55 protein-coding genes, 1 tRNA gene and 2 pseudogenes (1 of these 58 cut by a window edge) are annotated in these 56,652 nt (G+C 65.5%); 33 read left to right on the forward strand and 25 right to left on the reverse strand.

The genetic code is table 11. The features are described from left to right. Positions 1–77: 77 nt before the first annotated feature. Both H276_RS0106905 and H276_RS0106910 read left to right on the forward strand, forming a co-directional pair. Positions 78–1,094: a diiron oxygenase gene (locus H276_RS0106905; RefSeq protein ID WP_026356671.1), complete on the forward strand. Its 1,017-nt coding sequence runs from the start codon at positions 78–80 to the stop codon at positions 1,092–1,094. A gap of 17 nt (positions 1,095–1,111) precedes the next feature. Then, positions 1,112–2,848, forward strand: a complete 1,737-nt coding sequence (locus tag H276_RS0106910) for an FAD-dependent oxidoreductase (protein ID WP_026356672.1) — start codon at positions 1,112–1,114, stop codon at positions 2,846–2,848. Positions 2,849–2,930: 82 nt separating this feature from the next. Here the strand turns inward: H276_RS0106910 and H276_RS0106915 are convergent, their stop codons facing one another. The 3 genes from H276_RS0106915 to H276_RS0106925 form a co-directional block, all read right to left on the reverse strand. After that, positions 2,931–3,383, reverse strand: a complete 453-nt coding sequence (locus H276_RS0106915; RefSeq protein ID WP_019970574.1) for a VOC family protein — start codon at positions 3,381–3,383, stop codon at positions 2,931–2,933. A gap of 101 nt (positions 3,384–3,484) precedes the next feature. After that, entirely contained in the window at positions 3,485–4,093 is a 609-nt protein-coding gene (locus H276_RS0106920) for a maleylpyruvate isomerase N-terminal domain-containing protein (protein ID WP_019970575.1), read from the reverse strand. Between the two features lie 7 nt (positions 4,094–4,100). Continuing rightward, the gene (locus tag H276_RS0106925) at positions 4,101–5,234 is read right to left on the reverse strand and encodes a citrate synthase 2 (protein ID WP_019970576.1); all 1,134 of its coding nucleotides are present in this window, start codon (positions 5,232–5,234) and stop codon (positions 4,101–4,103) included. On the opposite strand from H276_RS0106925, the gene pdxH reads away from it, so the two are divergent. The 5 genes from pdxH (at position 5,233) to H276_RS0106950 (ending at position 10,815) form a co-directional block, all read left to right on the forward strand. Then, positions 5,233–5,943: a pyridoxamine 5'-phosphate oxidase gene (pdxH, locus tag H276_RS0106930; protein ID WP_019970577.1), complete on the forward strand. Its 711-nt coding sequence runs from the start codon at positions 5,233–5,235 to the stop codon at positions 5,941–5,943. The genes H276_RS0106925 and pdxH overlap by 2 nt on opposite strands. Positions 5,944–6,005: 62 nt before the next feature. Further along, positions 6,006–7,310, forward strand: coding sequence for an MFS transporter (locus tag H276_RS0106935; protein ID WP_019970578.1), 1,305 nt, complete (start codon positions 6,006–6,008; stop codon positions 7,308–7,310). Between the two features lie 166 nt (positions 7,311–7,476). Then, positions 7,477–8,781: a citrate synthase gene (locus H276_RS0106940; protein ID WP_019970579.1), complete on the forward strand. Its 1,305-nt coding sequence runs from the start codon at positions 7,477–7,479 to the stop codon at positions 8,779–8,781. Positions 8,782–8,924: 143 nt separating this feature from the next. Continuing rightward, the gene (locus H276_RS0106945) at positions 8,925–10,382 is read left to right on the forward strand and encodes an MFS transporter (RefSeq protein ID WP_019970580.1); all 1,458 of its coding nucleotides are present in this window, start codon (positions 8,925–8,927) and stop codon (positions 10,380–10,382) included. Further along, complete coding sequence (locus tag H276_RS0106950; protein ID WP_019970581.1) at positions 10,372–10,815, forward strand: MarR family winged helix-turn-helix transcriptional regulator; 444 nt, start codon at positions 10,372–10,374, stop codon at positions 10,813–10,815. The genes H276_RS0106945 and H276_RS0106950 overlap by 11 nt, the downstream gene beginning before the upstream one ends. A gap of 61 nt (positions 10,816–10,876) precedes the next feature. Here the strand turns inward: H276_RS0106950 and H276_RS0106955 are convergent, their stop codons facing one another. Together H276_RS0106955 and H276_RS0106960 are read right to left on the reverse strand one after the other, a co-directional pair. Next, positions 10,877–12,433: an NAD(P)/FAD-dependent oxidoreductase gene (locus H276_RS0106955; protein WP_019970582.1), complete on the reverse strand. Its 1,557-nt coding sequence runs from the start codon at positions 12,431–12,433 to the stop codon at positions 10,877–10,879. A gap of 12 nt (positions 12,434–12,445) precedes the next feature. After that, positions 12,446–12,694: a DUF2630 family protein gene (locus H276_RS0106960; RefSeq protein WP_019970583.1), complete on the reverse strand. Its 249-nt coding sequence runs from the start codon at positions 12,692–12,694 to the stop codon at positions 12,446–12,448. A 31-nt stretch (positions 12,695–12,725) separates the two neighbouring features. On the opposite strand from H276_RS0106960, the gene H276_RS0106965 reads away from it, so the two are divergent. Then, a complete protein-coding gene (locus H276_RS0106965; protein WP_019970584.1) occupies positions 12,726–13,088 on the forward strand; it encodes an FKBP-type peptidyl-prolyl cis-trans isomerase in 363 nt (120 codons plus the stop codon). Positions 13,089–13,110: 22 nt separating this feature from the next. Here the strand turns inward: H276_RS0106965 and H276_RS0106970 are convergent, their stop codons facing one another. After that, the gene (locus H276_RS0106970; protein WP_026356675.1) at positions 13,111–14,451 is read right to left on the reverse strand and encodes a HAMP domain-containing sensor histidine kinase; all 1,341 of its coding nucleotides are present in this window, start codon (positions 14,449–14,451) and stop codon (positions 13,111–13,113) included. Between the two features lie 102 nt (positions 14,452–14,553). Continuing rightward, on the reverse strand, positions 14,554–15,273 hold the full coding sequence (gene prrA / locus H276_RS0106975; protein WP_019970586.1) for a two-component system response regulator PrrA: 720 nt from the start codon (positions 15,271–15,273) through the stop codon (positions 14,554–14,556). A 73-nt stretch (positions 15,274–15,346) separates the two neighbouring features. On the opposite strand from prrA, the gene H276_RS0106980 reads away from it, so the two are divergent. From H276_RS0106980 to H276_RS0107000, 5 genes are all read left to right on the forward strand, one after another. Beyond that, positions 15,347–16,336 carry a phosphatidylserine/phosphatidylglycerophosphate/cardiolipin synthase family protein gene (locus H276_RS0106980; protein WP_019970587.1) on the forward strand — a complete coding sequence of 330 codons (990 nt, stop codon included), beginning with the start codon at positions 15,347–15,349 and terminating at the stop codon, positions 16,334–16,336. Then, complete coding sequence (locus H276_RS0106985; RefSeq protein ID WP_019970588.1) at positions 16,329–16,916, forward strand: chromate transporter; 588 nt, start codon at positions 16,329–16,331, stop codon at positions 16,914–16,916. Before H276_RS0106980 ends, H276_RS0106985 begins: the two co-directional genes overlap by 8 nt. Before the next feature lie 7 nt (positions 16,917–16,923). Beyond that, positions 16,924–17,484 carry a chromate transporter gene (locus tag H276_RS0106990; protein ID WP_019970589.1) on the forward strand — a complete coding sequence of 187 codons (561 nt, stop codon included), beginning with the start codon at positions 16,924–16,926 and terminating at the stop codon, positions 17,482–17,484. Positions 17,485–17,625: 141 nt separating this feature from the next. Further along, complete coding sequence (locus tag H276_RS22665) at positions 17,626–19,467, forward strand: ABC transporter ATP-binding protein (protein ID WP_019970590.1); 1,842 nt, start codon at positions 17,626–17,628, stop codon at positions 19,465–19,467. Then, the gene (locus H276_RS0107000; RefSeq protein WP_019970591.1) at positions 19,464–21,293 is read left to right on the forward strand and encodes an ABC transporter ATP-binding protein; all 1,830 of its coding nucleotides are present in this window, start codon (positions 19,464–19,466) and stop codon (positions 21,291–21,293) included. The genes H276_RS22665 and H276_RS0107000 overlap by 4 nt, the downstream gene beginning before the upstream one ends. 117 nt (positions 21,294–21,410) lie before the next feature. Here H276_RS0107000 and H276_RS22670 read toward each other — a convergent pair whose 3' ends face one another. The 5 genes from H276_RS22670 to H276_RS0107025 form a co-directional block, all read right to left on the reverse strand. Then, a complete protein-coding gene (locus tag H276_RS22670; RefSeq protein ID WP_019970592.1) occupies positions 21,411–21,731 on the reverse strand; it encodes a hypothetical protein in 321 nt (106 codons plus the stop codon). 46 nt (positions 21,732–21,777) lie between these two features. Next, positions 21,778–22,305: a hypothetical protein gene (locus tag H276_RS0107010; protein WP_019970593.1), complete on the reverse strand. Its 528-nt coding sequence runs from the start codon at positions 22,303–22,305 to the stop codon at positions 21,778–21,780. Continuing rightward, on the reverse strand, positions 22,305–22,613 hold the full coding sequence (locus H276_RS0107015) for a WXG100 family type VII secretion target (protein WP_019970594.1): 309 nt from the start codon (positions 22,611–22,613) through the stop codon (positions 22,305–22,307). Before H276_RS0107015 ends, H276_RS0107010 begins: the two co-directional genes overlap by 1 nt. A 267-nt stretch (positions 22,614–22,880) precedes the next feature. Then, positions 22,881–23,564 carry a hypothetical protein gene (locus H276_RS0107020; RefSeq protein ID WP_196807856.1) on the reverse strand — a complete coding sequence of 228 codons (684 nt, stop codon included), beginning with the start codon at positions 23,562–23,564 and terminating at the stop codon, positions 22,881–22,883. Positions 23,565–23,715: 151 nt separating this feature from the next. Further along, entirely contained in the window at positions 23,716–25,197 is a 1,482-nt protein-coding gene (locus H276_RS0107025) for a carboxyl transferase domain-containing protein (protein WP_026356679.1), read from the reverse strand. Between the two features lie 135 nt (positions 25,198–25,332). Here H276_RS0107025 and H276_RS0107030 point away from each other — a divergent pair, with 135 nt between their 5' ends. The 7 genes from H276_RS0107030 (at position 25,333) to H276_RS25510 (ending at position 32,241) form a co-directional block, all read left to right on the forward strand. Further along, a complete protein-coding gene (locus H276_RS0107030) occupies positions 25,333–26,067 on the forward strand; it encodes an enoyl-CoA hydratase (protein WP_019970597.1) in 735 nt (244 codons plus the stop codon). A gap of 1 nt (position 26,068) precedes the next feature. Further along, complete coding sequence (locus H276_RS0107035; RefSeq protein ID WP_019970598.1) at positions 26,069–27,289, forward strand: MBL fold metallo-hydrolase; 1,221 nt, start codon at positions 26,069–26,071, stop codon at positions 27,287–27,289. Between the two features lie 47 nt (positions 27,290–27,336). Next, the gene (locus H276_RS0107040; protein WP_019970599.1) at positions 27,337–28,908 is read left to right on the forward strand and encodes a serine hydrolase; all 1,572 of its coding nucleotides are present in this window, start codon (positions 27,337–27,339) and stop codon (positions 28,906–28,908) included. A gap of 102 nt (positions 28,909–29,010) precedes the next feature. Continuing rightward, positions 29,011–31,389: a cation-translocating P-type ATPase gene (locus H276_RS0107045; protein ID WP_196807857.1), complete on the forward strand. Its 2,379-nt coding sequence runs from the start codon at positions 29,011–29,013 to the stop codon at positions 31,387–31,389. Positions 31,390–31,460: 71 nt separating this feature from the next. After that, on the forward strand, positions 31,461–31,640 hold the full coding sequence (locus tag H276_RS0107050; RefSeq protein WP_019970601.1) for an antitoxin: 180 nt from the start codon (positions 31,461–31,463) through the stop codon (positions 31,638–31,640). Positions 31,641–31,643: 3 nt separating this feature from the next. After that, the gene (locus H276_RS0107055; protein WP_019970602.1) at positions 31,644–32,090 is read left to right on the forward strand and encodes an SRPBCC family protein; all 447 of its coding nucleotides are present in this window, start codon (positions 31,644–31,646) and stop codon (positions 32,088–32,090) included. A 22-nt stretch (positions 32,091–32,112) separates the two neighbouring features. After that, entirely contained in the window at positions 32,113–32,241 is a 129-nt protein-coding gene (locus H276_RS25510; protein WP_019970603.1) for a hypothetical protein, read from the forward strand. 42 nt (positions 32,242–32,283) lie between these two features. Here the strand turns inward: H276_RS25510 and H276_RS0107065 are convergent, their stop codons facing one another. Next, positions 32,284–32,730: a cupin domain-containing protein gene (locus tag H276_RS0107065; protein ID WP_019970604.1), complete on the reverse strand. Its 447-nt coding sequence runs from the start codon at positions 32,728–32,730 to the stop codon at positions 32,284–32,286. 19 nt (positions 32,731–32,749) lie between these two features. Here H276_RS0107065 and H276_RS0107070 point away from each other — a divergent pair, with 19 nt between their 5' ends. Together H276_RS0107070 and H276_RS0107075 are read left to right on the forward strand one after the other, a co-directional pair. Further along, on the forward strand, positions 32,750–33,178 hold the full coding sequence (locus H276_RS0107070; protein WP_019970605.1) for a hypothetical protein: 429 nt from the start codon (positions 32,750–32,752) through the stop codon (positions 33,176–33,178). Further along, entirely contained in the window at positions 33,175–33,765 is a 591-nt protein-coding gene (locus tag H276_RS0107075) for a GNAT family N-acetyltransferase (RefSeq protein ID WP_019970606.1), read from the forward strand. Before H276_RS0107070 ends, H276_RS0107075 begins: the two co-directional genes overlap by 4 nt. 283 nt (positions 33,766–34,048) lie before the next feature. Here the strand turns inward: H276_RS0107075 and H276_RS0107085 are convergent, their stop codons facing one another. From H276_RS0107085 to H276_RS0107105, 4 genes and pseudogenes are all read right to left on the reverse strand, one after another. After that, the gene (locus H276_RS0107085) at positions 34,049–35,278 is read right to left on the reverse strand and encodes an acetyl-CoA acetyltransferase (RefSeq protein ID WP_019970607.1); all 1,230 of its coding nucleotides are present in this window, start codon (positions 35,276–35,278) and stop codon (positions 34,049–34,051) included. Positions 35,279–35,381: 103 nt separating this feature from the next. After that, a complete protein-coding gene (locus tag H276_RS0107090) occupies positions 35,382–35,789 on the reverse strand; it encodes a hypothetical protein (protein ID WP_155942991.1) in 408 nt (135 codons plus the stop codon). 777 nt (positions 35,790–36,566) lie between these two features. Continuing rightward, positions 36,567–37,531 (reverse strand): annotated as a pseudogene (locus H276_RS22675) (RtcB family protein). A gap of 203 nt (positions 37,532–37,734) precedes the next feature. Next, positions 37,735–37,807, reverse strand: a tRNA-Arg gene (locus tag H276_RS0107105). A gap of 552 nt (positions 37,808–38,359) precedes the next feature. Here H276_RS0107105 and H276_RS0107110 point away from each other — a divergent pair. After that, entirely contained in the window at positions 38,360–39,274 is a 915-nt protein-coding gene (locus tag H276_RS0107110) for a universal stress protein (protein WP_026356683.1), read from the forward strand. A 45-nt stretch (positions 39,275–39,319) separates the two neighbouring features. Here H276_RS0107110 and H276_RS0107115 read toward each other — a convergent pair whose 3' ends face one another. After that, the gene (locus H276_RS0107115; RefSeq protein WP_019970610.1) at positions 39,320–39,904 is read right to left on the reverse strand and encodes a hypothetical protein; all 585 of its coding nucleotides are present in this window, start codon (positions 39,902–39,904) and stop codon (positions 39,320–39,322) included. 208 nt (positions 39,905–40,112) lie between these two features. Here H276_RS0107115 and H276_RS0107120 point away from each other — a divergent pair, with 208 nt between their 5' ends. Continuing rightward, positions 40,113–40,658, forward strand: a complete 546-nt coding sequence (locus tag H276_RS0107120) for a hypothetical protein (RefSeq protein ID WP_019970611.1) — start codon at positions 40,113–40,115, stop codon at positions 40,656–40,658. A gap of 141 nt (positions 40,659–40,799) precedes the next feature. On the opposite strand, the gene H276_RS0107125 is transcribed toward H276_RS0107120, so the two are convergent. Together H276_RS0107125 and H276_RS0107130 are read right to left on the reverse strand one after the other, a co-directional pair. Further along, on the reverse strand, positions 40,800–41,615 hold the full coding sequence (locus H276_RS0107125) for an LLM class F420-dependent oxidoreductase (protein WP_019970612.1): 816 nt from the start codon (positions 41,613–41,615) through the stop codon (positions 40,800–40,802). Between the two features lie 54 nt (positions 41,616–41,669). Further along, positions 41,670–42,899 (reverse strand): Nramp family divalent metal transporter, encoded by a 1,230-nt coding sequence (locus H276_RS0107130; RefSeq protein WP_019970613.1) that lies wholly within the window; start codon positions 42,897–42,899, stop codon positions 41,670–41,672. Between the two features lie 541 nt (positions 42,900–43,440). Here H276_RS0107130 and H276_RS0107135 point away from each other — a divergent pair. After that, positions 43,441–43,911 (forward strand): hypothetical protein, encoded by a 471-nt coding sequence (locus H276_RS0107135; RefSeq protein ID WP_019970614.1) that lies wholly within the window; start codon positions 43,441–43,443, stop codon positions 43,909–43,911. Positions 43,912–43,971: 60 nt separating this feature from the next. Here the strand turns inward: H276_RS0107135 and H276_RS0107140 are convergent, their stop codons facing one another. The 3 genes from H276_RS0107140 to H276_RS0107150 are packed head-to-tail and all read right to left on the reverse strand — an operon-like array spanning position 43,972 to position 47,229. Continuing rightward, positions 43,972–44,874: a Ku protein gene (locus H276_RS0107140; RefSeq protein ID WP_019970615.1), complete on the reverse strand. Its 903-nt coding sequence runs from the start codon at positions 44,872–44,874 to the stop codon at positions 43,972–43,974. Between the two features lie 22 nt (positions 44,875–44,896). Next, on the reverse strand, positions 44,897–45,811 hold the full coding sequence (locus H276_RS0107145; RefSeq protein ID WP_019970616.1) for a carbohydrate kinase: 915 nt from the start codon (positions 45,809–45,811) through the stop codon (positions 44,897–44,899). Beyond that, positions 45,808–47,229 (reverse strand): mannitol dehydrogenase family protein, encoded by a 1,422-nt coding sequence (locus H276_RS0107150; RefSeq protein WP_019970617.1) that lies wholly within the window; start codon positions 47,227–47,229, stop codon positions 45,808–45,810. Before H276_RS0107150 ends, H276_RS0107145 begins: the two co-directional genes overlap by 4 nt. Before the next feature lie 66 nt (positions 47,230–47,295). Here H276_RS0107150 and H276_RS0107155 point away from each other — a divergent pair, with 66 nt between their 5' ends. The 6 genes from H276_RS0107155 to H276_RS0107180 are packed head-to-tail and all read left to right on the forward strand — an operon-like array spanning position 47,296 to position 54,793. Beyond that, positions 47,296–48,225 carry a sugar-binding transcriptional regulator gene (locus H276_RS0107155; RefSeq protein ID WP_019970618.1) on the forward strand — a complete coding sequence of 310 codons (930 nt, stop codon included), beginning with the start codon at positions 47,296–47,298 and terminating at the stop codon, positions 48,223–48,225. Between the two features lie 7 nt (positions 48,226–48,232). After that, entirely contained in the window at positions 48,233–49,576 is a 1,344-nt protein-coding gene (locus H276_RS0107160) for a sugar ABC transporter substrate-binding protein (protein WP_019970619.1), read from the forward strand. Continuing rightward, a complete protein-coding gene (locus H276_RS0107165) occupies positions 49,573–50,544 on the forward strand; it encodes a carbohydrate ABC transporter permease (RefSeq protein ID WP_019970620.1) in 972 nt (323 codons plus the stop codon). The genes H276_RS0107160 and H276_RS0107165 overlap by 4 nt, the downstream gene beginning before the upstream one ends. Further along, a complete protein-coding gene (locus H276_RS0107170) occupies positions 50,544–51,410 on the forward strand; it encodes a carbohydrate ABC transporter permease (protein ID WP_019970621.1) in 867 nt (288 codons plus the stop codon). The genes H276_RS0107165 and H276_RS0107170 overlap by 1 nt, the downstream gene beginning before the upstream one ends. Before the next feature lie 26 nt (positions 51,411–51,436). Further along, positions 51,437–52,516, forward strand: a complete 1,080-nt coding sequence (locus H276_RS0107175; protein WP_019970622.1) for an ABC transporter ATP-binding protein — start codon at positions 51,437–51,439, stop codon at positions 52,514–52,516. A gap of 9 nt (positions 52,517–52,525) precedes the next feature. Then, entirely contained in the window at positions 52,526–54,793 is a 2,268-nt protein-coding gene (locus tag H276_RS0107180; protein ID WP_019970623.1) for an ATP-dependent DNA ligase, read from the forward strand. Between the two features lie 206 nt (positions 54,794–54,999). On the opposite strand, the gene H276_RS24530 is transcribed toward H276_RS0107180, so the two are convergent. Further along, positions 55,000–55,359 carry a hypothetical protein gene (locus H276_RS24530; protein ID WP_155942983.1) on the reverse strand — a complete coding sequence of 120 codons (360 nt, stop codon included), beginning with the start codon at positions 55,357–55,359 and terminating at the stop codon, positions 55,000–55,002. Positions 55,360–55,384: 25 nt separating this feature from the next. On the opposite strand from H276_RS24530, the pseudogene H276_RS25230 reads away from it, so the two are divergent. Beyond that, positions 55,385–55,634: pseudogene (locus H276_RS25230) on the forward strand (hypothetical protein); the annotation flags it as partial. A 44-nt stretch (positions 55,635–55,678) separates the two neighbouring features. Here H276_RS25230 and rnhA read toward each other — a convergent pair. After that, complete coding sequence (rnhA, locus tag H276_RS0107195; RefSeq protein ID WP_019970626.1) at positions 55,679–56,143, reverse strand: ribonuclease HI; 465 nt, start codon at positions 56,141–56,143, stop codon at positions 55,679–55,681. 151 nt (positions 56,144–56,294) lie between these two features. Between rnhA and H276_RS0107200 the strand changes: the two genes are divergently transcribed. Next, positions 56,295–56,652, forward strand: the 5' portion of a protein-coding gene (locus tag H276_RS0107200) for a DUF5709 domain-containing protein (RefSeq protein ID WP_019970627.1). Its footprint extends 35 nt past the window's final position; 358 of the gene's 393 nt are visible here — the first part of the coding sequence; its start codon is at positions 56,295–56,297; the stop codon falls past the right edge of the window.

Raw genomic sequence — 56,652 nt, forward strand, 5'->3', positions numbered from 1 at the left:
TTTAGTCGATACCTGCGGTATCGTTGTACACGAGGCGCATATATGTAAACCTCATAGGAGAGGGAGAGGTCTGCAACATGGCTCGCACCAAGATGATCAGACGCTGGCGCAAAAATATGGACGTCACCGACGACACCGAGTACGTCGACATGCTCACCACACTGTCCGAGGGGTCGGTGCGGCGCAACTTCAATCCTTACCTCGACATCGAGTGGGACTCGCCGGAGTTTGCTGTAACTCCGAATGATCCCCGCTGGGTGCTTCCGGCGACCGATCCGATCGGTGGTCACCCGTGGTACCGGGCGCAGCCGCTACAGCGTCAGATCGAGATCGGCATGTGGCGCCAGGCGAATGTGGCCAAGGTAGGCCTGCATTTCGAGAACATCCTGATCCGCGGTCTGATGCAGTACTCGTTCTGGGTGCCCAACGGTTCGCCGGAGTACCGGTACTGCTTGCACGAGTCCGTGGAGGAGTGCAACCACACCCTGATGTTCCAGGAGATGGTCAACCGCATCGGCAAGGACGTACCGGGTATGCCGCGGCTGCTCAAGTGGCTGCAGCCGTTGATCCCGCTGGCTGCGGGGCCGCTGCCCATCCCGTTCTTCTTCGGTGTGCTCGCCGGCGAGGAGCCCATCGACCACACGCAGAAGAACGTGCTGCGCGAGGGTAAGGAACTGCATCCGATCATGGAGCGGGTGATGGCCATCCACGTCGCCGAGGAAGCCCGCCACATCTCGTTCGCGCACCAGTACCTGCACAAGCGGATACCGCACCTGCACCGTCGTCAGCGCTGGCTGCTGTCGCTGTTCGTGCCGCTGACCATGCGCATCCTGTGCTCGGCGATCATCGTTCCGCCGCGGGCGTTCTGGAAGGAATTCGATATTCCACGCTCGGTGCGCAAGGACCTGTTCTTCGGCGCCCCAGAATCCCGCAAGATGCTGCGCGACATGTTCGGTGACGTGCGGATGCTGTGCACCGACACCGGGCTGATGAACCCGATCGCCAAGCTCATGTGGAAGGTCTGCAAGATCGACGGGCCGCCGAGCCGCTACCGCAGCGAGCCGCAGCGCGAGCACCTCGTCGCCGCCGCATAGCTGACGAAGGCCTCACTGTGCCTCATGTGATCACCCAGTCGTGTTGCAGCGACGGGTCCTGCGTTTATGCGTGCCCGGTCAACTGTATTCATCCGTCACCGGATGAGCCGGGCTTCGCAACCGCCGAAATGCTCTACATCGATCCCGATGCGTGCGTCGACTGCGGAGCGTGCGTCAGCGCGTGCCCGGTCGGCGCCATCGGGCCCGACACCCGGCTGACCGACAAGCAGCTGCCCTTCATCGAGCTCAATGCGGCGTTCTACCCCAAGCGGGAAGGCAAGCTGCCGCCGACGTCAAAACTGGCGCCGGTGCTCGACGCGCCCAAGATCGACCGGCTCACCGGCGGCCCCCTGACCGTGGCCGTCGTCGGTTCGGGGCCCGCGGCGATGTACGCCGCCGACGAGCTGTTGACGCAAAAAGGCGTGCGAGTCAACGTCTTCGAAAAGCTCCCGACGCCCTACGGTCTGGTACGCGCCGGTGTCGCCCCCGACCACCAGAGCACCAAGCGGGTGACGCGGCTGTTCGACACCATCGGCAAGCACCGCAACCTGCGGTTCTTCCTCAATGTCGAGGTGGGCAAACACTTGACCCACGCCGAGCTGCTCGAGCACCACCACGCCGTGCTGTACGCCGTGGGTGCCCCTAACGACCGGCGCCTGGACATCGACGGCATGGACCGGCCGGGTACGGGAACCGCCACCGAGATGGTGGCCTGGATCAATGGTCATCCCGACTTCACCGATCTTCCGGTTGATCTCAGCCACGAGCGGGTTGTGATCATCGGCAACGGCAACGTCGCATTCGACGTCGCCCGGATCCTGACGACCGACCCGGACGTGTTGGCGCGCACCGACATCTCCGATCACGCGCTGGCCACTCTGCGCAGTTCCCGGGTGCAGGAGGTGGTGATCGCGGCTCGACGCGGCCCGGCATCCTCGGCATTCACCCTGCCCGAGCTGATCGGGCTGACCGCCACCTGCGAGGTGGTGCTGAGCGCGGCCGATCACGATCTCGTGATGCGCGACCTGGCTGAGTTGCCTTCTGCTCCTCACGTGCGCGAGCCGGCTTCTGCTCCTCACGTGCGCGGTGAGCCTGATGCACTCACCCGCGGCAAGCTGGAAATCCTCGCCAAGCTGGGTGACGCGTCGGCCCCGATCACGCGGCCGCGGATCCGGTTGGCCTACCAGCTGACCCCGCAGCGGGTGCTGGGCGAGGACAAGACCACCGGTGTTGAGTTCGACCTGACCGGCACCGACGAGTCCAGCGTGCTCGAGGCCGGGCTCGTGCTCACCTCGATCGGCTACCGCGGCAAGGCCATTGACGGGTTGCCGTTCGATAACCGCGCCGCGGTCGTGCCGAACGACGGGGGCCGAGTGGTCGACCCGGTGACGGGTGAACCGGTACGCGGCGCCTATGTGGCGGGCTGGATCAAGCGTGGGCCTACCGGGTTCATCGGTACCAACAAGTCGTGTGCATCGGAAACCGTGCACCGCCTGGTTGCCGACTACAACGCCGGCGCGCTGACCGATCCGGCGCGTAAGCCGGCGGACCTGGACAGACTCGTACACGACCGTCAGCCAGACGCGATCGATGCCGCAGGGTGGCGCGCCATCGATGCGGCTGAGATCGCCCGCGGCGGCGACGAACGTCCGCGCGACAAGTTCACCACTGTCGAGGCCATGCTGGCGGCTGCCGCGACCGCACCGAAACCCACCCTGCGCCAGCGCCTCACCACCACTCTGTACGCACACTGAGCTGACACGGTCCCTGCCGGTACCGGTTTGTCACGCTGGAGCGGCTCTCGTCGCCGAGCGGTGCTCCAGCGTGACGCGCAACCTACTGCATGCTCTGCATCGCTGCCGCGATCTCCTCCGGGCTCACTTCGCGCACCGGCTGGCCCAACGACCACTGGTGCCCGAATGGGTCACGCACCATGCCGTAGCGGTCGCCCCAGAACTGGTCCGCGAGCGGCATAACTACCTCGGCGCCGGCCTCGACGGCCTGAGCGAAGCGGGCCTCGACGTCGGTGACCGTCAGGTGGATGGTGACGGGTGTGCCGCCGAGTGCTTTCGGCGTCGTCGATTTTCCATTGTTGAATTCAGGGAAATCGTCATTGAGCATCACGGTCGAGCCGTTGACGGTGAGGGCGGCGTGGACGAGTTTGCCGTCGGGACCAGGTACCCGACCCAGCTCGGTAGCGCCAAATGCCTTGACGTAGAAGTCGATAGCGGCAGCGGCGTCGTCGACGACAAGTTGCGGGATTACCGCGGGGGTTACTTCGATGGCCATGGTTCAGACTCCTGTCTCGTTGTGAGCGGACCTCGATGCAGACCCGCCGGGCGGACAGATCTCATCGCGGTACCTCCCATGCAAGCACGGGGGTCTGACATTCAGGTGACGGAGAAGGGATGCGGCAGCGGGGCCCGGCCCGTGAGTGCCCGCAGCACTGTTTCACCCTGGCCGAGTGCCACCGAGATCCGGGCGGCCAACACCGTAGCCGCCTCCAGCGCCTCGGGCGGCACGTCGGCCGTGATCCCGGCCGCGGCCGCGATATCGAGGCTGTGCACGGTCAGCTCGAAGACTCGGGTCTGCAGGTAGGCGCTCAACCGGATGCCCAGGCCGCCGATCACGGCGATCAGCGGATCGCCGACGCCGTTGAGGTCATCGAGCGCGCGAGCCACCAGCTGCTCGACCGTGGCCACCGGATCGACACCCAGGTCGCGGCCCGCCTGCCTGCCGCGCTCCACGATGGCCGCGGCGGCGCTGCCGGACATGTAGTCGCGAATCTTCACGTAGTACTCGACCGCGCTGGACACGTCCTCGTGGGTGGCGGGGGTGTGCAGGTATGTGCTGACTGTGATCAGCGACCGCGAGGTGTGGCCGATCAGGGCCCGCATATCCCATTCGCCCAGGCCGGGTCCGTCCAATGCGGCGACTGGGAGCGACTGCACCAACTGCGTGAAAGCCTGTGCCGCCGAAGCGAAGACGTCGGGGGTCACTCGAGGGTCACACTGAGGCTGCTCGCGCGACGGGCAGTTCGTCCCAGCCGGGGACGTCCTGCACGCTGCGCGGATCGGGGCCGACGTAGATGGCCGACGGTCGGACCAGCTTGCCGAGACGTTTCTGTTCGAGGATGTGTGCACACCAGCCCGCTGTGCGGCCACAGGTGAACATCGCGGGCATCATCTTCGGGGGCACGCGGGCGAAGTCCAGGATGACCGCGGCCCAGAATTCGACGTTGGTCTCGATGGCCCGATCGGGCCGGCGTTCGCGCAACTCGGCCAGCGCGGCCTGCTCGAGTGCGGCGGCCACCTCGAACCGCGGAGCCTGCAGACGCTTGGCGGTGGCCCGCAGCACCCGGGCCCGCGGATCCTCGGCGCGGTACACCCGGTGGCCGAAGCCCATCAGCTTGCCGCCACTGTCCAGAACCGACTTGACCACGGCCCGCGCATCGCCGGTGCGCTCGACTTCTTCGATCATCGGCAGTACGCGAGCCGGTGCACCGCCGTGCAGTGGGCCGCTCATCGCGCCCACCGCGCCGGACAGCGCCGCGGCCACGTCGGCCCCCGTCGAGGCGATCACGCGGGCGGTGAATGTCGAGGCGTTCATGCCGTGCTCTGCCGCGGTCACCCAGTACGCATCGATTGCCTCGACGTGGCGCGGGTCCGGATCGCCCTGCCAGCGCGTCATGAAACGTGCTGTGACAGTGGGGCACTCATCGATGAGCCGCTGCGGCACCGCGGGTTGGTAGATGCCCCGGGCGGACTGCGCGACGTAGGACAGCGCCATCACCGAGGCGCGCGCCAGCTGTTCGCGGGCGATCTGATCGTCGATGTCGAGCAGCGGTGCATATCCCCAGATCGGGGCCAGCATCGCCAACCCGGCCTGGACGTCGACCCGGACATCGCCACTGTGGATCGGCAGGGGGAACGGCTCCGCGGGCGGTAGGCCCGTGCCGAACCGGCTGTCGACCAGCAGCCCCCACACGTTGCCGAAGGTGACCCGCCGGTCGACCAGCTCCTCGATGTCGACACCGCGGTAGCGCAATGCACCACCATCTTTGTCCGGTTCGGCGATCTCGGTGGTGAAGGCGACGACGCCTTCCAGGCCGGCGACGAACTCTTCCGATACGGCTGCCATGGCCCGATTCTCGCACTCGGGCGGGCGTAGCGTGAGCGCGGTGGCTACACCGGACAATCATGATCTGGCGGCGATGCGTGTCGAGTATGTGGAGAAGGACGGCTGCGGCGACGTCGACGCCGATTGGCTCGGCGACGATCCCGCGACAGGCTGGCTGACGCTTCTGCGCACTTGGCTGGGGGATGCCCAGCGGGCCGGGGTGGCCGAGCCGAACGCCATGGTGGTCGGCACTGTCGACGAGCGGGGAAGGCCTGTGACCCGCACGGTGTTGTGCAAGGGCGTGGACGAATCCGGTATCACTTTCTTCACCAATTACGACTCCGCCAAGGGCGTACAGCTGGCCGCCAACCCGTATGCGTCGGCCACCTTCCCGTGGTTCGGCCTCGGCCGGCAGGTGCATGTACGCGGCCCGGTGACCAAGGTGGCGGCCGAGACGACTGCCGAGTACTGGTCGAAGCGGCCCCGCGGATCACAGCTCGGCGCCTGGGCGTCGCACCAGTCCCGTCCCATCGGTTCACGCGCCGAGCTCATGGACCAGCTGGCCGAGGTCACGCAGCGGTTCGCCGAACTCGACGCCGTTCCGGTCCCGCCGAACTGGGGCGGCTACCTGATCAGCCCTGAGGTCGTCGAGTTCTGGCAGGGCCGGGAAAATCGGGTACACAACCGCATCCGCGTCCAGGGTGGTCGGGCCGACCGGCTCCAGCCGTGATGTCTCCCGTCGCTTCGCTCGCCCGGGTCATTTCTCCCGTCGCTTCGCTCGCCCGGTAAACCGTGAGACGCTTCTTCGCCGACACCACCCCGCTGCGCCACCCCGACTTCCGGCGCTTGTGGGTGGCCGGCATACCGACCGTCATCGGCGCCAACCTGACCATCTTCGCGGTGCCGGTGCAGCTCTACGTGCTCACCCAGAACTCGGCCTATGTCGGGTTGGCCGGCTTGTTCGCGTTGGTGCCGCTGGTGGTCTTCGGACTGTGGGGCGGGGCCTGGGCCGACGCGATGGACCGCAGGCTGCTGCTGATCATCGCCTCGATCGGGCTGGCCGCGGCGTCTTTGCTGTTGTGGGTGCAAGCGGCGCTGGCACTGAACAACGTGTGGGTGGTGCTCGGTCTGCTATCGGTGCAGCAGGCGTTCTTCGCGGTCAACAGCCCGACCAGATCGGCGGCGATCCCGCGGATGCTGCCCGGCGACCAGTTGCCCGCCGCGAACTCGCTGAACATGACGGTCTTCCAGTTCGGTGCGATCGTCGGTCCGCTGCTGGCCGGCCTGCTGCTCAACTGGATGGATCTGTCCACGCTCTATCTCATCGACGCCCTGACCTGTCTGGTACCGATCTGGGCGACATTCCGGCTGGCCCCGATCCCGGCCACCAGCACCGAGGCGGGCTCGGCGAGGTGGGGGTGCGCTGCGGTGCTGGACGGCCTCCGGTATCTGGCGGGTCACCGGGTGGTGTTGATGTCGTTCGTCGTCGATCTCATCGCGATGATCTTCGGGATGCCTCGGGCGTTGTTCCCGCAGATGGCCCATCAGAGCTTCGGCGGCCCGGTGGAGGGCGGCACCGTGATGGCGCTGCTTGCTGCGGCGATGTCCGCCGGGGCGGTGTTCGGTGGTGTGTTCTCGGGCTGGCTGCCGCGGATCCGCAGGCAGGGCCTGGCCGTCGTGGTGTCGATCGTGGTCTGGGGTGTGGCGATGATCGGATTCGGAGTGGCCGGTGGGATGGCTCACGGTCGGGCCGGGGCGCTGTTGTGGATTGCGTTGGCCTTCTTGGCGGTTGGCGGCGCTGCCGACATGGTGTCGGCGGCGTTCCGGTCGACGATCCTGCAGCAGGCGGCCGCCGACGATGTGCGCGGGCGGCTCCAAGGCGTGTTCACCGTCGTGGTAGCCGGTGGTCCACGATTGGCCGATGCGGCACACGGGGCGGTTGCGGCGATGGTCGGCACGACGGTTGCGGCGGCGGGTGGTGGATCGCTCGTCGTCGTCGGTGTCCTCGTCGCTGCACTGGCGGTACCGGTCTTCGTGCGCTACCGGGTCGCCCCCGTTTCGGCACCCGCCGACCTGCGAGATCCGGACAAAGTGTGAACGGCCGGCGACGCATGCCGAGTTTCCTGAGGTGACGGTCGGGCGTGCGCTGCCGGCGTGAGGAGTTGGCAGCCCCACGCGGGCAACGCCGACCGAATGCGACTACCTTTTGGTAGAGCAGTCGTAAGGTTCGCAACGACTTCCCAAACAGGACGAAGGGAATCCCGTGGCCGAAAACCCGTCGGGTGAGCAGGAGCACGCCACCCTCAAGTACCCCGGTGGCGAGCTTGACCTGGAAATCGTTCACTCCACCGAGGGCTCGGACGGCATCGCGTTGGGGCCGTTGCTGTCCGAGACCGGGTACACCACTTTCGACGGTGGTTTCGTCAACACCGCCTCCACCAAATCAGCCATCACCTACATCGACGGTGACGCAGGCATCCTGCGTTACCGGGGTATCCCGATCGAGCAGCTGGCAGAGAAGTCGAACTTCATCGAGGTCAGCTATCTGTTGATCTATGGCGAGCTGCCGACTGCCGAGGAGTTGGAGCAGTTCACCAACCGGATCCAGCGGCACACTCTGCTGCACGAGGATCTCAAACGGTTCTTCGACGGGTTTCCACGCAATGCGCATCCGATGCCGGTGCTCTCCAGCGCCGTCAACGCGCTGAGCGCCTACTACCAGGATTCGCTGGATCCGCTCGACAAGAGGCAGGTCGAGCTGTCTACGATCCGGCTGCTGGCGAAACTGCCGACCATTGCCGCCTACGCGTACAAGAAGTCCGAGGGCCAGCCTTTCCTGTACCCGGACAATTCGCTGAGCCTGGTGGAGAACTTCCTGCGCATGACGTTCGGATTCCCGGCCGAGCCGTACGAGGTCGATCCCGAGCTGGTCCGGGCGCTCGACATGTTGCTGATCCTCCATGCCGACCACGAGCAGAACTGTTCTACGTCGACGGTGCGGCTCGTGGGCTCGTCGCAGGCCAACCTGTTCACGTCGATCTCCGGCGGTATCAACGCGCTGTGGGGTCCGCTGCATGGTGGCGCCAACCAGGCCGTGCTGGAAATGTTGGAGAAGATCCGCACAGAGCACAGCGACGTTCGCGACTTCGTCAAGAAGGTCAAGAACCGCGACGACGGCGTGAAGCTGATGGGCTTCGGGCACCGCGTCTACAAGAACTACGACCCGCGCGCCCGCATCGTCAAAGAGCAGGCCGACAAGATCCTCGGCAAGCTCGGCGGCGACGACGAGCTGCTCGACATCGCGAAGTCGCTCGAAGAGGTCGCGCTGACCGACGATTTCTTCATCGAACGCAAGCTCTATCCGAACGTCGACTTCTACACCGGCGTCATTTACCGGGCTATGGGCTTCCCGACGCGCATGTTCACCGTGCTGTTCGCGCTGGGCCGACTGCCCGGCTGGATCGCGCACTGGCGGGAGATGCACAGCGAGCCCAACAAGATCGGCCGCCCGCGCCAGGTCTACACGGGCTACACCGAGCGTGACTACATCGACATCCGCACCCGCTGACTTTCTTCCGCCGAGCAGACGCAAAGGTCCCCCAAAACGCCGGTTTTGGGGGACCTCTGCGTCTGCTCGCGCAATGTTCGCGGTGACGATTGTCTCTGATACCGAGCTTGCCACGACAACGGTTGTAGTTTCACAATAGTTGTGTGAATACAGCCATCGGTGTCCTCAGCGCTCGGCGCAAGGCGATCATCTTGGTCTCCTGCTGCCTGAGCCTGCTGATCGTGACGATGGACGCCACCATCGTCAACGTTGCGATTCCGAGCATCCGGGGTGCTTTCGACGCCTCGCCGTCACAACTGCAATGGGTGATCGACATCTACACCCTGGTGCTGGCTTCATTGATGCTGCTGTCCGGCGGGACGGCCGACCGGTTCGGCCGTCGTCGCACCTTCCAGCTCGGTCTGACCGTCTTTGCGCTGGCGTCCCTGCTGTGCAGCGTGGCCCCCAACATCGAGCTGCTCATCGCCGCCCGGTTCCTGCAGGCCATCGGCGGCTCGATGCTCAATCCGGTGGCCATGTCGATCATCACGCAGGTGTTCACCGGTCGCGTCGAACGCGCCCGCGCCGTCGGCGTGTGGGGCGGCGTGGTCGGCATCTCGATGGCGATGGGCCCTATCGTCGGCGGCGCACTGATCGAATACGTCGACTGGCGTTCGGTGTTCTGGATCAACCTGCCCATCTGCGCCCTGGCGATCCTGCTGACCGCGATCTTCGTACCGGAATCCAAATCCGCGACGATGCGCGACGTCGACCCGATCGGTCAGGCGCTCGGGATCGCGTTCCTGTTCGGCGTCGTCTTCCTGCTCATCGAGGGTCCGGGCTTGGGCTGGACCGATCCCCGCACCCTCGCCGTCGGCGTCGTCGCCCTGGTCGCCTTCGCCGGCTTCCTGCGCTACGAGGCGCGGCGCCGCGACCCGTTCATCGACCTGCGCTTCTTCCGCAGCGTCCCGTTCGCGTCGGCCACTCTGGTCGCCGTGTGCGCGTTCGCCGCCTACGGCGCGTTCCTGTTCATGATGTCGCTGTATCTGCAAGAGGAACGCGGCTATTCGGCCATGCACACCGGTTTGATCTATCTGCCGGTCGCTGTTGGCGCACTGATCTTTTCGCCACTGTCGGGGCGCCTGGTGGGCAGGTTCGGCAGCCGGCCGTCCCTGCTGGTGTCCGGAACGATGATCACCGCGGCGACGCTGATGCTGGCCGGCCTGAGTGCCCACACCCCAGTGTGGCAACTGCTGGTGATCTTCGCGGTCTTCGGCGTGGGTTTCTCGATGGTCAACGCGCCCATCACCACCACTGCGGTCAGCGGTATGCCGCTCGATAGGGCCGGGGCCGCTTCGGCGGTGGCCTCGACGAGCAGGCAGGTCGGCGTCAGCATCGGGGTGGCGCTGTGCGGGTCGGTGGCGGGTAGCGCCTTGGCGGTCGTCGGCGGCGACTTCGCCGTGGCTGCCAGGCCATTGTGGTTCGTCTGCGCCGCACTGGGTTTGGTGATCATTGCGCTCGGTATCGTGTCGACCTCGGGACGTGCGCTGCGGTCAGCCGAAAAACTGGCCCCACTGATCGGCGAGCACCACCGACCGTCGGAGGTAGCTCATGTCGGATGAACAGATCCAGCTGCCGGGAACACAGACTGCCGCCGACGAGGTGTGGCGTGCGTTGACGGCCCTGGTGTTCGACAACCGAGACAGCTGGAAGCGTGCGGTGATCGAGCGCAGCGGCCTGCCGTTCAGCCGGATCCGGATCCTGCGGCGGCTGGCCCAGCAACCCATGACGGTCAAACAACTGGCCCACGCCGCCACTGTCGATGCGCCGGCAGCCACGGTGGCGGTCAACGATCTCGAAGAGCGCGGCCTGGTGGTCCGCACAGTCGACCCGGCCAACCGGCGCTGCAAGACGGTATCGCTGACCGAGGCCGGCCGGGCCGTGGTAGACCAGATCGACGCGGTGGACGACCCGGCGCCAGACGGGCTGGCCCGGCTCGACGCCGACGAACTCGACACCCTGCGCGTCGTCCTCGCCAAGATCGCACCGAGCTGACGCTGCCGCGTCAGGGGCTGTATCGACGCTGCCGCGTCAGGGTTGCATCGACGCTGCCGCGTCAGGCCTCCAACACGGCCATCGCCGCGTTGTGCCCGCCGATACCCGAGACCGCACCGCCTCGGTGGGATCCGGAGCCGCACAACAAGATCCGGTCATGGGCAGTGGCCACGCCCCAGCGGCGCGCCGGGGTGTCCAGTGGCTCGTCGTCCTCGGCGAACGGCCAACGCAGCGCGCCGTGGAAGATGTTGCCCGCCGTCATGCCCAGCGTCGCGTCCAGGTCGGCGGTGGTCTTCGCCTCGATGCACAACCGGCCCGCCGAATCCTCCATGAGGACATCCTGGATCGGTTCGGCCAGAACAGAATTCAGTGAATTAAGAACAGCAGAGGTCAACCTGTCGCGCATGCGGTCGGGGTCACCCGCTGCCAGCGCGTGTGGCGTGTGCAGGCCGAACACCGTCAACGTCTGGGCGCCCGCGGTGCGCAGTTGCTCGGACAAGATCGTCGGATCTGTGAGCGAATGGCAGTAGATTTCACACGGCAGCGGATCGGGCACCGCGCCGTCGGCCGCTGTGCGATAGGCATTTCCGAGCTGGCTGTACGTCTCGTTGATGTGAAACGTGCCGCCGAAAGCCTGCTGCGGCGTCACGTTCTCGTCGCGCAACCGAGGCAGTCGGTGCAGCATCAGGTTGACCTTCACCTGTGCGCCCGGCGCGGTCTCGGGCGCCGGTTCGCCGAGCAGTCCCGCCAGCACCGTGGGGGTCACGTTGGCCAGCACCACGTCGGCCCCGACCCGGCGCGCTGCCCCGTCCTTGCGGTAGTGCACCTCGCCATCCGGTGTGACCGAGTAAACGTCGGCGCCGGTGACGATTTCGGTGCCGAATCCCTCCGCCGCGGCGGCCAGCGCCCCGGTGACCGCGCCCATACCGCCGATCGGGACATCCCAGTCGCCAGTGCCGCCACCTGCCAGGTGATAGAGAAAGCAGATGTTCTGGATGAGCGTGGGATCGTCCACGTCGGCGAAGGTGCCGATCAGGGCGTCGGTGGCGAGCACCCCGCGGACCAGATCGTTGTCGACCGCTTCGGTGATCGCCGCGCCGATCGGCCGGTCGATCAGTGCCTCCCAGGCCGCCGCGGCATCGCTGTCCTGGCCGGCCAGTATCCGGCTGCGCAGCTGGGTCCGCGTCTGCAGCGGCTGTAACAGCGTCGGCCAGATCTTCTTGGTGATCAACGACGTGCGGCGATAGAACTCATCGAAACCGGCAGCGTCGGCCTCGGCCCCGATGGCAGCGAACGACGAGTGAGGCCCGATGAGCAGGCCGGTCCGTCCGCCGGTGCCGGGATCAGGGCTATAGGACGCGGAGCTGCGCCGAGCCAGCCGGATCCGGGCGCCGAGATCGTCGACGATGCGCTGCGGCAGCAGGCTGACCAGATACGAATAACGCGACAGCCGAGCATCCACGCCGTCGAAGGCGTACGCGGACACCGCTGCCCCACCCACGTGGTCCAGGCGTTCGAGCACCTGCACCCGACGTCCCGCACGGGCCAGGTACGCAGCGGCCACCAGGCCGTTGTGCCCGCCGCCGACGATGACGGCATCGAATGGGTTCTCGGTCATCGACTCGCCTGCTCAGCCCCGGTAGCGCTCGACCTCGTCGGCCGGACGCACCTGGGCCTCCCGCGGGTCGTGCCCGGTCTCGCGCAATGCCCGGCGTTGCCGCAGCAGGTCCCAGCACTGGTCGAGGGCGACCTCCAGCGTTTGCAGCCGCTGACGCTCATCGGTTTCGTCGATTTCCCTACGCTGCAGTCTGGCCCGCAGCTCCTGCTCCTCGGCGACGAGTCGGTGAACTTCGGCGAGGATGTCCTGGTCTTTGGCCACCCGGCCAGTCTGCCCGACTACGGTTGGTCCGGTGAGTACAAAACCTGAGATCGAATTTCCGGACGGTCCGGCTCCCGCCGAACTTGTGATCACCGACCTGGTGGTCGGCGACGGTGCCGAGGCGGTGCCTGGTGGAAACGTCGAGGTGCACTACCTCGGCGTCGAGTACGACACCGGCGAGGAATTCGACAGCTCGTGGAATCGCGGCGAGTCGATCGAGTTCCCGCTGCGCGGACTGATCCAGGGCTGGCAGGACGGCATCCCGGGCATGCGGGTCGGTGGACGTCGCAAACTGGTTATCCCGCCCGCGCAGGCATACGGGCCCGCCGGTTCCGGACACAGGCTGTCAGGCAAGACGCTGATCTTCGTCATCGATCTGCTCGCTGTTCGCTGACGGGGGCCGGGCTCGTGCCGGGCTAGTGAGGCCCCGGCAGGCGCAGTATCAGCCGGGCACCACCCAGGGGGCTCGATTCCAAACTGGCTGTCCCGCCGTGTAACTCAGCCTGCTGGGCCACCAGTGCCAGGCCGAGGCCCGAACCCGAGCGGGACGCCGTCGAGCCTCGCGAGAACCGGTCGAACACCACCGTTCGTTCCTCCTCGGGCACGCCGACACCGTCGTCGTCGATGGCGATCTCCACCCCGGCGCGTGAGCTCACAGCCGACAGTTGCACGCGGGTGGCCCCGCCGTGTTTGACGGCGTTGGCGATGGCGTTGTCCACCGCGAGACGCAGCCCTGTCGGCAGTCCGACGATGATGACCGTGGGTGTCGGGGCTTGGGACACATCGAGATCCGGGTATATCCGCCTGGCATCGTGAGCGGCCCGGTCCAGCAGCTCGGTGATGTCGACGGTGACGTGGTCGTCGGTCGTGGTCAGCTCCCCCTGGGCGAGCCGTTCCAGCGCGCCCAGCGTCGCCTCGATCCGGGACTGGGTGCGGATGACGTCGTTAACGACTTCCTCGCGCTGCTCGTCGGGCAGATCGAGGGTCGCCAACACCTCCAGATTGGTGCGCATCGCAGTGAGTGGCGTCCGCAACTCATGTGCCGACACCGCGGCGAAGTCGCGCGCCGAGGCCAGTGCGGCCTTGGTGCGGTCCTGCTCGGACCAGATGCGCTGGAGCATGCCGTTGACGGCGTCGGCGATCTCGACGGCCTCGGTGGCACCGCGGACTTCGACATCGGGTGCCTCGTCGCCAGCGTCGATTTGGCGGGTCTGCTGGGCGAGGCGTTTGAGCGGACGCACCGCGAAAGCGGTCAGCACCCAGCCCAGTACGGTCGCTGCGCCGATGGCGAGCACGCAGATCACGATCACCCGACGGTGCAGGTTGTTGGTGTCGGCGATGGTGGCATCGTAAGTGGCGCCGACGGCCACCCACATCGGCCCCGGTGCGGGGATCTGCACCGTGCGCACGCGCCAACGCACGCCGTCGATGTAGGTGTCGGCGTATCCGGCGGGCAGCTCGGGCAGCACCACCGTCGAATTGGAGGTGACGTCGCCGGCCTGCCGGACGGTGATGACGGCGTCCTGTTCGTTGGGGGAGCGCGGGATCTCGTGCAGACCGCGCGGCAGGAACGGGACAGCGAACCCGGCCGCTTCGTCGAGGCGGCGGTCCAGCCGCTCCTTGCGGTCGTTGGTGATGCCGACCCACACGATGGTTCCGACGATGACGACGACGATGGCCGCACCGATCGCCGTCGCGAACGCCACCCGAGTCCGCAGCGAAGGGGTGCGGCGGAAGATCCGGGTGAGTGGGCTCATGGCCGTTGATTCCTCGCGCAAGCGCTCGTCATCGGCCGTTGATTCCTCGCGCAAGCGCTCGTCATCGGCCGTTGATTCCTCGCGCAAGCGCTCGTCATGGCGTTACTGGGTCCTCAGGACGAAGCCCACACCGCGCACGGTGTGCAACAATCGGGGTGCGCCGCCGGCCTCGATCTTGCGGCGCAGATATCCGATGAACACGTCGACGACGTTGGTGTCGGCGGCAAAGTCGTAACCCCAGACGAGCTCGAGCAACTGGGCCCGCGACAGCACCGCGGTCTTGTGTTCGGCCAGCACGGCCAGCAGGTCGAATTCGCGCTTGGTCAGATCGACGTCGATCCCGTTGACCCGTGCGCGCCGGCCCGGGATGTCCACTTCCAGCGGACCCACCTGGATCGTCTCCGACGAGAACGTTGCCGACGAGCCGCGCCGGCGCAGCAGGGCCTTGACTCGTGCCACCAACTCGGCCAGCACGAACGGTTTCACGAGATAGTCGTCGGCACCCGCCTCCAGCCCGGCCACCCGGTCGTCAACGCTGCTGCGCGCCGAAAGCACGCACACCGGAACATCGTTGTCCATCGCGCGCAGCGCGGTCACCACGCTGACACCGTCGAGCACGGGCATGTTGATGTCGAGCACGATGGCGTCCGGCCGGGTTTCGGTGGCGCTGCGCAACGCTTCGGCGCCGTCGACTGCTGTCGACACCTCGAACCCGGACAGCCGCAACCCGCGTTCCAGTGAGGCGAGAACGTCGGGGTCGTCGTCCACCACGAGCACTCGGGGGGAACCCACACCGCCGGCAGCACTGTCCATGCCCGACATCTTGCCCGATGACCACGCCCGATTGCCGCAGGCACGTCTCCTCGAAACCATTCGGTGCTAGCATCCGGCCCTTATGCTGCCTGTGTCGCCGCGGATCATCGTTCAACCCGACGATGGTGTGCAACCTGTCCGGGACTTCATCGCCTCGGCGCAGAAGTCACTGCTCGTCAAGCAGTTCACTTTCACAGAGCCGTCGTTGGTGGCCGCGGTGATCGAACGGCACCGGGCCGGGGTCGCGGTGCGGGTGATGCTCAACCCGCAACGTTCCGGCGGGGATCGGGCCAATGACGAGACGTTCGAACAATTCTCGCGTGCCGGCGTGAGCGTGCAGTGGTCCAATCCGACGTTCTATGTGACACACGAGAAGTCGATCGTGGTGGACGGGCAATCCGCGTTGGTGGCCACTTTCAACTTGTGCGAGAAGTACTTCACGCTCACCCGCGACTACGGCGTCATCACCACCGACAGTGAGCAGGTGGCCCAGATCGTCGAGGTTTTCGACGCGGACTGGTCCCACACCGACTGGGAGCCCACGGTCTATCGCGGGCTGCTGTGGAGCAACTCGAATTCGCGCTATCACATGGCGAAACTCATCGACACCGCCGAGAATCGGCTGCGGATCCAGCATCCCAAGTACGTCGACGCCGTGATCCTCGACCACATCGCCGCAGCGGTGGGCCGCGGGGTCCACGTCCACGTGCTGTGCGGCGGCCGGCACGGGATCAGCGACTGGGACATCCTCGACACCTTCGCCTCGCTGCGGACCCTGCGCCGGTTCGGGGTGAAGGTACGCAAACAGAAGAACCTGCGGGTGCACGCCAAGCTCGTCATCGTCGACGACAAGCAGGCCCTGGTCGGTTCGATGAACATCGACCGCAGCGCCTTCGACCTGCGTCGTGAATTGGGCATCACGGTCGAGGATCCGGCCGCTATCAAGGAATTGGGTCAGGTGTTCGACGCCGACTGGGAAATCTCGCACCATTACGAGCCGCCGGACCCGCTCGACCCGTCGCGCCATCACGAGGACGATTTCCCGCACGACCCCGATCTGGTCCATGAGTGAGCAGCTCGACCCTCCGGTACAGCGCGTTTCGCTGTTCGACCTGGCGTGGACGTTCAACCACATCGCGCTGGCCTCGTTCGGTGGCGGGTTGTCGGCCTGGTCGCGCGAGGTGCTGGTGGTGGAGAAGGGGTGGCTCGGCGAGGCCGAATTCCTGTCCGCGATGACGATGTGCCGCATCCTGCCCGGCGCCAACCAGGTCAACATGGCGGTATTCGCCGGCACCAAGATGCGCGGTATGGCCGGTGCCGCCGCCGCGGTGCTCGGGCTGTGCGCCATGCCGCTGCTCATCGTGCTGGCGCTGTCGTTCGCGTACTTCCGGTTCAAAGAGGTGCCCGCGGTCAAGGGTGTGCTGCACGGGGCTTCGGCCGCCGCGGTGGCCCTGACGCTGACGATGGTGATCAAGACCGGGCAGAAGTGCCTCATCGGGGTGGTGCCGGTGCTGCTGTTCGCGGGTGCGTTCGTGCTCAACGGCGTGCTGCGGTTCCCGCTGCTGGGGACACTGGCGATCCTGGCGCCGATCAGCTTGATCTGGGCGTGGCCACGGGACGCCGGCGCGCAGCCGGCGGCGGATCGCGCATGAGGTCGGCGTGAATACTCACGCGTTGGCTACGTATGCGCAGCTGATCGGGCTGTTCGGCATGCTGTCGTTGCTGTCCATCGGCGGCGGCAACGTGGTTCTGCCGGAAATGCACATGCACGCTGTCAACGGCAGGCATTGGCTCACCAACGGCCAGTTCGCGGACCTTTTCTCGATTTCCCAGACCGCGCCGGGGCCGAGCATCCTGATCGTGTCGATGGTCGGCTACGGGGCCGGTCTGCAGGCAGCCGGGATTCCCGGCGCGATCATCGGCGGTGTCCTCTCGATGGCGGCGATGGTGCTCCCCGCCGCCACGTTCGTCTACGTCGTCACGCTGTTCTGGCAGAGGGCCGAGCGATCCAAGCTGCGCCGGGCCGTCGAGAAGGGCTTCGCGCCCTTGACGGTCGGGCTGATCCTGGCCACGTCGCTGGTCATGAGCCGGGCCGCCGACCACGACTGGCGGGCCTACAGCGTCACGGCGGTATGCACCGCAGTGTTCCTGCTCACCAAGGTCAATCCCCTTGTCGTGGTCGCCGCGGCCGGGGTGATCGGGTACTTCGGTTTCATCTGAGCCGCGCCCGGGAAGTCGTTGACCTCATCAATTGTTGAGGTTTTACGGTGAGGCTCATGGGTGTGGGCACGGTCAACGACGTGATCGGTGCTCAGCAGCGTGCGGTAAATCGATTGCAACAGATGGGAAAATAGGGAACTAGTGGCTGAATCCGTAGCAGATGCTCTTCGTTCCGCGCCGGCGATCGCTGACCGACCGGCGCGGATTCATGGCAGCTCGGATCTGTGGCGGCTGCTGCCGTATCTCCTGCCGTACCGGACGCGCTGGATCGGGATGCTCGTGGTCGCGGTGGTCAGCCTGGGCGCCACGGTGGCGATCCCACTGATGACCAAGGCCGTGATCGACGGCCCGGTGCGGCACCAGGATCAGCACGGCCTGTGGCTGCTGGGCGCGGCCGCGCTGGGTGTCGGCGTCTCCGAGGCCGTGTTGTGGTTCATCCGCCGCTGGCTGGTGGCGCGGGCCACCATGGGCGTCGAGGCCGATATCCGCAAGGATCTCTATGCGCGGCTGCAGGTGCTGCCGATGAGTTTCCACGGTCGTTGGCAGTCCGGGCAGCTGCTGTCGCGGGTGATGAACGATCTGTCCACCATCCGCAGGTTCCTGTCGTTCGGGCTGGTGTTCCTGATCCTCAACGCGCTGCAGATCGTGGTGGTCACCTCGATTCTGCTGGCCATGTACTGGCCGCTCGGGGTTGTGGTGCTGGTGTCGATCGTGCCGATCGCGGCCACCGTTCTCCATTTCGAACGTGAGTACACCCGGCTGTCGAGGCTTGCGCAAGACCAGACCGGCCATGTCGCAACGCATGTCGAGGAGTCGGCGTTGGGTATGCGCGTCGTGAAGTCGTTCGGTCGCGAGGACTACGCGTACGGCCGGTTCGACGAGCAGGCCAGCCGGCTGCACGACACCCAGGTCGACCGGGTGACGGTATCGGCGAAATTCTGGACCCTGCTTGAGGTCATCCCCAACCTGACGCTCATCGTCGTGCTGGGGCTCGGTGCGTACGCTGCCGGTCACGGCGACGTCACCATGGGCACGCTGGTCGCGTTCATCACGATGATGCTGTCGCTGGTGTGGCCGATCGCGTCGCTGGGGTTCTTGCTGTCGATGACCCAGGAATCGTTCACCGCGGCCAACCGGATCGCCGAGATCTTCGATGCGCCACGGGAGATCACCGATGGCCCGCACGACGTGGCACCGCATGGTGGCCGGCTTGAACTGCGTGACGTCGGTTTCCGGTTCCCCGACAACGACGCGTGGGTGCTGCGGCACGTCGACTTGACCGTCGAGCCGGGTGAGACGGTGGCGCTGGTCGGTGCGACCGGTTCGGGCAAGTCGGTGCTGGCCGCGTTGTTCTCCCGGCTCTACGACGTCACCGAGGGGCAGATCCTCATCGACGGCAAGGACATTCGGGAGCTGAGCCTACCCGCGCTGCGCGCGACGGTGGCCACCGCGTTCGAGGATCCGACGTTGTTCTCCATGTCGGTGGCCGAGAACCTGCGGCTGGGGCGCCCCCGAGCGACGGACGAGGAACTCGCGCAGGCCATCGACGTCGCGGCCGCGCGATTCGTCTACGATCTGCCGTTCGGCCTCGACACCCGCATCGGCGAGCAGGGCATGAGCCTGTCCGGTGGTCAGCGACAACGGCTTTCGCTGGCCCGCGCGATCCTGGCCGGGCCTAAGATCCTGGTGCTCGACGACACGCTGTCGGCGCTCGACGTGCACACCGAGGCCGCCGTGACCGAGGCGCTGGGCCGCATCCTGCGGGATGTCACCGGCATCGTGGTCGCGCACCGGGCGTCGACGGTGCTGCTCGCGGACAAGGTCGCGCTGCTGGCCGGGGCGAGCAAAGCGACGGGAAGTGCCGGGGCCGGGGCGATCACGCACGTCGGCACGCACGCCGAACTACTTGCCGAGGTGCCGCAGTACCGCTACCTGCTGGCCGCCGACGACGAGCCCGTGACGATCGGAGGTGGGAATCGATGACCGCGGTCGAGGCCGACGGCTGGCGCGGGCGCATCAAGGACGACGCCGACGACGACCTGCCCATCGACGAGAGTGTGCCGCGGCGCCGCGAAGCACGGGCATTGCTCGGCTCGCTCCTGCGGCCCTACCGGTGGACCGTTGCCGTGCTGGCGCTGGTCGTCGTGGTGGAAAACGCTGCGCGCCTTGCTGTCCCGCTGCTCGTGCAACGCGGCATCGACCGCGGCATCCCGCCCATCGTCGACGGCGGTTCGGCACACGAGCTGATGGTCATCGTCGGCACCCTGTGCGCGGTCGTCGTGGTGCAGGCGGTCAGCCGGATGTTCTTCCTGCGCCGCTCCGGCCGGATCGGGCAGAAGGTGCTGCTGGAATTGCGCCGTCGCGTGTTCCGGCATTTCCAGCGTCTCGATGTCGCTTTCCACGACCGCTACACGTCGGGCCGCGTGGTCAGTCGCTCGACCAACGATGTCGAGGCCATCCAGGACATGCTGGAGACCGGTTTCGACAGCCTGATCACCGCGGCGCTGACGCTGTTCGGAACGGCGATTCTGCTGGTGGCGCTGGACTGGCGGCTGGGCCTGATGTGCCTGGCGGCCTTCCCGATCCTGGTGGCGCTGGTGTGGTGGTTCCGCAACGAGTCAGCCAAGACCTACCGGCTGGTGCGCGAAAGTGCCGCACTGGTGATCGTGCAGTTCGTCGAGACCATGACGGGCATCAAGGCCGTGCAGGCCTACCGCCGTGAGCCGCGCAACCAGGAGATCTTCTCCGACATCGCCGATGAGTATCGCGCGATCAACGAGAAGACGTTCAAGCTGCTGGCGATCTTCATGCCGGGCGTCAAACTCGTCGGCAACATCACCACGGGCGTGGTGCTGCTCTACGGCGGTTCCCGGGTACTGCACGGTGAGATGACGGTCGGCACGCTCGCGGCGTTCCTGCTGTACCTGCGGATGTTCTTCGAGCCGATGCAGGAGATCTCGCAATTCTTCAACACCTTCCAATCGGCCTCGTCGGCGCTGGAGAAGTTGGCCGGTGTACTGACCGAGCCTCCCGGCATCGCCGACCCACAACATCCGGTCAATCTGTCGAACATCAAGGGCGACATCGAGTTTCGCGATGTGACATTCGGCTATGCCCCCGGCCCGACGGTGCTGCCGGGGCTGGATCTCCGGGTGCCGGCAGGGCAGACGGTGGCTCTGGTGGGCACCACCGGTGCCGGCAAGACCACGATCGCCAAACTGATCGCCCGGTTCTACGATCCGACCTCGGGAACGGTGACACTCGACGGTGTGGACCTGCGTGACCTGTCGCAGTCCGAGCTACGCCGGCACATAGTGATGGTCACCCAGGAGAACTTCATGTTCGAGGGCACCGTGGCCGACAACATCCGGTTCGGCCGCCCAGATGCCACCGACGCGCAGGTGCGGGCGGCCGCGACCGCGGTCGGCGCGGACCGGTTCATCGACGCGCTGGCCGACGGGTATGACACCGACGTCGCCAAGCGCGGTGGTCGGCTCTCGGCGGGACAACGTCAACTCGTGGCGTTCGCCCGGGCGTTCCTGGCCGATCCGGCGGTGCTGATCCTCGACGAGGCCACGTCATCACTCGATGTCCCCAGCGAGCGGATGGTGCAGCGAGCACTGGAAACCGTGCTCGCAGACCGCACCGCGTTGGTGATCGCCCACCGGTTGTCCACAGTGCAGGTCGCAGACCGGGTGCTGGTGCTCGAACACGGACGCATCCTCGAGGACGGCCCGCCGTCCGAGCTCATCGACCGCGACGGCCACTACGCCGAGCTGCATCGTGCCTGGGTCGACTCACTGGCCTGACGTAGTGACGTTTCGTACAGGCCAGGCGGATCATCTCGATTGCGTCCTGTCGTCTGTTCGGTGGAAAGCACTGCGGCGTCGAGTTTTCGGCCAGTGCCGCAGCTGACGAAGGAGCAACTATTGCGCTTCCGGCCTGTTCACCTCCGCCACCTCAGCATCATCTTTGCCGCCAGTGCGGGCGCAAGCGACGAGGGCGGTTACCGCCGCCATGAATGGAACGCTGAGCGGCCAGGCGATAACTAGGTACATCGGTCCCCACAGCGTGAGGCACATGATTGCCAGTCGAACGGTCTCCCCGGTGGATATGGGTTCTGGGCCTTCGTGATTGACAATGAATCCGATGCAGACCGCAACACCAGCGAGAATGCAACAGGTCACTACGACCGCGGCGAGAGACCACAAGACGCGGCGGCCGCTCGGTTTGGTGAAGGTGATCATCGTCCCTCGCTGACTGTCGGGATAGAACCGATCGGGTTCGCAGGGTCTACCAGTTTCGTGGTGTGCTGTGTGAACGGGTCCGGCGCGAACGGAATCGCGTTCTCCAGTTCCCAGCGCCAGTCAGGAATGTTCGGGCTAGTTCGCGGTCGATCATCTCTGCCGAGGCGAGAAGCTGGTGAAGGGTGGTGGTGATGTAGTCAAGATCGTCCTGGTTGACTTCGTCGGTGATGGGGGTGACGGTGCCGGTTTCGAGGTTGATATCGAACTTGCCCCGTGCGAGGTCCAGGACGTCTTGCAAGAATGTCTTGAGTGCATCGATCTCGTCAGCAGCAGTAGAGATGACCTTCGATGCTTCCTGCCGTGCGGCGATATGGCCAACGAGGTAAGTGTTGAGTTTGTCGAGGCTGCCGTTGGCCGCGTCGGCCGCCTGACCGCTCCATGTCCCTAGGTGGGGGAGAGCCCGCAGTCCGTCTCTAACACCGTCCATCGAGGTAGATGTGGCGTCCAGTGCTGTCGAGACCTCGCGGACCTGCCCTGAACTCCACCGTTGGACGTCGGCGAGTGTGAGTGACATCAGAGATTTTGACGGATGCGGACCAGATCGGCCGCAGCATCTTCGTCAAGCGTCTCGTACTTGTGTCCGATGTGACGGAACGCATCGCGGTGGTGGCTCAGCTCGTTGCTGATGTGGTTGGCAACGGTTTGCAGGTGACCAATCTTGTCCTTGATCGCCTCACCGGACGATCCGACCCACCCGGAACTTGCTGCATCGATATCGGCGTTTGCCGAGTCGTGAACTTGGGTGTGCTCAGCTTCGTGCATATCAAGGTGATCAGCCGACATGAGCAGGTGTGTCGGATCGACCTTCAGAGACTTTGACATTGCTCCCCCTCAACAGCAGTGTTAGCCCTGACGCCAGGCTACCCGATAGGCACACGCGCAATTGCTCCAGCCGCCCCATACCGTCTGGTCGACCACAGGTGCTTGACTCGGTCATGCATTCATGGTGTCGCACGGCGATAACCGGCAGGCGGTGTGGACTGTGACGCCGATTGCGTCCGCGGTTCTGGATCCCGGTGCACAGCCTTTTCGAACTGGTTCTCGTCGTCGCGATCGTCGCCGCATGGGGCGATGCCGTGGTCCGGGCGCTCACGCTTCGAGTTCGCCGGCGATCCGACGTTCGATGGCTGCCCGGGCGGTGGCCGGCAGCACGAACAATCCGTCGAGTTCCCGGCGCGCCTTGCTGTAGGCGTTCTGCCGCTCCTGCGGCGTGGCCGCTGCATCGGAGGCAAGTCTGAGCAGCTGCTGGGCGCGCGCCAGCCGCTCCTGGTCCTCTGGGGAGAAATCGCTGCGCCGCCGCCGGATTGCCTCGGCCTCGGCGACGTCGAATGCCGAGGTGTACTCGTGCACAGCGTCGCGATACTCCAATTGGGCGTCACGGTCGCCGAGCATGTCCTCGAGTTTGTCGGGACGCAGCCACTCCGCGCGGCTGCGCGCCTTGTGAAAGGCGATGGTCAGCGGCTCACGCATATCGGTCATGAGCGGGAAATCCAGCAGCTTGGCGATGTCGATCTCGTAGTCCAGCCACCGGGCGTTGGTGCTGTCGTGCTGTTCGAGCAGCTTCTTGAGTTCGCGCTGCGCGGCCGAGTCCGACATCTTGGCGCTACCTGCGGCGCGGGCCAGCTCGATCTTGGTCTGCTGCTTGATGCGGTAGCGCTCCAGGCGACGCTCGGCCCGGCGTTCGTTGGCGGCGGCGACCGCTTTGATCCCACCGCCGATCGCGCCGCCGAGCGGAAAGATCAGCCACCAGAAGTTTCCGGCGAACTGCAGCATCGGCTCCACCACCCCAGGATGCCATCGGGACAGGGGATGGGCGCCGCCCCTACGTAACACCAGGGCGGAACATCCGCGCAAAACGCGCCGCCACGTTACGAGCGTAAACCTCGGCGTCGGGTGCGGCATACCCTGCGGGGCGCTTTCACGGTCAGCCGGGCAATCCGATCCGTCGGTAGCGGTGCAGCCGCATGCCGATCCGCTCGGCGTCGGGTACGGTGCGCAGCCGGTGCAGTTCACCGGCGATGGTCGCCGACAGCCGGGCGGTGAATTCGGCCGGCTCGTCGGCGGCGTCCGGCCGCTCGGCCACGACGGCGTCGACGATCCCGTTATGCAACAGATCCGTGGACCGGATACCTTGTGCGGCAGACAATTCCGGGGCATGTGCGGTATCGCGGAACACGATCGCACTGGCCCCCTCGGGTGGCAGCGGAGCCAGCCAGCCGTTGGCGGCGGCCAGCACTCGGTCGGCGGGCACCATCGCCAGCGCCGGCCCGCCACTGCCCTGGCCCAGCAGTACCGACACCGTCGGTACTTCCAGCGTCACCAATTCGGCCAGGCAGCGGGCGATCTCGCCGGCGAGGCCGCCCTCCTCCGCTTCGGCCGACAAGGCCGGGCCCGCGGTGTCGATCATCGACACCAGCGGTAGGCGCAAGTCGGCGGCCAGCGCCATGCCGCGCCGGGCCTCGCGCAGCGCCGCCGGACCGACCATGCCGATGCGCTGCTGGCCGAGCACCACGGCGGGCTGTCCACCGAAGCGTGCCAGCGCCAGCAGCATCTGCCCCGAACCGCCACCGGTACCCGACAGCAGCACGCGGTCTGTGGCACCGTGCTTCAGCACGTACTCGGCACCGGGCCGGTCCGGCCGCCGTGACGCGGTCACCGAATCCCAGGCCGGCACGTCGGGCGGTGACGCCGGCGGCGGTTCGGGTGGCGGCGGTTCGGGTGGCGGCGCCCCGGGGGAGTCGCACATCACCGTCAGGGTGCGGTGCAACACCGCGCGCAGCGCCTCCACCGGCACCACGCCGTCGATGACGCCGTGCTGGAAGAGGTTCTCCGCGGTCTGCACGCCGGCAGGGAACTTCTCACCGTAGAGCTGCTCGTACACCCGGGGCCCGAGGAACCCGATCAGCGCGCCGGGTGCGGCGGCGGTGACGTGACCCAGTGATCCCCACGAGGCAAACACCCCGCCGGTGGTGGGATGGCGCAGGTAGACGATGTAGGGCAGATGGGCCCGCTTGTGCAGCTCGACGGCGGCGGCAATCTTGACCATCTGCAGGAACGCGACGGTGCCCTCCTGCATCCGCGTGCCGCCCGAGCTCGGCGAGGCCAGCAACGGTAGCCCTTCAGCCGTCGCGCGGGCGACCGCCGCGGTGATCCGTTCGGCGGCGGCCACCCCGATCGACCCGGCCAGGAAGTCGAATTCGCAGGCCAGGACCGCGACGCGACGGCCGAACACCGTGCCCTCCCCGGTGATCACCGACTCGTCCAGGCCGGTCTTCGCCTGCGCCTGCGCCAATTCGCGCCGGTACTCGTCACTGGCAGCGGCCTCCAGTGGTGGCGCGTCCCAGCTCCGGAACGAACCTTCGTCCAGCACGGCATCACGTAGCGCAAGGGCCCCGATCCGACTCACGGCAGAAGGCTAACCCGACGCGCCGCCCACCCGCAGTGGCGGCGAAGGTCATCGGTTTGCCAGACGGCTGGCCGCCGGTCAGCGGCGAGAACTGTGCGCGGTCGCGACCCCGGAGTAGATGGTTAGGCTGGCGACATGATTGGTGTCACCCGAGACGGCAATGTCCTGACTCTGGAGTTACAACGTCAAGAGCGGCGCAACGCGCTGAACTGCGAACTCGTCGACAGGTTGCGTGAAGCGGTCGAAAGCGCAGCCGGCGAGGATGTCCGCGCGATCGTGCTGACCGGCCAGGGCCCGGTGTTCAGCTCCGGTGCCGACCTGACCGACGCGACGGGGATGGCCGAGAAACTGCCCGACAAAGCTCTGGCCCTGAACCTCGCGATCGACAAGACGCCGGTGCCGGTTATCGGCGCCATCAACGGCCCCGCGATCGGCGCCGGGGTGATCCTGTCCATGATCTGCGACCTGCGGGTGGTGGACACCTCCGCGTACTTCCAGTTTCCCGTTGCCAAATACGGCCTGGCTCTTGATAACTGGAGTATCCGCCGACTGACTTCGCTGGTCGGCTACGGTCGGGCCCGCGGCATGCTGCTGGCGGCCGAGAAGCTCACGGCCGAAACGGCACTGCTGACCGGTATGGCCAACCGCATCGGCACGCTGGTCGACGCGCAGAAGTGGGCCGCAGAGATCGCCGGCTTTGCGCCGCTGGCGCTGCGGCACGCCAAACGGGTGCTCAACGATGACGGTGCCTACGAAGAGCAGTGGCCTGAGCACAAAGAACTGTTCGACAAGGCGTGGTCCAGCGGCGACGTCATCGAGGCGCAGGTGGCGCGGCTGCAGAAGCGGCCACCGAACTTCACCGGGGCCTGAGGTGCTGCGCGCCGCGCTGCGGTTCGGAGTCCGGTCCACCTCGCTGCTCGCCGGTGGCTGGCTGCTGCGTGCGCTGAGCGGCACGGCGGCGGCCGTGGGCGCCAGCCCGCGGGAGATCCGACCGGTGGTCCAGCGGTCCCCGCAGTACACCGGCGAGGCCTTCGTCAACATCGAACCGGCGTCGCCGGGCATCAGCATGGACCGCGAGGCGCGGCGTCTGCTGATCAGCGAGATGTTCGGCTCCCGCCGCGCACGTAAGAACAAGGAGCAGTACGGCCGGGGCGCACGCGAGGAGCAGTACGGCCGGGGCGCACGCGAGGAGCAGTACGGCCGGGGCGCACGCGAGGAGCAGAACGGCCGGGGCTCCAGCTGGCCGGTCGGCCCGATTCCGCTGGCCGAACCGGTCGACGGGCCGGCGGGCGAGTCGGCGGTGTCCTGGTACGGCCATTCCAGTGTGCTGGTCGAGGTCGACGGGTATCGGGTGCTGGCCGATCCGATCTGGAGTCGCCGCTGCTCGCCGTCGCGCGTCGTCGGGCCGCAGCGGCTGCACGAACCGCCTCTGGCGCTGGACGAACTGCCCGCGATCGATGCGGTGCTGATCAGCCATGACCATTACGACCATCTCGACATCGACACCGTCGTCGGGCTGGTCCGCACCCAGCGGGCACCGTTCGTGGTGCCGCTGGGGATCGGCGCGCATCTGCGCAAGTGGGGTATCCCGGAGTCGCGCATCGTCGAGTTGGACTGGAACGAAAGCCACCGCATCGGTGAGCTGACCCTGGTGTGCACGCCGGCCCGACACTTCTCCGGGCGGACGTTGCGCCGCAACACCACGCTGTGGGCGTCGTGGGTAATCGCCGGACCGCGGCACCGCGCATTCTTCGGCGGGGATACCGGCTATACCAAGAGTTTTGCCGAGATCGGTGCGGACCACGGACCTTTCAATCTGACGTTGCTGCCGGTCGGGGCCTACCACCCGGCATGGCCGGATATTCACATGAACCCGGAGGAAGCGGTGCGCGCTCACCTGGACATCACGGAGTCCGGGCTGCTGGTGCCGATCCACTGGGCAACGTTCCGGCTGGCGCCGCATCCGTGGGCCGAGCCGGTACAGCGGTTGCTGGCCGCCGCGGGCCCGGCGGGCGTCCACGTTGCGGTACCGCGGCCGGGACAGCGGGTCGATCATCAGTCGCCCGCACTGGACCCGTGGTGGCAGCTGTAGCGCCATTGCCCCGAATACCCGCCGGATTGCGGGCATACTCGCGTGCTGTGAACACCGTTCGTTCGTTCGCCGGCCTTGTACTGGGGCTGGCCCTGTTGACCGGCTGCACCGGGCCTTCCGAACCTGCGCGGCACCTCAGTGAGGTGCCGCCACCGCTGGTGCCGGCGTTACCGCTACCCGATGACGCCGTGGCGAAAGCGGTGGACAAACTCGACGGTATCGCCGCGGAGCTCATGCGTTCGTCCGGTATCCCCGGGCTGGCGGTCGCTGTGGTGCACGGTGGAAAAACCGTGTATGCCAAGGGTTTTGGTGTGCGTGACGTGCGCAACGGCGACGGTCCGGACAATCGGGTCGACGCTGACACGGTGTTTCAGGTGGCGTCGCTGTCCAAATCACTGGCGGCCACGGTGGTCGCACACCAAGTCGGGACTGGGGCGATCGGTTGGGACACCCCCGTCGTCTCGAAACTGCCGTGGTTCGCGCTGTCCGATCCGACCACCACCGGCCTGGTCACAGTCGGTGATCTGTTCGCGCACCGGTCCGGGCTGCCCGATCACGCCGGGGACAAGCTCGAAGACCTGGGCTACGACCGTCGTGAGGTGATCGGCCGGTTGCGCATGCTGCCCTTGGCGCCGTTCCGGATCTCATACGCCTACAACAACTTCGGTCTCACCGCCGCTGCCGAAGCGGTCGCCACCGCGGCAGGCAGGAGCTGGGAGGATCTGTCGCAGGACGTGCTCTACCGTCCGCTGGGGATGAACGCGACGAGTTCACGCTTCGCTGACTACGCCGCCCGGCCGGACCGCGCCGTCGGCCACATCCGGATCGGGGATCGCTATGAGCCGCAGTACGTGCGCGACGCCGACGCGCAGTCCCCGGCCGGTGGGGCCAGCTCATCGGTCAACGACATGGCCCGTTGGCTGAGGATGGTGCTGGCTGACGGCAACTTCGACGGACGCCAGATCGTGGACCCCAAGGCGCTGTTGCCGGCAGTCACGCCGCAGGCGGTGTCCGCCCGGGCCACCGAACCGGCGATGCGGTCGGGTTTCTACGGCTACGGATTCAATGTCGGCTCGACCTCGGCGGCCCGCATGCAGTTCAGCCATTCCGGAGGGTTCGATCTCGGAGCGGCCACCAACTTCCTCATCATTCCGTCTGCGGATGTCGCGATCGTCGCGTTGACCAACGCCCCTCCGACGGGCATCCCCGAGACCCTGACCGCAGAATTCGCCGACCTCGTGCAGTTCGGCGAGGTACGTCAGGATTGGCGCACGCTCTACGCCAATGCCTTCGCGTCGATGGATGCGCCCGAGGGAGCCCTGCTCGGCAAGCGCCCACCCGCCAATCCGACTCCTGCCAAGCCTCTTTCGGCCTATACGGGCGTGTATCGCAACGACTACTGGGGGCCCGCCACCGTCACAGAGGTCGATGGCAAGTTGATGCTGGCGCTGGGGTCGAAGTTGTGGGTACCCCTCGGGCATTGGGATGGTGACGTCTTCACCTTCATGTTCGTCACCGAGAATGCCCCGCCGGGAACGGTTTCCAAGGCGACGTTCGATGGTGACAAGCTGACACTTGAGTATTACGACGAGGACGGAATGGGGACTTTTTTCCGATGAGCCGCTTGCGCGAAGAGAATGAGCACCGATGAGCCGCTTGCGCGAAGAGAGAAAGTTCCGATGAACCCCTTGCGTGAGGAGAGTTCAGTACCGGTGACGACCATGACCTCCGCTGGGCTGACCGATGCCGAAGTCGCCCAGCGGGTTGCCGAAGGCAAGACCAACGATGTGCCGACCCGCGCCGCGCGCAGCGTCTCGGACATCGTGCGGGCCAACGTCTTCACCCGCATCAACGCGATCCTGGGTGTGCTGTTCCTCATCGTGTTGTCGACCGGCTCGGTGATCAACGGGGCGTTCGGGCTGCTGATCATCGCCAACAGCGCCATCGGCATCATCCAAGAGCTGCGGGCCAAGCAGACTCTGGACAAGCTGGCCATCGTCGGGCAGGCGAAACCCAAGGTGCGCAGGCTCACTTCTTCCGGGCAGGCGTCCAGCCCCATGCTGCCCAGCGAGGTCGTGCTCGACGACGTCATCGAGCTGGGGCCGGGTGACCAGATCGTCGTGGACGGCGAGGTTCTGGAGGAATCCAGTCTTGAGGTCGACGAGTCGTTGCTCACCGGCGAAGCCGATCCGATCACCAAGCACGTCGGCGATACCGTGATGTCCGGCAGTTTCGTGGTGGCAGGCGCCGGGGCCTACCGCGCCACCAAAGTCGGGCGCGAGGCCTATGCCGCCAAGCTTGCCGAAGAGGCCTCGAAGTTCACCCTGGTCAAATCCGAACTGCGTAACGGCATCAACAAGATCCTGCAGTTCATCACCTATCTTCTGGTGCCTGCCGGGCTGCTGACCATCTACACGCAACTGTTCACCACCCGGGCGGACTGGCATGACGCGGTACTGCGCATGGTCGGTGCACTGGTGCCGATGGTCCCGGAGGGCCTGGTGCTGATGACGTCGATCGCGTTCGCCGTCGGGGTGGTGCGGTTGGGCCGTCGGCAGTGCCTGGTCAACGAGTTGCCTGCGATCGAGGGGCTGGCCCGGGTCGACGTGGTGTGCGCCGACAAGACCGGCACGCTGACCGAGAACGGCATGCGGGTCAGCGATCTGAAGACCCTTGAACACCAAGGCGTGCCCGACGTACTGGCCCAGCTCGCGGCCGACGATGCCAGACCCAACGCCAGCATGGCCGCCATCGGCGAGGCGTACCGGATGCCGCCGGGCTGGACGGCCACCGCGACGGCGCCGTTCAAATCCGCGACCAAATGGAGCGGTGCATCCTATGGCGAGCACGGCAACTGGGTGATCGGTGCGCCGGATGTATTGCTGGATCCGGCTTCTCCGGTGGCAGAAGAAGCCGAGCAGATCGGTGCGCAGGGACTGCGGGTGCTGCTGCTCGGCTCCTCCGACCTGCCGGTCGATGCGCCGCAGGCCCCGGGCGTCGTCACCCCGGTGGCTCTGGTGGTGCTGGAGCAGCGGGTGCGGCCCGACGCTCGTGACACACTGGAATACTTTGCCTCGCAACATGTCACGGTCAAGGTGATCTCCGGGGACAACGCGGTGTCGGTGGGTGCGGTGGCCGCCACGCTGGGCTTGCACGGGGAGACCCTGGATGCCCGCCGGCTGCCCGAGCAGCCCGAGGAGCTGGCCGACACGCTGGAGGAGTACACCACGTTCGGCCGGGTGCGGCCGGACCAGAAGCGCGCGATGGTGCATGCGCTGCAGTCGCGCGGCCACAACGTCGCGATGACCGGCGACGGCGTCAACGACGTGCTCGCGCTCAAGGACGCCGACATCGGCGTCGCGATGGGGTCGGGTAGTTCGGCGTCGCGGGCTGTGGCGCAGATCGTGCTGCTGGACAACAAGTTCGCGACGCTGCCCTACGTGGTCGGCGAGGGTCGCCGCGTGATCGGCAACATCGAGCGGGTGTCGAATCTGTTCCTGACCAAGACCGTCTACTCGGTGCTGCTGGCCATCCTGGTGGCGTGCGCGGGGTTGTCGTCGCGGTTCTTCGGCACTGATCCGCTGTTGTTCCCGTTCCAGCCGATCCACGTCACCATCGCCGCCTGGTTCACGATCGGCATCCCGGCGTTCATCCTGTCGCTGGCGCCCAATACCGAGCGGGCCCACCCGGGATTCGTGCGTCGCGTCATGACGGCGGCCTTGCCGTCGGGTCTGGTGGTGGGCACTACCACGTTTGTGTCCTATCTGATCGCGTATCAAGGCCGTGCGGCGAGTGAAACCGAACAGACGCAGGCCTCCACTGCCGCCCTGATCACGTTGCTGGTGTCATCGCTGTGGGTGCTGTCCGTCGTGGCACGGCCCTACCAGTGGTGGCGGGTGGCTCTGGTCGTGGTGTCGGGTCTGGCCTATGTGGTGATCTTTTCCCTGCCGCTGGCCCAGCGCCTGTTCATGCTGGATCCGTCCAATCTCGCGGTGAGCTCGGTTGCCCTCGGGATCGGTCTGATCGGTGCGGTGCTCATCGAGGTGTTGTGGTGGGTGCAGGGTGCTGTGCTGGGTGAACGGCGTCGCTTGTGGAGATAGCTGAGACGCGGCAGACTGGCAGCGAAATGCGTCCTGCGTTTCCGACGAGTCTCAGACGATAGGGTGGGCACATGAGTTTCCTGGACAAGGCCAAAGACCTGCTGTCGCAGAACGCCGACAAGGTGGACACCGCCATCGACAAGGCAGGCGACATGCTCGACGAGAAGACCGACGGCAAATTCTCGAGCGTTGTGGACAAGGTGCAGGATGCCGCCAAGAACGCCATCCAGAAGGACGAGCCGACGCAATAACCTATGGCGAAACTTTCTGTCTCCGTTGACGTTCCACTGCCACCGGAGAAGGCGTGGGAGTACGCCTCGGATCTGTCTCGCTACGACGAGTGGTTGAGCATTCACCGGGCGTGGCGGTCGAAGCTGCCGGAGACCCTGGAAAAGGGCACCGTCCTCGACTCGATCGTCGAGGTCAAAGGCATGCTGAACCGCATCAAGTGGACGCTCGTGCACTACCGGCCGCCGGAGGCTCTGACCCTCAACGGCGACGGTCGGGGCGGGGTCAAGGTGAAGCTGCTCGGCAAGATCAAACCGGCGGCGGTCGATGGCGGCGAGGGGGCGACGGTGACATTCGACGTGCATCTCGGCGGCCCGGCACTGTTCGGGCCGATCGGCATGGTCGTGGCGGCCGCGCTCCGCAGCGATATTCAGGACTCCCTGAACAAGTTCAAGTCCTTGTGCGCCTCGTAACGTTCTACGCCGAGCAGACGCGGTGGTACCTCAACACCGGCGTGTCGCGTACTTGGATGTCTGCTCGCCGTTGAACACCCCGTATGGCCGGTTGGCGGCCGTCGCCGATCTGACCGGCGCCGCGTTCAATCTGTCGTCACTGCAGGACTGACCTCGGTTCTTCCGGACAGTTCTCCCGCCGCGTTGGGTGTGCTCAGTCGGACGTCGCGCCCAACGCGAAGTCGGCGAAGTCGAAGCCCGGCACCACCACGCAACTGACCAGCGCTGCTTCGTCATCCAGCGGTCGCGCCCGCTGCCAGTGGCCCGGCGGCACCAGCAATTGCGGATGCTGCCGGGCCGTGATGTCGGGGCCGAGCACGTGCGTCGCCGCGTCGTCCTGTGCAACACCGATTTCCAGCACCAGTGGACTACCGCGGTGGTGGAACCACAGTTCGGCACTGCGCACCGTGTGCCAGGCCGACTGCTGTCCGGGCATCAGCAGGAACAGGATCGCCGTACCCGCACTGCGCGGCCCGTTGTAGCCCGGGGGCAACGCAGCCTCGCTCACGCTCAGGTCACTGCGCCAGGTCTCCCGGTACCAGCCGCCCTCCGGGTGTGGCGACAGATCGAGCTTGCGGGCCCAGTCCGGTAGCAACGTCACACCCGATAGTCTCGTCGCTATGGTGCGTCTGCGTCCAGGTTGGCTGGTAGCCCTGTGCGCCGCCGTTCTGGTGGTGGTCGCCTGGTTGCCGTGGTTGACGACGAGCGCCAACGGCGGCGGCCGGGCCAACGCGATCGGCGGAGCGGTCGGCAGCATCGTGCTTCGCCAGGGTTTCGGCGCGGGGCAGTTGATCGTGTTGCTCTCCTCCACGCTGATCGTGGCCGGTGCCATGGCCGGGCGTGGGCTGTCCGAACGGATGGCATCAGCTGCGGCGCTGCTGGTTTCGCTCCTGCTGATCGCAGTGACCGGGTGGTACTACACCCTCAACGTCAAACCTCCGGTCGCAGCGGGCTACGGCCTCTATGTCGGCGGGGGACTGGCCGTAGCCGCGGCGGCATGTTCGGTGTGGGCGTTGGTGTCCACTCTGGGGAAGAAAATGAGCTCATGAGCGAATTCGTCGAACCGGTGGAACTGACCGGCCGGCAGTGGGTACGGCTGGAACCGCTGACCCGTGCGCATATCCCGGAGATCGACGCTGTCGCTGCCGACGGTGAGCTGGGCACGTTCTGGTACACCATGACCCCGGCTCCCGGCAGGGCCGAGCAATGGGTCGAGCGCATGCTGGAGCTGCGGGCCGCGGACGACGGGGTGAGCTTCGTGGTCCGGGCGCTCGACGGCCGGCTTGTCGGCTCGTCCAGCTATCTGCATGTGGACGGGCCCAACCGCCGGCTGGAGATCGGCCACACCTGGTACGTCCGGGATGTTCGTCGCACCGGCGTCAACGCTGAGACGAAGCTGCTGCTGCTCGGCCACGCCTTCGACGAATTGAACTGCGTAGCAGTGGAATTCCGCACCCATTTCTTCAACTTCGCCAGCCGGGCCGCGATCGAGCGGTTGGGTGCCAAGCTGGACGGGGTACTGCGCAGCCACCAGATCGCGCCTGACGGCTCGCGGCGGGACACTGTGGTGTACTCACTCCTCGACATCGAATGGCCTGCTGCGCGCAACAATCTGAGATTCCGGCTCGATCGCTGACCTACCTGCGGGCTGACCGACCCCAATATCGCGCACCCGCAACGGTTCTCCGCACCGGTCGCTCAGTGATCCCCGGCGGCGACCAGCAGGGTCCATTCGTCACCGAGTAGACCGAGCATCCGGCTGACGGCATTGGGCCGCACTTAGATCCGCCATCGGTGCAGCCGCAGCAGGTCCTCCGGTGCGGCCGTCGGCCTTGGGATGCGCTGACACGCCAAGACCCGTTGGGAATCCACTGGACCAGTCCTCGTTCAGCAATGTGCGTGCGCCCCCGGGTGTAGGGTCACGCGACCGAACCTCGTGTGACGACGAAACTGACGGTCGTAGCGGTGCTGCCGCCGAAGTTCAACGTGCCGAAGGTGTTTGCCCCGTCGACCTGATAGCCGCCCGCCCTACCACTGACCTGCTTGGCTGCATCCACCAGCATGCGGACTCCAGAGGCTCCTACGGGATGCCCGCCGCCGATCAACCCACCGCTCGGGTTGATCGGCAATCGGCCGCCGATCTCGATCTCCCCGTTCTCGATGGCCTTCCACGACTCACCCGGGCTGGTCAGCCCGATGTGGTCGATGGTCAGGTACTCGCTCGGGGTGAAGCAGTCGTGTACCTCGAAACCGTCGACATCGCCGAGCGTGACGTGGGCCCGATCGAATGCGTCCTGCACTGCGTTGTGGACGTGGGGTAGCAGGTACGGGTCGCCGTCCGCCGGTGCGTCAGCTCGGTCCAACTTCTCTCGCAGTCCCAAACCGACTGTGCGGTGGCCCCAACCGGCGATACGCGCGAGAGGTCTGGCTCGCCGATGGTTGTCCAGAAACGCGTCGGTGGCCAGCACCACACCTGCGCCGCCGTCGGTCAGCGGGCTGCAGTCGGAGTGCCGAATACGGCCTTCCACAAGGGGATTGGCGGTGTTGTCGTCGATGGTCAAGTCGGGCAGCGTCCAATTACGGCTCTGCGCATTCGGATTGGCTCGCGCGTTGCGGAAATTCAGCGTGGCAATGGCATCCAGATGAGCGCTGAGCAGGCCGTACCGACGGTCATACTCGTCGGCGATCTGAGAGAACATCGATGGCCACAAGAACGTCGCGTCGGTGCCCTCGTGATCGGTCCATGCTGCCGTGCCGAGATGACGTGCGGCGATGTCGCCGGGCACAGTTTTCTCCAACTCGACACCGATGACCAGCGCGCTTTCGTAGGCCCCCGAGCGTAGATCCGAGACGCCGGCGAGGGTGGCGATGCTGCCCGACGCGCAGGCCGCTTCGTGGCGCGAGGATGGAGTCGCCCAGAGGCCCTCGTGCACGGTAGCCGGCATCGCGCCGAGGTGTGCTTGGTGAGCAAACAACTCGCCGAACGCATTCGCGACGTGGACCACGCCGATGTCGGCGGCCTCGACTTTCGCTGCAGCCAACGTGTTGTCGACGATTTCGCAAGTCAGATCGGCGAAGTCAAGCTCCTCGCGGGTCAGATTGCGGGCGAAGTCACTCTGGTATCCGCCCAGAATCCAGACGTTCTCCATGACGGGAGGCTACTGCAACTAAGAGAGTGACTAGGTCTGATTCAACCGGAGGTTTGTCGTTGCTTTGTGAGTATTTGCAGCCGAGTTTTCGGCTCCACAGCACTCAGCCGTGCTCCTCGCCGTCGAACCTGATGTCGTCCAGTTCACCGGCCTTGGCCTGCAGCCGATCGCTGATGAAGGTGTCGGCGGCCACCAATCGCTCGGCGTTCCAGCGGATGTCTTCTTCGTGCCCGCGGGCGGCCGTGTGGCGGGCGGCCACGTTCAAGAGGTCTGGACGGCGGGTGTCGCGCACCGAGAGATCGTCGCCGACCTTGAAGCCTGCGTCCTCCGCCTCTGTTATTGCTTCGAGGACCTTGCGCTGTGCGGCGTGAATGTCGGCAATGCCGTTCTCTGCGATGTCAGCCGCCTCCACAATGACGTCGGCGTGACTGCGGACGACGGCGGCGTCGGCGGTCGCCCGGTCCAGTGCGGCGTCCTTGGCCTCACCTTCCCATTCGGTGCCTCCGGGCATCGCCACATCCAAACGGTGCTGTGCGAACAGTGTGTCAGACTCGCTGGCAGAGGTGCGCCACCGATTTGCGGCCACCGCTAGGTGGGAAGTGTCCCAGTTCTCGATCTGAGACCGTGAGGGGAGAACCGGCTCCGGCGAAGCGGCCGAGTTCATACCGATCGGGTAACTGCATCCGCACCTTCGTCATCGGTGTCGGCATAGCGGATCGCTGCCGTGCTCATTGCCGTGTGGTGTCTGCCCATCCGGGCCGACTGACGGATGCGGACGGAGGTGACTGCAGCGCCGAACTGCAAGACTCCTGCGTGACTGGGTTGGCCACCTGGACCGTGGCCGGTTTCTAGATTTTCCACGAGCCTATCCGAGATGTCAGTACTACGTGCCGCGGCCGCGTTCAAGCCCGCAACATCGACTGTAAGACCTGCCATTTAGTGCCCCTCGCCACACACAACAGAGTGCCCCTCGCACACCACAGACAGTCCGGACGCTACCACTGCTGAAAATACCTATGCGCAGTGCGGGTTTTGTGAGCAGCCGGTCGTCCTCGCCCTTTAGGGCATTATGCCTGGTAGCCCGGTTGTGAGACTGCTATCCCGGATGTGGGTGAACATTCTTCGGCGGCCGCGCATCGTCGGCGGGTCGGACGACGAAGCTATATCCACAGCCTCTATCCACAGTGGGGATGAATTACACGCGTGTGGTTCGATCGGTGCCCGGTGGTGGCTGCGGCAGAAGAATTTAGTGCTGGGCAGCACCGATAGCATCGAATGCGTACGCACCTCAGGTGCCCTTCACGTTGAGGACCTGGCGCAATTCGTGTTCCACCTCCACGAGGTCAGCAGCGTCGGCCATCACCTGGTCGATGTCCTTGTAGGCATCGGGAATTTCGTCGACGGGTCAGCCATACGTCGCGGCCGCCGTGCTGCTCCTTCTGGGTGTAGTTGTGGTGGCAATTCACACGCTCGACCTCGATGTCCTCGGCGGTGTCGGCATCGCTACCCATCCACCTCGCCAGTATCGCGCGGAACCGGTCTATCATCTCGGCGCGGTTCTCCAGCGCGAACCGCTGCGCCCACTGCAATTCCCTGATGTAACAGGAGAATTCGGGTGCTGACTGCGGCAGATATGCGAGGTCCGGGTTCGGCAGGTCGATTTGCCAGCTCCCGCACAGACGCTGCGCTACCTTGATGTGCTTCTGCGCGATCTTGTTGCCGACGCCGCGCGATCCAGAGTGCAGGAACATCCACACGCGCTGCTGCTCGTCCAGGCACAGCTCGATGAAATGGTTACCGCCGCCGAGTGAGCCGAGCTCTTCCCGCCACTTCGGCGAGTGCGACAGGTCGATGTGCTCGGCGCGTGCCCTGTCTTCGAGGTCAGCAAGCCGATCGCGAGTGAAGGGAAAGCGGTCGACGGCGGTGTTGTAATTGCCCGGCGAGCGGTGTGGCGCTCTCGATCGCATCGCGCAGATCGACGAGGGCGCGGCCATCCAGGTCCCGTCGGTTATAGATGGTGCGGGCGGCGATCATGCCGCAGCCGATGTCGACGCCTATCGCTGCCGGGATGACGGCGTCGATCGTCGGGATGACGGTGCCGACCGCTGATCCCTTACCGCTGTGGGCGTCGGGCATCAGCGCTACGTGCGGATGCACAAACGGCATGGCTGCGGTCTCTTTCGCCTGCTCGATGGTGTTGTCATCGATGTGCGAGGCGAAGTTGAGCAGCTTGTGGCCGTCGATCTGGTGCACGCTTCTGATTCTCCCGGGGCTCTCGACCGATATTCGCGGTCAATGCATCAGCGAAGTTGCGGAGCTTGAGGCAGATATCCTTTGCCACATGTGCTATCACGGGTGATACCAAAAAATTTGATACCACCGGTGATAGCAGGTTTGCAGAGCGTATGCCCAGGATTTCCTGATACTCATGTGACAGGTGTGGCCATTATTGAGTGTGCCCCCGGCAGGATTCGAACCTGCGACACCGGCTTTAGGAGAGCCGTGCTCTATCCCCTGAGCTACGGGGGCCGGAACCTACCGGAATAGGTGCAGACCAGAGGGACGACTCATGCTAGTCGGCCGATCGTGGACCGGTGGCATCGGGGCCGTCGGCGGCGGTGCCTGGTGGACGAGCGGCGCCTCGTGTGTGTACCAGGGGGCGGCTGTCGGAACGGGGCCTCATCAGCGGAGGTCGGAGCTTTGGGGGTTGGAGTGCGCGCCGGAGGTTTCGGTGCAAACCGGCGAGTCAGGGTCCGTTCCCGCCGCGATGTTGAGCGGCGCCCGATTTCTCGTCAATTCCGTTGGTGCAAAATATGTTTGGTTGTTTGCTATGAGCGTTTCAGGTCGGTGACGCGCCGGGAATAGTGGTCCGTGGGGCGAGTTCCTTGGTGTCGTCTCGGGCAGATTTGTGCGCGAGGTCCTTCATTAGTGGTCGAGATGTTCTGGCGGTAGAGACGAACTGCCCGTCGCGTCCTAAAATGGTTATGCCGCACCGGGACTGACACTGGCGGGTGACGTGCAACTACGCACGACCATCGACCTGCGGGAGACCGCGGAGTGAGCATGGCAGGAGGACCCGCAATGTCCGAACACACACCCCGCCACGGAGTGGTGGTAGGAGTCGACGGATCGCCGTCGGCAACGGCGGCAGTGCGCTGGGCCGCGCAGGAGGCGGTGATGCGCAATCTTCCACTGACTGTGGTCCATGCCGAGACAGCCCCGCCGGTGACGAGATCGATATTCGCCTGGCCTGCCGGCAGAATTCCCGAAGAGGTTCTCGAAATCGAGGAGAACCAGACGCATGCCATTGTCGCGGAGGCCGTGGCGGCTGCTGAGTCCGGCGCCGGTGTCGGTGGCGGATTGAAGATCGACAGTCAACGGTACGTCGGATCACCGGTCGCGACGCTGGTCGAACTCTCCAAGGATTCGCACATGGTGGTGGTGGCATGTCGTGGTCGATCGGGACGGCATCGTCGTCTACTCGGTTCGGTCAGTGCGGGTTTGCTCCATCACGCGCATTGTCCTGTTGCGGTGGTCCACGACCTGAACCAGGCAGTGCAATCTGAGGACGCGCCGGTCCTCGTCGGAGTGGACGGTTCTCGCGCATCCGAGTTGGCGGTGTCGATCGCGTTCGAGGAGGCCTCGTGGCGAGATGTGGATTTGGTGGCGCTGCACGTATGGAGTGATGCCGAAGTGTCGTCGATACCGAGCCTGGAATGGTCGGCACTGCAACGAGTGGCCGAGAAGAATCTGGCCGAGGCATTGGCGGGCCAGCAGGAGCGCTATCCGGACGTGAGCGTCGTCCGTCTCGTCGAATACGACAATCCCACCGTTCACCTGATCGAACGTGCAGAACAGGCCCAGCTGGTAGTGCTCGGGAGCCACGGCCGTGGCGGGTTCGCTGAAATGTTTCTCGGTTCGGTGAGTGCCAGGGTTGCGCAGGAGGCGCATGTTCCGGTGATTGTCGCTCGTAGCGATGAGAGCAGACGGGGCTGATGACGTGAGTGGTCGGCTAGCGCACCGGCAGCTGGTGTGGGTCAGTCAGCTGCGATTCGTCCGGCCGTTCTCCGCGAGTTCCTGCAGTTCACGGTCCCACTCGGCGTAGCGCCGCCGGTCGACCCGGTTGCGCACCACTGTCAGCACCGCAGCGCCGGTACTCGCGACAACCAGCCACGACGAAATCGCGAGAGTAGCCGCATCAACAGCAGCGTCGCGGTCGGTGGGCGGAGCGACCGTCTGGTTGCCCGCGGCGTCGACCCAAATGGGTTCGCGGTCGCCCGGTTTCATATTCGTCGTTGTCTGGATGGTGTTGATGTGCTGCTGGCCGGCCCAGAGCCACTGGACGGGTGTCACAAAATCATCTTGATGGCGCTCTTTGTCCGGTGAGCTGTGGTCTGTTGCGACGGCGTCTATGTGGTGGCTGGTGAGCCGTTGGGCCGCGTACTCGTGCACACGACTGTCGTAAGTCGTCGTTCCCATCGCGCCGGCAACCGGGACTGCAAGGAGTACGAGGATCAGGACAAGAAAGGCCGCAGCTGCCTCGATACGGTCGCTGGTACGGATCAACGCATTGCGGGTCGCCAGCCGGAGGATCCAGGTTCCGGGACTGAGCGTGAAGGTCTCCATGGTCCCTCCTCGTGTACCTTGTCGGCAGCTGCCCGACACCATCCACGTTCCCGCAATCAGCTGTGGGATTACAGAGTCCAAAGTCCTGCCTTTCTGGACAGTCCGTTACCGTCGCGCGAATTCCGGTGGGCGCTAATGTGGTTGATGCTGGGCTTCGATCCGATGCGCAGGCAGGGCAGTAGATTTGAGCAGCAAACGGGCATTGGCGATGACAGATGACATCCTGACCGATACACAGATCGCCGCGATGACAGGGGCTCAGCGGCGGGAGCTGATCCAGCGCCTCGAACGCCCCCTCGAGGAGTTGAGACCGCGACGATTACCGGCCAGGCTGAAACAAGCTCATCTGGGTCTGATGACCGGCGGCGTGGTCTTCATGATCCCGTGGATCGTCTATCTGTCGGTGACATTGCCGCAGAACTACACCGTCCGAGACTGGCCGTTGACGTGGGTGGGCTTCGACAGCCTGCTGGTGGTGTTCATGGCGGCGACGGCCATCCTCACCTGGATGCACCGCCAAATCCTGGTATTTCCGGCCTTCACCACCGGCATTCTGCTGCTGTGTGACGCGTGGTTCGACGTCACCACAGCCGGCCCCGGTGATCTGTTCGCGTCGGTGCTCACGGGGGTGTTGGGAGGTGCGCTCGCTGTGGTTCTCATCGCCGGATCCTTGAGCCTGGTGCGAGTGAATGCCCGACGGCTGTGGATGCTCGACCACGGCCAGCCCTTGTGGCGGCTCCCGCTGTTCTCCTGATCGGTGTATAGACAGCCGTCGACCAGTGGATTGCGCCGGCAGCTCGTGCGGCCGGGACGGCGTTGTTGGTGTCGATCCTGGTCGGGCTCGCGGTCCTGTCGCTGGGCGCGCTGGTATACGGCTTCCGTCGGCGCGCCGAACTCACCTCAGCACGGCGATGACCTTCGCGAACTGTTCGGTGTGGTTGGGCGGCCCGATGAAGTAGCTGACGCCGTAGGTCTCGCGCAGCTCACGCAGTCGGTCGGCGATCGCGGTGATCGATCCGGACAGCACACCCGGGTGCCGCAGCAGCTGCTCATCGGTGAGATCGGGCAGGAATCGGCGGGGGACGGTCAGATCGGGCTGCTCCGATCCGGCCGTGGGCATGGCGGTGATCGCGATGTTGAGTTCCAGGTCGTCGAAGCGTGGTCCTGCCGCGTTGCGCAGGAATGTGATTCGTTCCTTGAGGGGGTCTCCGTCGACATGGGAACCACCTGTCAGGCCGATGATGTCGGCGGTCTCGGCGGCGACCGTCAGCAACCGGTCGCCGTTGCCGGCGATGAGAATTGGCACATCGGGCACATGCTCGGACACATACGTCGTCATATGTCGCAGGTAGTCGATGCGTTCCCGGGCGCTGGGAAATGGCAACTCGGCAGCCTCGAATTCCTCGCGGACATATCCGGCACCGAACCCGGCATCGAACCGCCCACCGGACAGATCGCGCAGCGCCTCGATGTCGCGGGCCAGCAATGCCGGCTTGTAGAAGCAGGCGTTGAACACGAAGGTGCCCAGCCGCAGTTTGCTCGTCGCGTTGGCGGCGGTCATCAAGGTGGGGAACGGCGCGGGCGCACCCAGGTGGTCGGGCACATTCAGAATGTCGAAGCCCTGATCCTCGGCGCGGCGGGCGAAATCGGCGACTTGGGCGTGGGTTTTCGCGGTGCGTAGGCCGACGCCAAAGCGGAAGTTGCGGGTCACAGGCGCGAGGGTAGCCGCCAATTCCGCGCCGTAGGCGAACTACGCGTGCGGTATTCAGCCTGTGACGGTGAGGTAGATCAGGACCACGTTCAGTGCCGTAATGGTTGCCGCAACCACCCAGCCCAGTGCGGTGGTCACTCGGTGGTTGGCGTCCTCGCCCATGAGTGTCCTGCTGCTGGTGAAGCGGACCAGCGGGATCAGCGCGAACGGTATCCCGAACGACAGCACCACCTGTGAAAGCACCAGCGTGCGGCTGGGGTCGACGCCGATGGCCAGCACGGCCAGTGCGGGGACGAGCGTGATCAGCCGCCGCAGGAGCAGCGGATAACTGCGTCGCAGCAGGCCGTGCATGATCATCGAACCCGCATAAGCTCCGACCGATGTCGAGGCGAGGCCAGAGGCGAGCAGCCCGATCGCGAACAGCAGCGCGACCGTCGGGCCCAGCGCGTCCTGGACTGCGGCATGGGCGCCCTCGATCGAATCGGTGTCGTTGCGTCCCTGCAGGTTGGTCGCGGCGACCAACAGCATGGCGAGGTTCACCGCGCCGGCCACCACCATGGCCAGTCCGACGTCGAACCGGGTCATGCGCAGCAGCAGGCGCCGGCGTTCACCGGCCTCGGGGTGTCCGTGCCGGTCGCGGGCCAAGCCGGAGTGCAGGTAGACGGCGTGAGGCATGACCGTCGCACCCAGCATTGCAGTGGCCAGCAGGAGACTGTCGACGCCGTGGAAGCGCGGGATCAGCCCGTCGGCGACCGCCTCCGGCGGAGGCGTTTCGACGAACAGGCTGGTCAGAAATCCGATCGCGATGATCAGCAGCATGCCGGTGATGACCCGCTCGAACATCCGCTGTCCGCGTCGGTCCTGCACCGCCAGGAGAAGCAGGGACACCATGCCGGTGACCACACCGCCGATCAGAAGCGGCAGCTTGAACAGCAGTTGCAGGGCGATCGCTCCACCCACGACCTCGGCGATATCGGTTGCCACGGCAACCAATTCGGCCTGTAGCCAGTAGCCGATCCGCCCGCGGTTATTGGTGTGGTCCGCGACGATCTCGGGCAGTGAGCGGCCGGTGACCAGTCCGAGTTTGGCCGACAGATACTGCACCAATGCGGCCATGACATTGGCCAGGACAATCACCCATACCAGCAGGAAGCCGAACTGCGACCCGGCGCTGATGTTGGCCGCGACATTGCCCGGGTCCACGTAGGCGATCGCGGCGACGAACGCCGGCCCCAGCAGCAACCAACTCGATCGTTTACGCGCCGTGGTGTTCTGCAGCAACAAGTAACCAGCTCCTGATCCGGTGATGCGAATACAAAAGTTAGGTTAACCGAAATCTGTCGGATGACACGATCCGACGCGCGTGGTCGTGATCACCGTGCCTGTCACCACACGATGGGGAAGCCGCCAAGGCCGATGCCCCAGCCCCAGCCCCAGCCTGGCGAGCCGCTTATCGGTGCCGGCGTGGTGACAATCTGGGTGCTGCCATTGGTTTGGCATAGCGTGGTGTTGGGCCCCGTGTTCGTACATTGCGGGGCCGCATCCGCTGGTGCGGCGGTCAGCATCGCAATGCTGACGCCCGTAGTTGCTAGAAGCGCTCCGAGGTATCGCGCATACCCGCTCATGACCTGCTCCGATCGGTGAGTCAAGGGTACGCCGCAGCAAGTGGCCGCGGCTAAGACGCACCCGGGCCGCCCAATGGGCTAGCGGATACAGGCCGAGCATGCCCCGCGATGAGGCCTATCTCGCCGAGCGGGCCAAACTACCGCCGGGCTGACGATTTCGGGCGCACAATTGAGGTGTTCGTCCGACCATGGGAGCCGCCATGAACGATCAGCCCTACGACCTTTTCGGTGATGTCTTTCGGCGGTATTTCAGACGTTCGGTCGATGTGTACCCGCACACCGGGCGGGCACTGGTCCATCGGCTGCTCACATCGACTGACGAGGTGCAGGACCGGTTGGCCGAAGCGCAACACGCAGCAGTGGTGTGGAGCAGGACAGAGGCAGGCCACGCCGACATCCACTCAGAGCTGTTCATGATCACCCAGTGCGGGCTGATGTATGCGGCCAGCTTCGACGCCGCCGGTCAGCGCATGTACTACCTGGCCACTCCTTCGGCATTGTTCGACGTGTTCGTCGACCAGATCGACGGTGCGGTGCCGCAGTCCGCAGCAGTGGTCGCGGTTGATCGGCGGTGCAGTCACGATCTCGCCGCAGCCCATCCGATGGACGCCGCATTGCGCCGGATCCTGGACGAGCACGAGGCGCTGCGGGTCGACGTCCTAGCTGCCTAGAGCTGATTAGCCTAGAGCTGATTAATCGCCCACCCGCGCCAGATCAGCCGGCCACCTTACTTACTTCTTCGGAGCGGCCTTTTTCGCTGGAGCCTTCTTGGCCGGAGCTTTTTTCGCGGGCACTTTCTTGGCGGGCTTGGCCTCCTCGTCGGAGTCCTTGTCCGAGCCATCACCCTTGCGGGCCTTAACCGAGGCTTCGAGTTTGGCGAGCAGGTCTGAGACGTCTTCGGTCTCGTCGAGTTCGGCGGGTTGCTCCTCGACCGAGAACGCCTCGCCGCCTTCGAGTTTCGCCTGCACCAGTTCGTAGAGCTCGGCCTGGTAGTCATCGCGGAACTGCTCCGGGTGAAAGTCGTCGGTCATCGACTGCACCACCTGGCCGGCCATCTTGAGTTCGGCCGGCTTGATCTCGACTTCTTTGTCCAGCACCGGGAAATCGGGATCGCGGATCTCGTCGGGCCACAGCAGCGTGTGGATCAGCATCACGTTGCGCTTGGAAAAATCCTTGACCCGCAACGCCGCGAGCCGGGTCTTGTTACGCAGCGAGAAGTGCACGATGGCCACGCGGTCGGTGTCGGCGAGCGTTCTGGCCAGCAGCACGTACGACTTGGACGACTTGGAGTCAGGCTCAAGGAAATAGCTCTTGTCGTACATCAGCGGATCGAGCTGATCGGCCGGAATGAACTCCACCACCTCGATCTCTCGGCTGCGCTCCTCGGGCAGGGTGGCGATGTCCTCGTCGGTGATCACCACCATCTGGCCGTCGTCGGATTCATAGGCCTTGTTGATGTCCCGGAACTCGACGACCTCGCCGCACACCTCGCATACCCGTTTGTATCGGATGCGCCCGTTGTCCTTGGCGTGCACCTGATGGAACTTGATGTCGTGGTCCTCGGTCGCGCTGTAGACCTTGACCGGCACGTTCACCAGGCCGAAGGCGATCGAACCCTTCCAGATGGATCGCATTTGCCCAGTATGGCGCACACCTCTAGCCGAAACGGCTCAACGCTTCGCGATCGGGCAGATCGGCGCCTGCCCGGGCGACCGTCCAGGCCGACGCCCGCGCGGCTCTGGAGACGGCCTCTTCCAGCGCGTCGCAGCTGATCGCGCGCAGGTCGCGGCGTTTGGCGGCGCCCAGCATTCTCTGCTCCCACAGGGCATCGATCAACCCGGCCATGAACGCGTCACCAGCCCCTACGGTGTCCACCACCTGGACCGGTCGTGCGGGCACCCGCACCATGCCCGCGGCGCACAACGCGAACGCGCCGTCCGAGCCCACGGTCACTGCGACGATCGAGGGCCCCATGGCCAGCCAGGTGCGCGCGAGCTGCTCGGGGGAGCTCCGCTTGTCGATCCAACGCAGATCCTCATCGCTGACCTTGACGATGTCGGCGTGTTCCACGAGGCGTTCGATACGGCCACGGGCCGCGTCCTCGTCGGTGATCAACATCGGACGCACATTCGGATCGAATGTGATGGTGGCCGAGAGATGGTAGGCATCGAGCAGCGCTGCGACCGCCCGGCATCCGGGCTCGAGCACTGCGGCGATGGACCCGGTGTGCGCCACCAGCGGCGGACCCACCTCAGGTGTGCCGGAGAGTTGCCACTCCAGGTCGAAGGTGTAGCGCGGCGAGCCGTTCTTCAAGGTGACTTGCGCCGTCGGAGTGCGTTTCGCCGTCATGCTGCCCGAAACAAGTGACACCCCTACGGCTTTGGCATAGTCGGCAATGTGCCTGCCGTGCACGTCGTCGGCGATGTGGGTGAGGAAGTCGACGTCACGACCCAGCCTCGCCAGGCCGAGCGCCACGTTGAACGGGCTGCCGCCGACGTGTTCGCTGGTGATGGCGCCGCCCCGCTTGACGATATCGACCAGTGCCTCACCGATGACCAATGCCCGGTTCATGATCGCAGTGCCTCCAGGGTGGCCCGGGCGCCGACGTGATGTAGGGAATCCAGCGCCCAGAGGTAGGCCTCGACAAACCGGGGTTGGGTTGCGAGATCACCGAACAGGGCGGTGTTCTCGATGAACGCTGTTGGGTGTTCGCGTTGGGACTGAGCCATCGGCACGAGCGTATCGGCCAGCGCGTCCTGTACCTCGATCGGTTCGCCCTGCTCGTCGACGCCCTCGGCGTAGCGTGCCCAACTCGCCACAACGGCCGCTGACAGCCGGATCGGCGCGCCGGTCTTGAGGTTTTCCCGGATCACAGGCAGCAGCCACTTCGGGATCCGGTCCGAAGAGCCGAAGCACAGCCGCACGATGGTGTCGCGCACGCCCGGGTTGGCGAAGCGCTCGATCAGCGTGCGTTTGTAGTCGGCCAGATCGATACCTGGGACCGGTTCGAGGGTTGGGGTGGCCTCGGAATCCATGTAATCCAGCAGGAATTCGGCGAAGAGCGGGTCGGCCGCGGCGTCGTGCACCAGGCGGTAGCCGGCCAGATAGCCGAAGTAGCACAACGCTTGATGGGCGGCGTTGAGCAGTCGCAGCTTCATCAGCTCGTATGGCGTCACGTCATCGACCATCAGTACGCCCGCCTCCTCCAACGGCGGCCGGCCGTCGGAGAACGAATCCTCCAGCACCCAGGACGTGAACGGTTCGGCCACCACCGGCCACTGGTCGTCGATGCCGAACTCGGAGTGCACTGTCTCGATGACCTCCGGGGTGGTGGCCGGGGTGATGCGGTCCACCATCGAGTTCGGGAACCGCGTGTGGGTGTTGATCCATTCGCCCAGGCCTGGATGAGCACGCTCGGCGTAGGTGATGAACGCTTGGCGCGCCACGTCACCGTTGCCCTCGATGTTGTCGCACGACACGATGGTCGGTGAGGCGATACCGCGGTCGCGGCGTAGCGCCAGCGCGTCAGTCACCAAGCCGAAGACGTTGACCTGGTCCGGGGATACGGCGTTGAGGTTGTAGCCGCCCTCGGTGATCGTCAGCGAGATGATCCGGGTGGATGGGCTGGCCAGGAGTTCCACAACACCTTCGGGATCGTCGGGGGCATATCGGTAGTCGATGATGGAACCGATCACCCGCGCCTCCCGGGTGCCATCGGGGTGCACCAGCATCAGGGTATAGAGCCCATCCTGAGCAGCCATCACATTGGCCATCTTTCGATCTGACGGCAGTACCCCGACGCCGCAGATACCCCATTCGGCGGCCAGACCGCGTTCCAGCAGACGATCGATATACATCGCTTGATGCGCGCGATGGAAACCGCCGACACCGAAATGCACGATGCCGACCTGGACCTCGTTGCGGTGGTAGCTGGGGCGCGCCGCGGTGGGCGGCTGCGCGGCGGGTGTTGTGTGCGTCACATTTGTCATGTTAGCGTGATGAGCATCTACTCGCACCCGTGAGCATGTGCTCACACTACCGGGAGGTGAGGTCCAATGGCCGCACCGACGCCAGAGGATCTGCGACTTGCCCTGCGTGCGGCCACGTTGTACTACCTCGACGGCCTCACCCAGGCACAGATCGCGGCTCGGCTGGGAGTCTCCCGCCCGACCGCGGGGCGGTTGGTGGCCAAGGCCAAGGCCAACGGGCTGGTGCGGGTAGAGGTGGTGGTGCCACCCGGCATCGGTGACGACCTGCACGCCGATGAAGAACGCGAACTCGAACGTCGGTTCGGCCTCACCGAGGCGGTCGTGGCCAGCAACGCCGGGCGCGCGGGCGCCGCGCTGTTGATGCGCCGAATTGGGGCCGACGACGTGCTGGGCTTCACCTGGGGACCCGAGCAGGTCAGTGTCGCGACAGCGTTGGTGCCCGGAGTGGCAAGCTGCCGCGCCGTGGTTCAGCTCGACGGCGCCATGTCCACGGCCGCCTACCAGACCGGTATTGAACAGATCCTGACCCGGTGCGCGGACACCCTGCGCGGCGAGACCTTCCGGCTCCCCGCACCTCTGTACGCCGACCCGGCCACTGTGATCTCGATGCGGGGGGATTCGGTCATCTCCCGCACTTTGGATGCCGGCCGACGCGCCGACACCATGCTGTTCGGGGTCGGCGCAGTGTCGACCTCGACCACGTTGTTCGAAGGCAGCTTCCTGGACATCCGGATGCTCGACGAACTGGTCAGTCAAGGTGCCGTCGGCGAGATCGGCGGCCGTTTCTTCAACGCCCATGGTGAGCCCGTCCACCACGAACTTCAGCAACGCGCGATGTCGGTGCCGCTGGAAGACATCCGCACCTGCGAGAAGACCATTCTGGTGTCCGGCGGCGCCGGTAAGTACCAGGCCGTACTCGGAGCCCTGCGCGGCAAGTTGGCCCGGCTCCTGGTATGCGATATCGATTGCGCCCGTTGGCTGTTGGCGCAGAAATGAGGTTGCCATGAGATTCGCAAGGAAGTTGGCCGCGGTCGTCGCGGCGGCCGGCCTGGCCCTGACGGCCGGTTGTGCCGGGGCCGGCTCGCTCGGCGCCACCGATCAGACCGTGACGATCGCGATGGTGTCGAACTCCCAGATGACCGACGCCCGCTCGCTGGCGAACCGGTTCGAGGCCGCCAACCCCGACATCAAGCTACGGTTCGTCACGCTGTCGGAGAACCAGGCCCGCGCCAAGATCACCGCGTCCACCGCGATGGGCGGCGGCGAGTTCGACGTCGTGATGATCAGCAACTACGAGGCTCCGCAATGGGCCGAAAACGGCTGGCTGGTCAACCTTTCCGACTACGCACGCAATACGCCGGGCTATGACGAGAACGACTTCATCCCGTCGCTGCGCGAATCACTGTCGTATAAGGGCAACATGTACGCGGTGCCGTTCTACGGCGAATCCTCGTTCCTGATGTACCGCAAGGACCTGTTCGAGCAGGCCGGCATCGAGATGCCGCACAACCCGACCTGGCAGCAGGTCGCCGATGCCGCGGCCAAACTTGACGGTCCGGACATGGTGGGCATCTGCCTGCGCGGCAAGCCCGGCTGGGGTGAGGTGCTGGCCCCGCTGGACACCGTGATCAACACCTTCGGTGGGCGCTGGTACGACGAGAAATGGAACGCCCAGCTCACCAGCCCCGAGGTCGAGAAGGCAGTCGACTTCTACGTCAACCTCGTCCGCAACCACGGTGAACCCGGCGCGGCGACAAGCGGTTTCGGTGAGTGCGCGACGCAGTTCGCCCAGGGCCGGGCCGCGATGTGGTACGACGCGACGTCGGCGGTGTCGGTGCTGGAGGATCCCGCATCGTCGAAGGTGGTCGGCAAGGTCGGCTACGCGATGGCGCCGACGGTCGAGAAGCCCAACTCCGGCTGGCTCTACACCTGGGCGCTGGGAATCCCCAAGAGCAGCGACAAGCCGGACGCCGCATGGAGATTCATCTCCTGGATGACCGACCAGAACTACATCAAGCTGGTCGGCGAGCAGCTGGGGTGGGCGCGGGTACCACCGGGAAGTCGGCTGTCGACCTATCAGATTCCCCAATATAAAGAAGCGGCAAAGGCGTTCGGTCAGGTGACGCTCGACTCGATCGAGGGTGCCACCCCCGCCAAGCCCACCGTGCAGCCGGTGCCCTACACGGGCGTGCAATTCCTGGCCATCCCGGAATTCCAGGACCTCGGAACCCGGGTCAGCCAGCAGATCAGCGCGGCGATCGCCGGGCAGAAGTCCGTCTCCGACGCGCTGGAACAGTCGCAGAAGTACGCAGAAGTCGTCGGCGAGACCTATCAGGAGAAGCCATGACAACCAGTCAGTTACCGGCCGCAGCCGATGCGCTGACCGAGGCCGAGCACGTCGCACGGATCAAACAGAAGCAGGATCCCGGGTTTTCGCGCGCTGAGGGTTGGCGCCGCCGCGGGCCTCTGCTGCCGGCGCTGATCTTCATGATCGTCGTCACCCAGATTCCGTTTCTGTTCACGCTGTACTACTCGACGCTGTCGTGGAACCTGGTGCGGCCCGGGTCCCGGCATTTCGTCGGGCTGCAGAACTACCTCGACGTCATCAGAGACGGCACGTTCTGGCAGGTCGCGATCAACACCGTATGGATCATCGCTGCGACCGTGCTGATCTCGGTGGTACTCGGGCTGATCCTGGCGCTGTTGCTCGACCGGGTCTTCCTGGGCCGTGGCGTGGTGCGCACGCTGCTGATCACCCCGTTCCTCGTGACACCCGTTGCGGGGGCGTTGATGTGGAAGACCGCGATGCTCGACCCGGTGTTCGGCATCATCAACTGGGTGCTGTCCCCGCTGGGGCTCAAACACGTCGACTGGGTCAGCCAGTTCCCGCTGACCTCGATCATCATCGCCCTGGTGTGGCAGTGGACCCCGTTCATGATGCTGCTGATCCTGGCGGGCCTGCAGTCGATGCCGCGCGACATCCTCGAAGCGGGCCGGGTCGACGGTGCCGGCGCGTTCCAGCTGTTCCGTGAGCTGACGCTGCCGCACCTGCGCCGGTTCATCGAGTTGGGCACCGTGCTCGGCGCGATCTACCTGGTCAACACCTTCGACGCGATCTACATGATGACCCAGGGCGGGCCGGGTACCGCGAGCGCGAACCTGCCGTTCTACATCTACCAGCGTGCCTTCCTGGGCTTCGACATCGGCCAGGCGGCAGCGATGGGCGTCGTGGTCGTGATCTTCACGATGATCATCGCGAGCTTCGCACTGCGGCTGATCTTCAAATCGTTCACGGGCAAGGAGGAGGCGGCCTGATGAGTACCGTCACGACGAACGCGACACACGAGAAGGCTGCGAGCCCGGCAAAGGTCAAGCGGCGCAAGTTCGATCCGTGGGGCGTGGTGGCCTGGATCGTTGGCCTGGGCTTCTTCTTCCCGGTGTTCTGGATGGTGCTGACCGCCTTCAAACAAGAGGTCGACGCCTACACCACCACCCCGAAGCTCTTCTTCGTCCCCACCCTCGACGAGTTCAAGGCCGTCTTCGCCAACGGCGTCGGCACCAGCCTGCTCAACTCGCTCTATGCCACCACGGTGTCGACGGTCCTCGTTCTGGCGCTGGGTATTCCGGCGGCGTTCGCGCTCTCCCTCAAACCGGTGCGCAAGACCCAGGACGCGCTGTTCTTCTTCATGAGCACCAAGATGCTGCCGATCGTCGCGGCGATCATCCCGCTGTACGTCATCGTCTCGAACATCGGCCTGCTGGACAACATCTGGGCCCTGATCATCTTGTACACCTCGATGAACCTGCCGATCGCGGTGTGGATGATGCGGTCGTTCTTCCTCGAGGTGCCCGGCGAACTCCTGGAGGCCGCGAGCCTCGACGGCGCCAGCACCTGGCGTTCGGTGCGGGAGGTGATCCTGCCGCTGGTGTCACCCGGGATCGCGGCCACGGCGCTGATCTGCGTCATCTTCGCCTGGAACGAATTCTTCTTCGCGGTGAATCTCACTGCGGTGCAAGCCCAGACCATGCCGGTGTTCCTCGTCGGCTTCATCGCGGGTGAGGGCCTGTACTGGGCCAAGCTGTGCGCGGCGGCGACGATGGCCGCGCTTCCGGTGGTTCTCGCGGGCTGGATCGCGCAGAACAAACTGGTCCGTGGACTGTCCTTCGGCGCGATCAAGTAAACGGAAAGTCAAAACAGGAGTTTCTCATGGCTGCAATCACCTACCGCAACGCCTCGTGCATCTACGAGGGCTCGGACAAGCTCGCGGTCGACTCGCTCAACCTCGACATCGCCGACGGCGAATTCGTGGTGCTGGTCGGCCCGTCCGGATCCGGCAAGAGCACCGCGCTGCGGATGCTGGCCGGGCTCGAGGACATCGACGAAGGCGCCATCGAGATCGGTGGCAAGGACATGACCGGGGTACCGTCCAAGGACCGCGACATCGCGATGGTGTTCCAGAACTACGCGCTGTACCCGACCAAGACCGTCGCCGAGAACATGGGCTTCGCGCTCAAACTGCGGGGTGTACCTGCTGACGAGCGGCGCCGCAAGGTCGAGGAAGCCGCGAAACTGCTTGACCTGGAGCAGTTCCTGGACCGCAGGCCCGCCAAGCTGTCCGGCGGTCAGCGCCAGCGCGTCGCCATGGGGCGCGCCATCGTGCGCGAGCCGCAGGTGTTCTGCATGGACGAGCCTTTGAGCAACCTCGACGCGAAGCTGCGCGTGCAGACCCGCACCCAGATCGCCGCACTGCAGCGTCGGCTGGGCACCACCACCGTGTATGTCACCCACGATCAAGTCGAAGCCATGACCATGGGGGACCGAGTCGCGGTGCTGCGCAACGGAAAGCTGCAGCAGTTCGCTGCTCCGTCAGAGCTGTACGACAAGCCGGTCAACGAATTCGTCGCCGGTTTCATCGGATCGCCCGCGATGAACCTCGTCAAGCTGCCCGTCGTCACCGACGGCGTCCGGGTCGGGGAGAACTCGACGCTGGAGCTGGAACGCGAGCAGCTCACCCGGTTGAACGGGTTGTCCGAGGTCACCATCGGTATCCGACCCGAACAACTGGAGATCGTCGACGCCGGCGGCGTGGAGGTGGTTGTCGACCTGGTCGAGGACCTCGGTAGCGAGGCCTACGTCTACACCCACGCCGGTTCGGGTTCGGGTGTGGAGCTGGTGGCCCGGTGCAATCCGCGGACCGCACCCAAGCTGGCCGAGACGGTGCGGCTGCGCAAGCATCCCGACGGTGTCGTGCACCTGTTCCACCCGGAGACGGGTGCACGCATCTAGCCTGGCGTCATGGAGCGCTACGAGCGGGTTCGGCTGACGAATCCCGACAAGGTGCTCTATCCCGCCACCGGTACCATCAAAGCCGAGGTTTTCGACTACTACCTCAGCATCGCCGAGGTCATGCTGCCGCACATCGCCGGCCGCCCGGTGACTCGCAAACGCTGGCCCAACGGGGTTGCCGAGCCGTCGTTCTTCGAGAAACAGCTCGCGTCGTCGGCCCCGGACTGGCTGGCGCGCGGCACCATCGTGCACAAATCAGGGATCACGACCTACCCGATCATCGACACCCGCGAGGGGCTGGCCTGGATCGCGCAGCAGGCCGCGCTGGAAGTGCATGTGCCGCAATGGCGATTCGTCGAGGGGCAGGTCGGACCGGCGACGCGGATCGTATTCGATCTGGACCCCGGTGAGGGTGTCACGATGCACCAGATGTGCGAGGTGGCGCAAGCGGTGCGTGAGTTGATGGGCGATATCGGCCTGACGACGTACCCGTTGACCAGCGGCAGCAAGGGGCTGCACCTGTATGTGCCGCTGGCCGAACCCGTCAGCTCCCACGGTGCATCGGTGCTCGCCCGGCGGGTGGCCCAGCAGCTGGAACATGCCAGGCCCGAGTTGGTGACGGCGACCATGACCAAGAGCCTGCGGGCCGGCAAGGTGTTCCTGGACTGGAGCCAGAACAGTGCGGCCAAAACCACCATCGCGCCGTATTCCCTGCGGGGCCGGGAGTTCCCGACCGTCGCTGCGCCGCGGACGTGGGACGAGATCGCCGACCCGAAGTTGCACCACCTACGGTTCGACGAAGTGTTGCAACGGGTTTCCGAACTCGGGGATCTGCTGGCGGGGTTGGACGAGGACGCACCAGTTGCCGACAAGCTGACGACCTACCGCAGCATGCGCGATGCCGCCAAGACACCCGAGCCCGTACCCAAAGGTATTGCCGCGACGGGTAACAACGACCGGTTCGTGATTCAGGAACACCATGCGCGGCGCCTGCACTACGACTTGCGGCTCGAACACGACGGCGTTCTGGTGAGCTGGGCTGTCCCCAAGAATCTGCCCGAGACCACCTCGGTGAATCACCTTGCAGTGCATACCGAAGACCACCCGCTGGAGTACCTGAACTTTCACGGCACGATCCCGAAAGGGGAGTACGGCGCGGGCAACATGATCATCTGGGACGCGGGAACGTATGAGGCCGAGAAGTTCCGGGTGCCCGCTGATTCTGAAGCCCCTGACGCCAAAAACGGTGAGGTGATCTTCACCCTGCGGGGCAGACGTATCGAAGGCCGGTACGCGCTCATCCAGACCGAGGGCAAGAACTGGCTCGCGCACCGGATGAAAGATCAGCCGCGGGTACAGCTCCAGGATTTCGCCCCGATGCTGGCCACCGAAGGCTCCGTCGACAAACTCAAGCAATCCCAGTGGGCCTTCGAAGGCAAATGGGATGGCTACCGTCTGTTGGTGGATGCCGACCACGGGCACCTGCAGCTCCGGTCGCGCAGTGGACGCGACGTCACGGGTGAGTATCCGCAATTGCAGGCGCTGGCAGCCGATCTCGCCGACCATCACGTGATTCTCGACGGCGAGGTCGTGGCCCTCGACGACACCGGGGTGCCGAGTTTTGCTGCGATGCAGAATCGGGTGCGATCCACGCGGATCGAGTTCTGGGCCTTCGACATTCTGCTGCTCGACGGCAGATCGCTGTTGCGCGTGAAATACAGTGACCGCCGACGGCTGCTGGAGGCGTTGGCTGCCGGTGGTGGGCTCATCGTGCCGCCGCTGCTGCCCGGTGACGGGCCGGAAGCCATGAACCATGCCCGGGAGCAGCGGTTCGAAGGGGTGGTTGCCAAGAAGCGCGACGCCACCTATCAACCGGGTCGACGGTCGGCTTCATGGATCAAGGACAAAATCTGGAATACCCAGGAAGTGGTGATCGGCGGCTGGCGCCAAGGCGAGGGCGGGCGCACCAGCGGTATCGGCGCCCTCATGCTCGGCATTCCAGCCGAAGGCGGGCTGCAGTTCGCCGGCCGGGTCGGTACCGGATTCACCGAGAACGATCTGGCCAAGCTGAAAAAACTGCTGGCCCCGTTGCACACCGACGAATCACCTTTCAACGCACCACTTCCCACGCTCGATGCCCGGGGCGTGACATTCGTGCGCCCAGAATTGGTCGGGGAGGTCCGCTACAGCGAACGGACGTCCGACAATCGGCTACGCCAGCCGAGCTGGCGCGGTTTGCGTCCGGACAAGACGCCGCAAGAGGTCGTGTGGGAGTGATCCCGTGCTGCGTCACAACCCGGCAAGCGAGTAACAATCACAACCGTGCGGGCGTCCGGGTTGTAGCGGTCCGGATTTGTCGGACCCTTCTGTGATGATCTCATCGAGGCCGGTCAGGACGTCGTCCATGTTCGTGATCGTGGATTGGGCAGTGCGACCGATGATGTGGTCCTCGCGTTGGCAGCAGCCGAGGGGCCGCGTGTTGGTCAGCGCCGATACAGATTTCGGCACTTTGCTGGCTCGGTCCGGCGCGACGGCACCGTCGATTGTCCTGATACGGCGTGCCGTCGGTCGACGAGCCGCTGAACAGGGCCGGTCTGCTCATCGACAACCTTGCCGTCGTCCAGGACGACCTCATGCAGGGTGCAATCGTAGTGCTCGGCGAGCAGACGATACGCATTCGTCGCCTCCCGATCTAGGAACAACGACAGCGAGTAAGTTTCCCGGCTTGTCACCAAGCCGAGGGCACTGCGCCGCCCGAGCAAATCCGCGTCCAACGTGCACACACTGCGATTTTCTTTGTGGTTTTTCGCACTGGGTGCACGCTCGGTGAGCCAGTCCGTCATGGGGGTAGATTCCCGACTTGCGACAAACCTGGTGTTGCTCTGTCCGCACCACCATCGGGCACACCACCGCGGCGACATCACCCTCACCGGACCCGCGCACCGGCTCACTGTCACCGACAGTAACGGTCGAGCACTGCACGGCGGGTCGCTGGCCCGTCCACCCACCACACCCCCACCCGACGTCCCACCCTGCCCCGGACCCACCTGGCGAATACGCCGACTGGTGGTGGTACACACCCTTCCAACCCCAACCACCTCCACCGTCGACGAACTAGGCGTTATCCCGGGGCACCGTGAATTCGCTGACGGTCGCAAACCGTCAGCGAACGGTGGCCAGGGCCACAGCTTCTTCCAGTCCTCGGGTTGCCAGTTCGTCGGCCAACTCGTTGTCGGCGATACCCGCATGCCCCTTCACCCAGAACCACTCGACCTGGTGCCGCGCGCAGGCGGCCTGCAGCCGCTGCCAGAGGTCGACGTTCTTCACGGGCTGCTTCGCGGCGGTCATCCAGCCGTTGCGTTCCCAGCTGAGCACCCACTTGGTGATGCCGTTCCGTACATAGGTGCTGTCGGTGTGGAGGTGCACAACCACGGGCCTGGTGAGCGCCTCGAGTGCCATGATGGGCGCCGTCAGCTCCATCCTGTTGTTGCTGGTGACTCCGGAATCCCCGCCGAACATTTCGCGAACGCGCGTGCCGTGCCGCAACACTGCACCCCAGCCACCCGGACCAGGGTTCGGTCGGCATCCGCCGTCGGTGTAGATGACCACGACATCGTCGGTCGTCACTTTTCCAGCGCCTGGCCGATCATCCGCCAAGAATAGGCAGTGCGGCAGTCGGTGCTGCACCGACGCGCCGACCTCGCCGCGGGTTCCAGGCGCTTCTCAGCTAGCGTGGCGCCCACCACCGGGAAGCGCGAACTGTGACATCGTTTGATGCATGAGTAGGCGCGACGACGGCGCTGATGAATACAGCGTCGATGACGATGACCAGTTGACTCAGGAGGACGCCCTGATAAACCGGGGCGTAGACGATCTGCTCGACGAGGGCTACACGCCTCCGGACCGCTGGCGGGAACCCCGCGACCACGAGAGCCTCGATGAGCTGCTGGCCGAGGAGGAACCCGACCCGGCGATGCAGCTCGACGATGACGACTATCCCGACGAGCAGGCCGGCGATGACGAAGTCGGGGACCGTCGGTCTGGCCGCCTCGTCGCGCCCAATGCAGGCTTCGGTGAGGATGACGAGGCGGAGCTGCTCGGCAGTGACGTCGGCATCGATGGTGGCGCGGCCTCTG

It is taken from the genome of Mycobacterium sp. 141 (assembly GCF_000382405.1).
In the GTDB taxonomy this organism is placed as follows: domain Bacteria; phylum Actinomycetota; class Actinomycetes; order Mycobacteriales; family Mycobacteriaceae; genus Mycobacterium.

Coding starts and splice junctions, on each gene's coding strand:
- H276_RS0106905 (WP_026356671.1), top strand. CDS start 78: ATGGCTCGCACCAAGATGATCAGACGCTGGCGCAAAAATATGGACGTC.
- H276_RS0106915 (WP_019970574.1), bottom strand. CDS start 3,383: ATGGCCATCGAAGTAACCCCCGCGGTAATCCCGCAACTTGTCGTCGAC.
- pdxH (WP_019970577.1), top strand. CDS start 5,233: ATGGCCCGATTCTCGCACTCGGGCGGGCGTAGCGTGAGCGCGGTGGCT.
- H276_RS0106925 (WP_019970576.1), bottom strand. CDS start 5,234: ATGGCAGCCGTATCGGAAGAGTTCGTCGCCGGCCTGGAAGGCGTCGTC.
- H276_RS0106950 (WP_019970581.1), top strand. CDS start 10,372: ATGTCGGATGAACAGATCCAGCTGCCGGGAACACAGACTGCCGCCGAC.
- H276_RS0106955 (WP_019970582.1), bottom strand. CDS start 12,433: ATGACCGAGAACCCATTCGATGCCGTCATCGTCGGCGGCGGGCACAAC.
- H276_RS0106970 (WP_026356675.1), bottom strand. CDS start 14,451: ATGAGCCCACTCACCCGGATCTTCCGCCGCACCCCTTCGCTGCGGACT.
- prrA (WP_019970586.1), bottom strand. CDS start 15,273: ATGTCGGGCATGGACAGTGCTGCCGGCGGTGTGGGTTCCCCCCGAGTG.
- H276_RS0106980 (WP_019970587.1), top strand. CDS start 15,347: ATGCTGCCTGTGTCGCCGCGGATCATCGTTCAACCCGACGATGGTGTG.
- H276_RS0106985 (WP_019970588.1), top strand. CDS start 16,329: ATGAGTGAGCAGCTCGACCCTCCGGTACAGCGCGTTTCGCTGTTCGAC.
- H276_RS0107000 (WP_019970591.1), top strand. CDS start 19,464: ATGACCGCGGTCGAGGCCGACGGCTGGCGCGGGCGCATCAAGGACGAC.
- H276_RS22670 (WP_019970592.1), bottom strand. CDS start 21,731: ATGATCACCTTCACCAAACCGAGCGGCCGCCGCGTCTTGTGGTCTCTC.
- H276_RS0107010 (WP_019970593.1), bottom strand. CDS start 22,305: ATGTCACTCACACTCGCCGACGTCCAACGGTGGAGTTCAGGGCAGGTC.
- H276_RS0107015 (WP_019970594.1), bottom strand. CDS start 22,613: ATGTCAAAGTCTCTGAAGGTCGATCCGACACACCTGCTCATGTCGGCT.
- H276_RS0107020 (WP_196807856.1), bottom strand. CDS start 23,564: ATGCTGCAGTTCGCCGGAAACTTCTGGTGGCTGATCTTTCCGCTCGGC.
- H276_RS0107030 (WP_019970597.1), top strand. CDS start 25,333: ATGATTGGTGTCACCCGAGACGGCAATGTCCTGACTCTGGAGTTACAA.
- H276_RS0107045 (WP_196807857.1), top strand. CDS start 29,011: ATGACCTCCGCTGGGCTGACCGATGCCGAAGTCGCCCAGCGGGTTGCC.
- H276_RS0107050 (WP_019970601.1), top strand. CDS start 31,461: ATGAGTTTCCTGGACAAGGCCAAAGACCTGCTGTCGCAGAACGCCGAC.
- H276_RS0107055 (WP_019970602.1), top strand. CDS start 31,644: ATGGCGAAACTTTCTGTCTCCGTTGACGTTCCACTGCCACCGGAGAAG.
- H276_RS0107070 (WP_019970605.1), top strand. CDS start 32,750: ATGGTGCGTCTGCGTCCAGGTTGGCTGGTAGCCCTGTGCGCCGCCGTT.
- H276_RS0107075 (WP_019970606.1), top strand. CDS start 33,175: ATGAGCGAATTCGTCGAACCGGTGGAACTGACCGGCCGGCAGTGGGTA.
- H276_RS0107085 (WP_019970607.1), bottom strand. CDS start 35,278: ATGGAGAACGTCTGGATTCTGGGCGGATACCAGAGTGACTTCGCCCGC.
- H276_RS0107090 (WP_155942991.1), bottom strand. CDS start 35,789: ATGCCCGGAGGCACCGAATGGGAAGGTGAGGCCAAGGACGCCGCACTG.
- H276_RS0107110 (WP_026356683.1), top strand. CDS start 38,360: ATGTCCGAACACACACCCCGCCACGGAGTGGTGGTAGGAGTCGACGGA.
- H276_RS0107115 (WP_019970610.1), bottom strand. CDS start 39,904: ATGGAGACCTTCACGCTCAGTCCCGGAACCTGGATCCTCCGGCTGGCG.
- H276_RS0107120 (WP_019970611.1), top strand. CDS start 40,113: ATGACAGATGACATCCTGACCGATACACAGATCGCCGCGATGACAGGG.
- H276_RS0107135 (WP_019970614.1), top strand. CDS start 43,441: ATGAACGATCAGCCCTACGACCTTTTCGGTGATGTCTTTCGGCGGTAT.
- H276_RS0107140 (WP_019970615.1), bottom strand. CDS start 44,874: ATGCGATCCATCTGGAAGGGTTCGATCGCCTTCGGCCTGGTGAACGTG.
- H276_RS0107145 (WP_019970616.1), bottom strand. CDS start 45,811: ATGAACCGGGCATTGGTCATCGGTGAGGCACTGGTCGATATCGTCAAG.
- H276_RS0107150 (WP_019970617.1), bottom strand. CDS start 47,229: ATGACAAATGTGACGCACACAACACCCGCCGCGCAGCCGCCCACCGCG.
- H276_RS0107155 (WP_019970618.1), top strand. CDS start 47,296: ATGGCCGCACCGACGCCAGAGGATCTGCGACTTGCCCTGCGTGCGGCC.
- H276_RS0107160 (WP_019970619.1), top strand. CDS start 48,233: ATGAGATTCGCAAGGAAGTTGGCCGCGGTCGTCGCGGCGGCCGGCCTG.
- H276_RS0107165 (WP_019970620.1), top strand. CDS start 49,573: ATGACAACCAGTCAGTTACCGGCCGCAGCCGATGCGCTGACCGAGGCC.
- H276_RS0107170 (WP_019970621.1), top strand. CDS start 50,544: ATGAGTACCGTCACGACGAACGCGACACACGAGAAGGCTGCGAGCCCG.
- H276_RS0107175 (WP_019970622.1), top strand. CDS start 51,437: ATGGCTGCAATCACCTACCGCAACGCCTCGTGCATCTACGAGGGCTCG.
- H276_RS0107180 (WP_019970623.1), top strand. CDS start 52,526: ATGGAGCGCTACGAGCGGGTTCGGCTGACGAATCCCGACAAGGTGCTC.
- H276_RS24530 (WP_155942983.1), bottom strand. CDS start 55,359: ATGACGGACTGGCTCACCGAGCGTGCACCCAGTGCGAAAAACCACAAA.